49 protein-coding genes, 1 tRNA gene and 1 rRNA gene (1 of these 51 running past the window's edge) are annotated in these 57,671 nt (G+C 44.0%); 35 read left to right on the forward strand and 16 right to left on the reverse strand.

What is annotated here, in order from left to right; all coding sequences use genetic code 11:
* Positions 1–98: ribosomal RNA gene (rrf, locus tag MUY27_RS17850) — 5S ribosomal RNA — on the forward strand; the annotation flags it as partial.
* Positions 99–313: 215 nt separating this feature from the next.
* Entirely contained in the window at positions 314–883 is a 570-nt protein-coding gene (locus MUY27_RS17855; protein ID WP_245132335.1) for a glycoside hydrolase family 108 protein, read from the forward strand.
* A gap of 140 nt (positions 884–1,023) precedes the next feature.
* Here MUY27_RS17855 and MUY27_RS17860 read toward each other — a convergent pair whose 3' ends face one another.
* From MUY27_RS17860 to MUY27_RS17875, 4 genes are read right to left on the reverse strand one after another with little or no spacing between them, the layout of a single operon-like run.
* Complete coding sequence (locus MUY27_RS17860; RefSeq protein WP_245132337.1) at positions 1,024–2,580, reverse strand: hypothetical protein; 1,557 nt, start codon at positions 2,578–2,580, stop codon at positions 1,024–1,026.
* On the reverse strand, positions 2,577–4,508 hold the full coding sequence (locus tag MUY27_RS17865) for a glycosyltransferase (RefSeq protein ID WP_245132339.1): 1,932 nt from the start codon (positions 4,506–4,508) through the stop codon (positions 2,577–2,579). Before MUY27_RS17865 ends, MUY27_RS17860 begins: the two co-directional genes overlap by 4 nt.
* A gap of 5 nt (positions 4,509–4,513) precedes the next feature.
* Positions 4,514–6,607: a cellulose biosynthesis cyclic di-GMP-binding regulatory protein BcsB gene (locus MUY27_RS17870; RefSeq protein WP_245132341.1), complete on the reverse strand. Its 2,094-nt coding sequence runs from the start codon at positions 6,605–6,607 to the stop codon at positions 4,514–4,516.
* Positions 6,608–6,617: 10 nt separating this feature from the next.
* Positions 6,618–7,970: a sensor histidine kinase gene (locus MUY27_RS17875; RefSeq protein WP_245132342.1), complete on the reverse strand. Its 1,353-nt coding sequence runs from the start codon at positions 7,968–7,970 to the stop codon at positions 6,618–6,620.
* A 57-nt stretch (positions 7,971–8,027) separates the two neighbouring features.
* Here MUY27_RS17875 and MUY27_RS17880 point away from each other — a divergent pair, with 57 nt between their 5' ends.
* Together MUY27_RS17880 and MUY27_RS17885 are read left to right on the forward strand one after the other, a co-directional pair.
* On the forward strand, positions 8,028–9,188 hold the full coding sequence (locus MUY27_RS17880; protein ID WP_245132344.1) for a glycoside hydrolase family 5 protein: 1,161 nt from the start codon (positions 8,028–8,030) through the stop codon (positions 9,186–9,188).
* Positions 9,189–9,239: 51 nt separating this feature from the next.
* Positions 9,240–10,220, forward strand: a complete 981-nt coding sequence (locus MUY27_RS17885) for an acyl-ACP desaturase (protein WP_245132345.1) — start codon at positions 9,240–9,242, stop codon at positions 10,218–10,220.
* On the opposite strand, the gene MUY27_RS17890 is transcribed toward MUY27_RS17885, so the two are convergent.
* Positions 10,217–10,546 (reverse strand): hypothetical protein, encoded by a 330-nt coding sequence (locus MUY27_RS17890; RefSeq protein WP_245132346.1) that lies wholly within the window; start codon positions 10,544–10,546, stop codon positions 10,217–10,219. The genes MUY27_RS17885 and MUY27_RS17890 overlap by 4 nt on opposite strands.
* Before the next feature lie 106 nt (positions 10,547–10,652).
* Between MUY27_RS17890 and MUY27_RS17895 the strand changes: the two genes are divergently transcribed.
* The gene (locus MUY27_RS17895) at positions 10,653–11,675 is read left to right on the forward strand and encodes an aldo/keto reductase (protein ID WP_245132347.1); all 1,023 of its coding nucleotides are present in this window, start codon (positions 10,653–10,655) and stop codon (positions 11,673–11,675) included.
* A 119-nt stretch (positions 11,676–11,794) separates the two neighbouring features.
* On the opposite strand, the gene MUY27_RS17900 is transcribed toward MUY27_RS17895, so the two are convergent.
* Positions 11,795–12,364 (reverse strand): pentapeptide repeat-containing protein, encoded by a 570-nt coding sequence (locus tag MUY27_RS17900; protein ID WP_245132348.1) that lies wholly within the window; start codon positions 12,362–12,364, stop codon positions 11,795–11,797.
* Between the two features lie 601 nt (positions 12,365–12,965).
* Positions 12,966–16,811: a methylmalonyl-CoA mutase family protein gene (locus MUY27_RS17905; protein ID WP_245132350.1), complete on the reverse strand. Its 3,846-nt coding sequence runs from the start codon at positions 16,809–16,811 to the stop codon at positions 12,966–12,968.
* Between the two features lie 192 nt (positions 16,812–17,003).
* Between MUY27_RS17905 and MUY27_RS17910 the strand changes: the two genes are divergently transcribed.
* The 21 genes from MUY27_RS17910 to MUY27_RS18010 all read left to right on the forward strand — a co-directional run bounded on the left by MUY27_RS17910 (position 17,004) and on the right by MUY27_RS18010 (position 37,630).
* Positions 17,004–17,984 carry a deoxyhypusine synthase family protein gene (locus tag MUY27_RS17910; RefSeq protein ID WP_245132351.1) on the forward strand — a complete coding sequence of 327 codons (981 nt, stop codon included), beginning with the start codon at positions 17,004–17,006 and terminating at the stop codon, positions 17,982–17,984.
* 255 nt (positions 17,985–18,239) lie between these two features.
* Entirely contained in the window at positions 18,240–19,508 is a 1,269-nt protein-coding gene (locus MUY27_RS17915; RefSeq protein WP_245132352.1) for a c-type cytochrome, read from the forward strand.
* A 39-nt stretch (positions 19,509–19,547) separates the two neighbouring features.
* Positions 19,548–22,595, forward strand: a complete 3,048-nt coding sequence (locus MUY27_RS17920; protein WP_245132353.1) for a TAT-variant-translocated molybdopterin oxidoreductase — start codon at positions 19,548–19,550, stop codon at positions 22,593–22,595.
* A gap of 21 nt (positions 22,596–22,616) precedes the next feature.
* A complete protein-coding gene (gene nrfD, locus MUY27_RS17925; RefSeq protein WP_245132354.1) occupies positions 22,617–24,089 on the forward strand; it encodes an NrfD/PsrC family molybdoenzyme membrane anchor subunit in 1,473 nt (490 codons plus the stop codon).
* Positions 24,090–24,092: 3 nt separating this feature from the next.
* Complete coding sequence (locus MUY27_RS17930) at positions 24,093–24,629, forward strand: DUF3341 domain-containing protein (RefSeq protein WP_245132355.1); 537 nt, start codon at positions 24,093–24,095, stop codon at positions 24,627–24,629.
* Complete coding sequence (locus tag MUY27_RS17935; RefSeq protein ID WP_338042694.1) at positions 24,622–25,197, forward strand: c-type cytochrome; 576 nt, start codon at positions 24,622–24,624, stop codon at positions 25,195–25,197. Before MUY27_RS17930 ends, MUY27_RS17935 begins: the two co-directional genes overlap by 8 nt.
* A gap of 12 nt (positions 25,198–25,209) precedes the next feature.
* A complete protein-coding gene (locus tag MUY27_RS17940; protein ID WP_245132357.1) occupies positions 25,210–26,481 on the forward strand; it encodes a quinol:cytochrome C oxidoreductase in 1,272 nt (423 codons plus the stop codon).
* Positions 26,482–26,527: 46 nt separating this feature from the next.
* Positions 26,528–27,730, forward strand: a complete 1,203-nt coding sequence (locus MUY27_RS17945) for a cytochrome c oxidase subunit II (protein WP_245132358.1) — start codon at positions 26,528–26,530, stop codon at positions 27,728–27,730.
* A gap of 17 nt (positions 27,731–27,747) precedes the next feature.
* Positions 27,748–29,631 carry a cytochrome c oxidase subunit I gene (locus tag MUY27_RS17950; protein WP_245132359.1) on the forward strand — a complete coding sequence of 628 codons (1,884 nt, stop codon included), beginning with the start codon at positions 27,748–27,750 and terminating at the stop codon, positions 29,629–29,631.
* 87 nt (positions 29,632–29,718) lie between these two features.
* Complete coding sequence (locus tag MUY27_RS17955) at positions 29,719–30,777, forward strand: COX15/CtaA family protein (protein ID WP_245132360.1); 1,059 nt, start codon at positions 29,719–29,721, stop codon at positions 30,775–30,777.
* On the forward strand, positions 30,774–31,631 hold the full coding sequence (gene cyoE / locus MUY27_RS17960) for a heme o synthase (protein WP_245132361.1): 858 nt from the start codon (positions 30,774–30,776) through the stop codon (positions 31,629–31,631). The genes MUY27_RS17955 and cyoE overlap by 4 nt, the downstream gene beginning before the upstream one ends.
* 1 nt (position 31,632) lies before the next feature.
* Positions 31,633–32,220: a cytochrome c oxidase subunit 3 gene (locus MUY27_RS17965; RefSeq protein ID WP_245132363.1), complete on the forward strand. Its 588-nt coding sequence runs from the start codon at positions 31,633–31,635 to the stop codon at positions 32,218–32,220.
* A 21-nt stretch (positions 32,221–32,241) separates the two neighbouring features.
* Positions 32,242–32,955 (forward strand): cytochrome c oxidase subunit 3, encoded by a 714-nt coding sequence (locus tag MUY27_RS17970; RefSeq protein WP_245132365.1) that lies wholly within the window; start codon positions 32,242–32,244, stop codon positions 32,953–32,955.
* Positions 32,956–32,982: 27 nt separating this feature from the next.
* Positions 32,983–33,330 (forward strand): cytochrome C oxidase subunit IV family protein, encoded by a 348-nt coding sequence (locus tag MUY27_RS17975; RefSeq protein WP_245132367.1) that lies wholly within the window; start codon positions 32,983–32,985, stop codon positions 33,328–33,330.
* Positions 33,330–34,031: an SCO family protein gene (locus MUY27_RS17980; RefSeq protein ID WP_245132369.1), complete on the forward strand. Its 702-nt coding sequence runs from the start codon at positions 33,330–33,332 to the stop codon at positions 34,029–34,031. The genes MUY27_RS17975 and MUY27_RS17980 overlap by 1 nt, the downstream gene beginning before the upstream one ends.
* A 4-nt stretch (positions 34,032–34,035) precedes the next feature.
* A complete protein-coding gene (locus tag MUY27_RS17985; RefSeq protein ID WP_245132372.1) occupies positions 34,036–34,608 on the forward strand; it encodes a DUF420 domain-containing protein in 573 nt (190 codons plus the stop codon).
* 13 nt (positions 34,609–34,621) lie between these two features.
* On the forward strand, positions 34,622–34,897 hold the full coding sequence (locus tag MUY27_RS17990; RefSeq protein WP_245132374.1) for a hypothetical protein: 276 nt from the start codon (positions 34,622–34,624) through the stop codon (positions 34,895–34,897).
* Between the two features lie 28 nt (positions 34,898–34,925).
* Positions 34,926–35,333 carry a DUF983 domain-containing protein gene (locus tag MUY27_RS17995; protein WP_245132377.1) on the forward strand — a complete coding sequence of 136 codons (408 nt, stop codon included), beginning with the start codon at positions 34,926–34,928 and terminating at the stop codon, positions 35,331–35,333.
* Complete coding sequence (locus MUY27_RS18000; RefSeq protein ID WP_245132379.1) at positions 35,311–35,970, forward strand: DUF2461 domain-containing protein; 660 nt, start codon at positions 35,311–35,313, stop codon at positions 35,968–35,970. The genes MUY27_RS17995 and MUY27_RS18000 overlap by 23 nt, the downstream gene beginning before the upstream one ends.
* A gap of 10 nt (positions 35,971–35,980) precedes the next feature.
* Positions 35,981–36,808: an OmpA/MotB family protein gene (locus MUY27_RS18005; protein ID WP_245132380.1), complete on the forward strand. Its 828-nt coding sequence runs from the start codon at positions 35,981–35,983 to the stop codon at positions 36,806–36,808.
* 48 nt (positions 36,809–36,856) lie between these two features.
* Entirely contained in the window at positions 36,857–37,630 is a 774-nt protein-coding gene (locus MUY27_RS18010) for a metallophosphoesterase family protein (protein ID WP_245132383.1), read from the forward strand.
* Between the two features lie 118 nt (positions 37,631–37,748).
* On the opposite strand, the gene rfbC is transcribed toward MUY27_RS18010, so the two are convergent.
* Genes rfbC through MUY27_RS18025 form a run of 3 tightly spaced genes read right to left on the reverse strand, consistent with a single transcriptional unit; the run spans position 37,749 to position 40,434 of the window.
* Positions 37,749–38,297 (reverse strand): dTDP-4-dehydrorhamnose 3,5-epimerase, encoded by a 549-nt coding sequence (gene rfbC, locus MUY27_RS18015; RefSeq protein WP_245132384.1) that lies wholly within the window; start codon positions 38,295–38,297, stop codon positions 37,749–37,751.
* 5 nt (positions 38,298–38,302) lie between these two features.
* The gene (locus MUY27_RS18020) at positions 38,303–38,602 is read right to left on the reverse strand and encodes a DUF4286 family protein (protein WP_245132386.1); all 300 of its coding nucleotides are present in this window, start codon (positions 38,600–38,602) and stop codon (positions 38,303–38,305) included.
* 17 nt (positions 38,603–38,619) lie between these two features.
* On the reverse strand, positions 38,620–40,434 hold the full coding sequence (locus MUY27_RS18025; RefSeq protein ID WP_245132389.1) for a tetratricopeptide repeat protein: 1,815 nt from the start codon (positions 40,432–40,434) through the stop codon (positions 38,620–38,622).
* A gap of 146 nt (positions 40,435–40,580) precedes the next feature.
* Here MUY27_RS18025 and MUY27_RS18030 point away from each other — a divergent pair, with 146 nt between their 5' ends.
* From MUY27_RS18030 to MUY27_RS18050, 5 genes are all read left to right on the forward strand, one after another.
* On the forward strand, positions 40,581–42,470 hold the full coding sequence (locus tag MUY27_RS18030; RefSeq protein ID WP_245132390.1) for an alpha/beta hydrolase family protein: 1,890 nt from the start codon (positions 40,581–40,583) through the stop codon (positions 42,468–42,470).
* Positions 42,471–42,479: 9 nt separating this feature from the next.
* The gene (locus MUY27_RS18035) at positions 42,480–44,102 is read left to right on the forward strand and encodes a sensor histidine kinase (protein ID WP_245132392.1); all 1,623 of its coding nucleotides are present in this window, start codon (positions 42,480–42,482) and stop codon (positions 44,100–44,102) included.
* 2 nt (positions 44,103–44,104) lie between these two features.
* Positions 44,105–44,794, forward strand: a complete 690-nt coding sequence (locus MUY27_RS18040; RefSeq protein ID WP_245132394.1) for a response regulator transcription factor — start codon at positions 44,105–44,107, stop codon at positions 44,792–44,794.
* Positions 44,795–44,799: 5 nt separating this feature from the next.
* The gene (locus MUY27_RS18045; RefSeq protein WP_245132396.1) at positions 44,800–45,177 is read left to right on the forward strand and encodes a VOC family protein; all 378 of its coding nucleotides are present in this window, start codon (positions 44,800–44,802) and stop codon (positions 45,175–45,177) included.
* A gap of 265 nt (positions 45,178–45,442) precedes the next feature.
* Positions 45,443–46,144, forward strand: coding sequence for a head GIN domain-containing protein (locus tag MUY27_RS18050; protein ID WP_245132398.1), 702 nt, complete (start codon positions 45,443–45,445; stop codon positions 46,142–46,144).
* An 86-nt stretch (positions 46,145–46,230) separates the two neighbouring features.
* Here the strand turns inward: MUY27_RS18050 and MUY27_RS18055 are convergent, their stop codons facing one another.
* The 3 genes from MUY27_RS18055 to MUY27_RS18065 all read right to left on the reverse strand — a co-directional run bounded on the left by MUY27_RS18055 (position 46,231) and on the right by MUY27_RS18065 (position 49,985).
* A complete protein-coding gene (locus MUY27_RS18055; RefSeq protein WP_245132401.1) occupies positions 46,231–47,259 on the reverse strand; it encodes a hypothetical protein in 1,029 nt (342 codons plus the stop codon).
* A 6-nt stretch (positions 47,260–47,265) separates the two neighbouring features.
* Positions 47,266–48,984, reverse strand: a complete 1,719-nt coding sequence (locus tag MUY27_RS18060; RefSeq protein ID WP_245132402.1) for an ArnT family glycosyltransferase — start codon at positions 48,982–48,984, stop codon at positions 47,266–47,268.
* 80 nt (positions 48,985–49,064) lie between these two features.
* The gene (locus MUY27_RS18065; RefSeq protein WP_245132403.1) at positions 49,065–49,985 is read right to left on the reverse strand and encodes a PfkB family carbohydrate kinase; all 921 of its coding nucleotides are present in this window, start codon (positions 49,983–49,985) and stop codon (positions 49,065–49,067) included.
* An 89-nt stretch (positions 49,986–50,074) separates the two neighbouring features.
* Between MUY27_RS18065 and MUY27_RS18070 the strand changes: the two genes are divergently transcribed.
* Positions 50,075–50,148 (forward strand) — tRNA-Asn (locus MUY27_RS18070).
* A 311-nt stretch (positions 50,149–50,459) separates the two neighbouring features.
* Here the strand turns inward: MUY27_RS18070 and MUY27_RS18075 are convergent.
* Positions 50,460–51,548: a nuclease-related domain-containing protein gene (locus tag MUY27_RS18075; protein ID WP_245132405.1), complete on the reverse strand. Its 1,089-nt coding sequence runs from the start codon at positions 51,546–51,548 to the stop codon at positions 50,460–50,462.
* Between the two features lie 1,109 nt (positions 51,549–52,657).
* Here MUY27_RS18075 and MUY27_RS18080 point away from each other — a divergent pair.
* On the forward strand, positions 52,658–53,260 hold the full coding sequence (locus tag MUY27_RS18080; RefSeq protein WP_245132407.1) for a DUF4468 domain-containing protein: 603 nt from the start codon (positions 52,658–52,660) through the stop codon (positions 53,258–53,260).
* 129 nt (positions 53,261–53,389) lie between these two features.
* Positions 53,390–53,944, forward strand: coding sequence for a hypothetical protein (locus tag MUY27_RS18085; protein WP_245132409.1), 555 nt, complete (start codon positions 53,390–53,392; stop codon positions 53,942–53,944).
* A 104-nt stretch (positions 53,945–54,048) separates the two neighbouring features.
* On the opposite strand, the gene MUY27_RS18090 is transcribed toward MUY27_RS18085, so the two are convergent.
* Both MUY27_RS18090 and MUY27_RS18095 read right to left on the reverse strand, forming a co-directional pair.
* On the reverse strand, positions 54,049–55,815 hold the full coding sequence (locus tag MUY27_RS18090; RefSeq protein ID WP_245132411.1) for an L-fucose isomerase: 1,767 nt from the start codon (positions 55,813–55,815) through the stop codon (positions 54,049–54,051).
* A gap of 71 nt (positions 55,816–55,886) precedes the next feature.
* Positions 55,887–56,909 carry a LacI family DNA-binding transcriptional regulator gene (locus MUY27_RS18095; RefSeq protein ID WP_245132413.1) on the reverse strand — a complete coding sequence of 341 codons (1,023 nt, stop codon included), beginning with the start codon at positions 56,907–56,909 and terminating at the stop codon, positions 55,887–55,889.
* Between the two features lie 107 nt (positions 56,910–57,016).
* On the opposite strand from MUY27_RS18095, the gene MUY27_RS18100 reads away from it, so the two are divergent.
* Positions 57,017–57,671, forward strand: the 5' portion of a protein-coding gene (locus tag MUY27_RS18100; protein ID WP_245132414.1) for an SDR family NAD(P)-dependent oxidoreductase. 110 nt of this gene lie beyond the right edge of the window; the window shows 655 of its 765 coding nt (coding positions 1–655); it begins with the start codon at positions 57,017–57,019; its stop codon lies beyond the right edge, outside the window.

Raw genomic sequence — 57,671 nt, forward strand, 5'->3', positions numbered from 1 at the left:
CGGCGGTGTCCACCTCTTCCCATTCCGAACAGAGAAGTTAAGCCCGCCAGAGCCGATGGTACTGCAGTAAAATGTGGAAGAGTAGGTCGGCGCCAAACTTTATTCAAGCAAACCCTTTAAGCATAACGCTTAAAGGGTTTCTGCGTTTATAGGCCGCTCCGTTCACCAAGTCTACCTCCTTATCATCTTTCCTGAGTTTCTTACTAATGAGCCTTTGCGACGGGCGGAGTTTATAAAAGCCTTGATATTATTAGAAATATTTCCAACCTTACACTTAATTCTAAGATATTTAAAAACTTAAAAACCTAATCTTATGGCACAATTTCCTACAGCATTTCACCTCACTATGGGCAATGAGGGTGGATATGCAAACAATCCAAATGATCATGGCGGCGAAACTTATGCCGGTGTCGCCCGTAACTTCTGGCCAAAATGGAGCGGATGGCAGTACGTCGATGCTATTGTGAGCCAGCATCCGGCAAGTCTAAATGCAGCTTTGGCTGCAAGCGCTCCGCTTCAGGCAGCGGTAGCTTCTTTCTACCAGGCAAACTTCTGGGATACGCTTAGCCTTACCAGCCTTAACTCGCAGCAATTGGCTAATCAGTTATTCGATGCTGCAGTCAATATGGGTACGGGCATCGCCGGAAAGTTCTTACAACAGGCGGTTAACGCCGTAGCGCCGGGAACCTTAACAGTAGACGGACAAGTGGGACCGTTAACCATTGCGGCGGCTAACAAACAAAATATAGAATCGCTTTATAACCAGGTGATCTCTTTACGTCGTGCACGCTATTTGGCCATCATTCAAGCCAATCCATCGCAGGCACAATTCAGAAACTCCTGGATGAGCCGACTTACACCATTTAACCCCCAGGTTAGCTAAATACTACTTATAATTTTTGATCTAATCAGTTTTTAAAAGCAGGGTAAATTATCTTAGAATTGCCCTGCTTATATTGCGGCGCCAAGCAAGGTAGAAACTATGGTGCGAGTTAGCGCTCAGAGACTATAATTGAGCAATACCTACAAGATTTGATATAACACCCAGTTGGTAGTTTCGTGTACCTTCCGAAGGCTAACATTGCTATTCCCCAATCTATACAGCGTTACATATTTCTGATTAAGCTCCGTATAGCTGCTCGCCTCATTCTTGCTGTTGGCAACCAGCACATAGCGATCATACTTCTGCGGCGCTTCTATTGCACTAAGATATTCTGCCTGATAAGGTAAGGTAAGCGAGCGTATATCTGCTACAAAACTGGCAATAGGGTAAGCAATCGCATCGTCCAAGAGTACTTTTGATGTAGGCGGCAGGCTATTGATATAAGCTGCAACGCTTTGCGTTTCTTGCTGATCGTCCAGCACTTTTTTATCAATCAATGCTGCAATAAAGTTGCGTTCTTCTGTAATACCCGAACTGCGCAGCATATAGTAACCCGCGAAAATGGTGACGCTAAAGAACAGCGCTATACTGATCTTGAAGATCGCCTCGTTACGTATCGTTCGAACCTTAGTGGCCACGCAGAGCAGAGAAAGAATCAAAAATGGGAGGTAATACTGTTGTGCGATGAAGATCTTCGGATACTTGATCTTCAAAAATTCTATAAATAAGAATGGGGTAAGTAGGGTAAGTACCTGGTAAGTATTTTCGCGGTAAAGATAAATCGCCAGCAGAATTACAGGGAAGAAGATGAGCACCCGGGCAGAGATCATGATAGAAACCTCGGGAAGGCGATGTACAACTTCGTCTTGAAGGGTACTGTAATCGATCTTTTCTGCAAGCACATTCCAGTTCGAATAGGGGCTTTCAATAAAGTAGTCCAAATCGTTCGCATGCGTTAAGTTCAGCACCTTATAGATCAATACGGAAGATAGCGGCAAAAGGAAAAGAATGATAAATATTGCCAGCGACTTGCTGATCAGTTTCCTCCGCAGCGATGGATTGTTAAAACTGATATATAACCTAAAAATAGATTCCTTTTCCCCCAGATTAAGCGTATTTAAAGCAATCGAAAGTACAAGTGGGATAAAGAACAAGGTAAGCCAAACAAATTTGTAATCGCAGAAAATAAGCACTACCAGGCAAATACTTGCAATGGAGATATGAAAAGTGGTGTTGGAGTTATAAAACTTAAATATGTTAAGGAAGAACAGGTAAAAGAAAATGAGCACCATATAGGTTGATTTACCTGAACATCCTGCGGCGAGCATACCCGGGTGAAAAAGAAAAATAGCCAGGACCGCCAAGACATAAAACTCGTCTTGGGTGTGTTTAACTATGGTTCTACAAATAATATAGAATAGCCCGGCCGTTCCTATCGCAGAAGCCATAATTGGCGCTACGGAATAACCGATCAGTGTAAAAATAAAATTACCATAAAAAGGCAGCAGCGGCGAGGTAAGGCCCATCACTTTTAAGCGGTTGCCCTGACCTTCGAATACAATCTTGGCCTTCTCTATAAAGAAAAGTTCTTCTTTATTAAAATAACCAAGTTTAGCTAAGTGCAGGCCAATAAACAGATAGTACACCGCAAGTAGCAGCGCAAGACAAACCAGAAATATAGTTTTAGACTGCCTCATTTAACCGCGTTGGCTGAATTATTAACCTTACTTAATCCGTGGTTGGTTTTCTCCCAGTAGAATGGCTTGATTACCAACTGGTATAAACCTTTATACGCCGCGATAGAATGCATCAGCCAGTATACAGGGTTTGCAATAGCAAACAGAATAAGTTCATAATAGCGGCGCTTAAATACCGCCATCATGTTTACGTAGATCATTAAGATATTGCCGATAAGCAGGTTGAAAATAGACATGAACAATACCCAATCCGGAAATAACAAACGGATGCTTTTAAGGTCGAAAACAAGGTAAGCGATAAATACCGAAAGCAGGAAAGGGTACAGCAAAAAGGTTACCGGTGTAGCGCCGATAAAGAAATTAAAACCTAAGAAACCCTGCCACCCTACTTTTTGCCAAAGCTTAATGGGGTTACGCATGTGTACCAGGTAGGTTTGCATATAACCCTTTATCCACCGCGAGCGCTGCCTGATCCAGTTAAAAGGTTCGTTGTTTGCCTCTTCGTAAGTTGTAGAATTTACAATGGCTATTTTATAACCTTTTGCGTATGCTCTTACCCCCAAATCAGCATCTTCGGTAACGTTAAACGGATCCCAGCCGCCTAATTCCGTCAGGTTATCCAATTTAAAATGGTTGCTGGTCCCGCCTAACGGGATGGGAATATCCAGCGTATCCAAACCTGGCAGCATATAGTCAAACCAGTAAGAATATTCCAGCGTGAACATCCGGGTCAGGAAGTTCTCATTCCGGTTAAAATAATTCAGCGCGCACTGAATACAGATATAGTTGGAAGGAAGCTTTTCGAACATCCGCACTACTTTCTTCAACTGGTCCGTATCAGGGATATCCTCTGCGTCATAAATGGTAAGAAACTTACCGCGCGAAAAGTGGAGGCCATAATTACATGCTTTTGGCTTTGTTTTAGGCATGTGATACGGTACCACAATTACTTCAAAGATGGCCGGGAAGTCGAGGTTTCTAACCGCGTTTAGCGTTTTATCATCATCCTCTTCAATCAGCAGTTTAATGTCCAGTTGTTCGCGCGGGTAGTCAATGCTTTGCAGGTTCCAGATCAGTTTCTTGATCAGCTTATCTTCTTTATAAACCGGTAAGTGGATGGTATAAATAGGCAACTGGTCGTCCTTTACGTTTTTAACCTCTTCTTTGGTTACCTGCTGGTGCAGTTCAAAGCGCGAACCCACCAAAGCAAGGAACAATTTAAAGGTAATAGCCACCAGGAACACGCTACTGATAATTACGTTGATAACGATAGCCGTCAACGTGAAACTGAGCACCAGGAAGGTGGCGATAATGGCGATAGTAGCAAAAATGAAGATCAGCTGCGAATTAGTGAACGTAACCAGCGCGGAGCTTTCGGCATCGCGGTTTAGCAGCTCAAACACCGCTGATTTTACGTAGGGAATGCCGATCAACTTGTGGCTCAACCAGGTAATATCTAAATCGGAGGCCACGATGATCTCCGGGTCGCAGTCAAAAGTAAGTTTAACGAAATCTATAAAAAGCTGGTCGCTCGGATCAGCCATAATCGTTACAATCTTACCGTTCTCTTTACGTAAAGGCAAAGCGAGGTGCTCGTCGGCAAACTTCAGGTCTACCTGGTCAAGTATCTCTTTATCATACGGTTGCTCCCGGATCTCTTCAAAGGCATAACCTGCATTATTCAGTGAGCGCTCGTAATTTTTCCTGGAGATATAGCCGAAATTCAGGACGATCTTGATGAACGATAGCCCTGATCTTTCCGAATGCCGGTAGATCTTCTCGACGTCTTCATCCGTAATAAAGCCGTCCCGTACCAGCATTTGTGGTATGGGCAGCTTTTTGGAATAGGACGTGCTGTCTGCAACAGTGGCTTTTACCGGCCCGCTTTCCGCCAATTCGCTCAGTTCTTCCGGCATCTTATCGCTCAATTATATTATTCGTTGATAATCTCCTGTGATTTCTGAACCTTGAACCTTACGTACAGGAACGCTACCAGGATCAGGATCAGGATACCTAACAGGATATACAAGTTATAACTTTCCCAGAAACGGGCTAAAGCGCTCTTGGTGTCTACATACTCCAGGTTCTCGCTCGATTTACTGATGTTGAACAGGTATTTATTATTGTTCACATCTGCGATACAAACGTTGCTGGATAGGGTAGACAGCTGTTCTGTGATAGATTGTGAAGCTGCCAGGAATGCATTTGCCAGGTTTTTACCGGTTGCAGTAAGTACCAGGCAGGCGTTGTTGCTTCGGCCATAAAAAATCTGCGCTAAACCGTTGGATACAGAGTCGGCAACGGTATACACTACCTCGTTATTATTGTTGTTGTACAGCCTGAAATCATGGTTGAACTTGATCGGGGCGTCCGGGAATTCTTCGATCAAAGGGTCATTCCTGGAAAGCAGTGCCACAACGTTGTATTTCTTCAGGTTAGCTTTGTTGCTGTTCAGCTCGTCCGAATACATGAATTGCGGGAAGTTATTCGCGTTGATGTTATTGTTCAACTCGTAAATGATCTCGCCCATCGCACCTGCTGCATATTTTGCATAATCGCGGCTTACCACAATACAGGTAGTACCGGCATTAAAGGCCTCCGGATATTGGTAAAAGCTCAGGTCGTTAGAAATGAACGGGTTTTTAGATTCCAGGTACGATTTGTCGACATCTATCTCTGCAAAGAAGTTGGTGAAACTGCTGTTACAGTTACCATTGGTTGGATAGAAGCGGAATTCGGCAATCAGCGTATTATACTTATGGTGCTGGTACCGGTTAATGGTAACCGCCGTATTTAATTTTCCCGAAGCATCCAGCTTTTCACTGCTGATAAGCATTCCGTTCAGGTAAATGTTAAAGTAGCCGCGGTCTGTAGTTGCCAACGCGCTGTAGTTAGCTACAAAACGGATCTCCACCTCTTTCGGGGTAAAGCTGAAATCGCTGTTTTTAAAGTTATAAACCGTTTTTAACGAACCCACACCTGATGTAAAATTGGTTAAACCACCAATCTGGCGTAAAGTTAACTTAGAGCGGTTTTCGTCTATGGTTTTAAAGAAGTTGTTGGTAGCGCTGTTAATGAGCAGGTAGTCGCCGAAGGTAGAGTTCAGGATGTTCATATTGCCCATAGCAGTGATGCTTTTTTCATAACCCTGATCATCGCCACCAGTGATAAACAATATTTCCTGTGGCACCTGGTGGGTTTGTACTGAACGAACAGGGGTAAGCTGCCCGTTAAGATTCACCAGGTTGGTTACCGTATCGGTTACACTGATCACATTCTTGTGCAGGTAAAGCAAGCCCTGGCCGCTACCAGGAGTAATTTTTACCAACCCACGTTTGCCGGCGGGGATCTGATTAATGTTACCTACCATAATACAGTTATAAAGTGTATCTGAATAATGGTCGGCCGGTACTACCTGTATATTCTTAGCGTCAGCTCTTTTTAAACGTGCGTAAGCCCATGCTACAGCTTTCAGATCATGCAATGTTGGGTTACTTGGATAGATAATCGCTGTTTTAGAATCAAAACAGTTAGAGATATTAACGTTGTTGAAGAAATTCTGGCTGCTGCGGTTCAAAGCCAGGTAAGAATAGTTTTTCACCTTTAACCACATGGCGGGATTATCCAGGTCACGACATTTGTCATCAGTGATCGTCAGCAAGGTGCGTACCTGTATCTTGATATACCTGCGGTCTGGCGAAAGATCGTTACGGCTCAGGTTAACTGTCAGTCGTTCAATAGAGTCTTTGGTTAAGCGGGCACTGTACACCGGCTTATCATTGATCATGACGTTGATGTATGATTTTTCTTTGATCAGCGCTTGTGATCCCTCGAAGTATAACACCAGTTTACTGCCGTTCAGTTCCATGAACGGATCAATTTTTATGTAGTACGAACTGGAACCGCTCATGCCCATCACGGCATCATCTTCCCGTCCGAGCGACTTGAAAGTAATGATGCTCTGCTGTGCAGAAGCAGCTTTGATCAGTATACCAATAAAAAACAGTAAGGATAAGAATTTCTTCATCTGGTTGTTATTAATTTATCACGTTAAATTCTACTCTGAAATAATTGCCGTTCACATCGCTGCGGTAGCTCAGGTCGCCACCCATCTCCTGGGTCATCAGCTTCGCAATGGATAAGCCTAAACCAAGCCTGCTGCCCGTTGCGTTGGTGGTGTTGGCGTCGTTAAGGGTTTTCAGCTTATTAAACATGCCGTCCAGTTCATCCTGGCCAATGGCGATCCCTTCGTCGATGATCTCAAAGACAAATTTCTGCCGTTGCAGGCTGGTGGCTACTTTAATGCTGTTGTTAGTTTGCGAAAATTTAATGGCGTTTGATAGCAGGTTCTGAAATACCTGTCCGGCAAACACCTTATCAAGCCGCACATTAAGGGGCAATTTCAGGATGTTATCAATCAGCGTAATGTTCTTCATCTGGGCGGTTTCTACCAATCCCTTAAATACGTAACGCGCTTCTGTATTAATATCGAATATTTCGAAGTTAAATTTGATCTCGGGCGAATCAACTTCTTTTGCCTCCATCAGCATATTCAGCATGTACTGCATTTTTTCTGCCGACTCTGAAATGTACTGCAGAAACTCTTTCTGATCTGTGCTTAAACGGTATTCTTCTTCCTTGATACCATTGGTACTCATAATTACAGAACCGATCAGGTTTTTAAGATCGTGCCCGGCGATGTTGATAAAGCTGTTTTTTTGCTCGTCCAGCTTGCGCAGTTTATCATATTGCAAGTCGATGATGTTGTTTTTCTCAACAATATCGCGGTTCTGGCTTTTCAACTGCTCGTTAGATTTCTCGATCAGTAACTGCGAACGCACATCCCGCTCAGTTACTTTATACCTCGCGCTTACGATAAGGCAGGAGATGATGCTGGTAATAAAGAAATACTGCCCGCCGTTATTAATAAAAAGATCCAGCGAGTACTGGTTCAGTACATTAAAAAAGATGACAAGTAAAACAATTGCAAAGGCTACCTGTATTACAGAATTAATAGGCTCCCAGTATACCTGTAGGTTAAAGAACAGGACAATGGCAGAATAAATGAGAAAGAATACCGTAACCTCTTGCACATTAACCACATTACAAAGTATGGCCGATGGGATAGAGAGCAGCATAAAAGCAATATGCAGCAAGATGCGGTAATCGTATTTTCGGGATTGAAAAAAGGTGTACAAGCCAAGGATAGCGAGCACCAGGATAATGCGGACGATGAGGAATTGGATCCAGATGTCTGGAGCGTAAATAAAGTCTATGATGCCAAGTAGCGGGTACAAGAAAATGATTGTCCAAATAATATTGTTGGTTTGATACCAGGCTTTCTTATTCGCTTCTCTTGCAAATTCGTCTTTATTTATTTGAACAAGCATTATTTACGATAGTATAAATGTATTAAGGAGTAAAGGTTCTTTCGGTCTTTAATCTTGATGAAAAAAACGGCATTTAAAATTACGCAATTTAATCTTAAATTAAAGACAATCGCGCTCTTCTTTCTTATTGTTGCAATTGCGCCTGCCGCGAAATGCAATAATGCAAAAACTAATCCAATACCTCAAAGCAGGGCTGTTGCTTTCAGGCGCGCTAAAGGTTTAGATAACGGAATAAGCATATCCTGGCTGGAACAAACCTGGAATCCGGAGGCGCTGAAAGAAAACCCGCTTAAAAATACAGATTTTCAATTGCTTAAAAAATTAGGGTTTAAAACTATTCGTTTACCCGTTGCTTTTGAATTTTACCAGGCAAAACCGGGTGGGATAGCGCCCCTATTAAGCCGGATAGATAATGTACTGGCCCAATGCAGGCGCTATCGTTTTAAGCTGATCATAGATTACCATTACGGCGAGATAAATGATACCAATTACACCTCAGCTACCCAAAAGGCAATAAATACCTGGCTGCTAATAAGTAAGCGGTATGGTAAAGTATCTGGAGATGAGCTGTTTTTCGAGATTTATAACGAGCCGCCACATATGGATCCTGCGAAATGGAAGGACGCCGCTTATAACATCACCACGGCCATCAGAAAAGCAGATCCGGACAGGACTTTATTGGTAGGCGCTTCTAATTACAACAGCATCTACGAACTGAGCCGTTTTGTAAGGCTTTCCGACGAGAATATTATTTACACCTTCCATTTTTACGAACCTTTCTTTTTTACACACCAGGGTGCGGCCTGGGTAGGCGATCAGGTAGCGACAACCGGGGTTGCTTTTCCCTATAATGAGAAAAATTTTCCACAACTAAATCCAAAGGCTAAAAATACCTGGGGCGAAACCAATTATTACCAGTACGCCAAAGACGGGAACGAACAATCTGTTAAAGATAAACTGGGAATTGTTAAAGCATGGGGCGATAAATATGTGGTGCCTTTGGTATGTACAGAGTTCGGTGTGTATAACAAATATGCAGATCTGGATAGCCGATGCCGTTACATCAAGGCGGTTAAAACATCATTGCGCGCGTTAAAAATCCCGGGAATTTTATGGGATTATCATACAAATTTCTCCATCTTTACAGGGCCGCCGTCCGAAGCTCATTTACCCCCTTGTATGAGGGATGCGCTGGCCCCAGGAAAACCAACTAAATAAACCGCTTTTGCGTTAAAACTACTATCTTTACGGATTGTTTAATTTATAACTATGGAGTTTTTTGTCGAGCAGCGCCGCGAAGTAATGAAGCATATCGAAAAATACATGCTCGAAAAAATGTTTGATTTTTTGAAGCCTGTTGAGGATATGTGGCAACCTTCTGACCTGTTGCCGGATTCATCGCGCGATACCTTCTTTTCTGAGATCAAAGAATTACAGGAAAGCGCTAAAGGTTTGTCTTACGACCTGATTGCTGTTTTGATCGGCGATACTATTACAGAGGAAGCTTTACCAACCTATGAATCATGGCTAACCATGGTAGAAGGGGTAAGTAAAGATGAGGACAATGGCTGGATGAAATGGACCCGCTACTGGACAGCTGAAGAAAACCGCCACGGCGATCTGCTGAACAAGTACCTTTATCTTTCAGGCCGTGTGAATATGCGAGCGATGGAAGTATCTACCCAGTACCTGATTGCTGATGGTTTTGATATCGGTACCGGAGCAGACCCTTACCGTAACTTTATTTATACGTCCTTCCAGGAAATGGCGACTAACGTGTCGCACCGTCGTGTTGCAGCACAGGCAAAAAAATATGGCGATACCTTGTTAGCTAAAATGTGTGGGGTGATTGCGGCAGACGAAGCTCGCCATGCGAAAGCTTACAAACATTTCATTTCTAAAATATTTGAGGTGGACGCCAGCGAAGCAATGATTGCCTTTGAAGATATGATGCGCAAGAAAATTGTAATGCCAGCGCATTTCCTTCGTGAGGTTGGCTTAAAGATCGGCCAGACGTTTGGCCATTTTACCGATGCTGCGCAACGCCTGGGTATTTACACCGCAATAGATTACGTGGATATTCTGAAAGAACTCATTGAAGACTGGCATATTGAAAGCATAACTGACCTGAACGAGGCCGGCGAGAAAGCAAGAGACTACCTGGTTAAACTGCCAGACCGTTTATTGCGGGTAGCCGAGCGTATGAAAAATCCGATGCTGGAATATAAATTCAGCTGGATCAACGGCTAAGAATTCTCCCCGATATAGCGGATGTTACGGCTGCCCAGGAATTCCATCAGTAGCGTATTGATGATGTCTTCCAGCGTTAGCGCATTGACATCATCGGTGTAATGTTCAGATTTTAAAATATGTATTTCTGTTCCGTGTTTTTCAATGCGGAACAGAAATCCGTCATACAATTCCTCATTAAATACTTCCAGCGAGTCTGCATCTGTCCTCAGATCAAATTTCAGATGTACCTGCCTTTGCTGCTGAAACAACGGGTTTAGCTCTTCGCCGAAAAAGCTTTTCAGTTCCTCTATCGTAATGTCCCCGTTCGTTTTGATGATCTTCATATCAGCAGAATTTACTTTAACTACAACCCGGACTGATTATTTGTTTGTAGTAGGTATTTAGGTTTTCTTTCTTAAAACTGCTATCATTGGTAAACGTTTCTATCTTATGCAGTACAAGTTATTGGGTCGCTCTGGCCTTAAAGTTTCTGAATTGTGTTTAGGTACCATGGGCTTCGGCACCGAAGGTGGCTGGGGTGCAGACAGGGAAACCAGCTTTGCCATTTTAGATGAATATGCCAACGCCGGAGGGAATTTCCTGGATATGGCAAACATTTATAAACTGGGTACCAGCGAGAAGATTATCGGCGAATATTTAAGCAGTAATGATCGTCACCACTTTGTGGTGGCTACCAAGTATACCTTAAAAGATAACACCACTAACGTTAACGCATCCGGCAATAACCGTAAGAATATGATGCGCAGTGTAGAGGCCAGCTTACAGCGGTTGAACACCGATTTCATAGATGTGTTTTACCTGCACATCTGGGATGATATTACCCCGATAGATGAAGTGTTGCGCGGGTTGGATGACTTGATCCGTCAAGGAAAGGTGAATTATGCAGCAATCAGCGATACGCCTGCCTGGGTAGTTGCTAAGGGGAATACTTTAGCCGAACTAATGGGTTGGAGCCAGTTTATTGCCCTGCAGGTAGAGTATAGTTTAATACAACGTACGCCAGAGCGGGAACTGATCCCGATGGCGAAACACTTCGGCATTACGGTTACGCCATGGGCGCCTTTAGCAGGTGGGGCGTTGACCGGGAAATATCTGCGTGGCGAGCAGGGGAGAGTAAAAGCGGAAAGTAACCGCAGGAACGAGAACAGCGAGCGGATTACCCGCGAAGTGATGGCGATAGCGGAAGAAATTGGCTGTACACCGGCACACGTAGCGCTGAGGTGGATGATGCAGCAAAATTTCTCTTGTATACCTATCGTCGGCGCAACCAAAGTAGATCAGTTAAAAGATAACCTGAAAACTACGGAAGTTACTCTTGCACCAGAGCAATTGAAACGTCTGGACGAAGCGAGTGCAATGCCCTTGGGCTTCCCCGGCGATTTCTTTAAGGAAGAAGCCGTACGCGTTAACTCATTCGGCGGATTTTATGATAGGGTAGAGAAGCGGAGATAAGGATTTCGAAATTCGGATTTAGCTATGAATAGTAACTGTAAATTAGGAACGAGGAAAACAGCTAAAGGTATGTATCGGGGGGCTAAAGTGTGAAAACATCTTGATTCTTGTTTCTCTCTTTATCCTTTCACCACAATATCGTATTTGGTCAATAAGCCAGCCAGACCATGAATGGAGAATTTGGCTTTTTTAATGAAGTTGAGATCAGGGTCGATGGTGTAGTTGTAAGAAGTAGAAAAGTCTGCACCTTTTAATTGTGTCCGGTCGAACGCGGCTTGGTTTAGATCGCAGTGGTCAAAAATGGCGTTCGAGAGATCTGCCTCGGTAAAATCAGTCCCTTTTAAAGAGCAGTTGCTGAACTTCGCCCCCTTGTTTTTTTTTTGATAGAAGATGGCCTTATCCAGCAGGCAGTCGTCAAAATGCACTTCAAACAAGAACTTAGATGCCTTACTGAAGTCAACCCCGGCCAATTGGCAGTTCTTAAAACTGATATTTTGTAGCCCTGTGTTCGGGATATTACAGTCGGTAAATACACAATTAATGAACTGGCAGGTCGTAAACACGATATCATAAAGCTGGCCGGAAGAAAAATCGCAATTATGAAAGGTGCAGTTTTCAAAAGATGCTTTTTTAGCCCGCAGATCATCTGCTGTTAGTTGTGTGAATGTTTGCTCTTCGATGATTTGCATGTTATTCGATTCGAATTTTGGGTACTAAGAGTCGGGTTAAAGATAAATATTAGGTTATAAAAGATAAACGTAGGATTTTTTAAAGCAACTTTGCCATAGCAGCAAAGTTGCCAAACTTAGCGAAGCGATCTCATGAACGCCTTTGAGAAATAAACACATGTGAATAACGGCCTAGCCGGTAATATGCTTTTTCTGCCGCACACTTCTTTCGCTCAAGCAATCCAGAATCACCGACAACGATAGCTGTTACCGCTACTAACGTTCGCACTATGCCTTCGCTTCGGGCAACAGCTATAAGGTCGCTTGCCAGCACTCATACCCACTGTTCTGTCTTGCTTTTTACCAAAAGCCGGTTGCCGGCGTTAAAGCTTCAGTAACGAACAGAGCGTAAGCATACTAAATTGTCGCAGCGCAGGACCTCTCCCTAACCCTCTCCAAGGGAGAGGGAACAAAAGTCCTCCCTGCTGGGGAGGATTTAGGTGGGGCTACACTGCGGTGCCGCGGCGAGTTTTTAGCTACTTTCTTTTAACGGCTAAAAGAACTTAGCTTCCAGTAACTTTAATAAATCACTTTCCCTTAAATATTGTCGCCGTAAGTATTCCTACATATTCCTTCTATACTGCCCACCAACTTCATACAATGCTTGGGAGATCTGCCCGAGCGAGCAATATTTGCAAACTTCCATTAACTGCTCAAAGGTATTTTTACCGTCAACTGCTGATTGTTGTAAAGCTTTCAGCAACGCAGCTGACTTGTCTTCATTTCGTTTTTTGAAGTTTTCTAACGCCGTGATCTGGTACTGCTTTTCTTCTTCCGTAGCGCGGATCACTTCCGCGGGGACTAGTGTAGGCGAGCCTTTTTTATTCAGGAACGTATTTACCCCGATGATAGGATATTCACCGGTATGTTTTAGGGTTTCGTAGTAAAGCGATTCTTCCTGAATTTTACTGCGCTGGTACATGGTCTCCATCGCACCCAGTACACCGCCGCGGTCATTGATTCGTTTGAATTCGGCCATCACTGCTTCCTCAACCAGGTCTGTCAGTTCTTCAATAATAAAGGCACCCTGTATGGGGTTCTCATTTTTAGCTAAGCCGAGCTCGCGGTTGATGATCAGTTGGATAGCCATCGCCCGCCGAACAGATTCTTCCGTTGGGGTAGTAATTGCCTCGTCGTAAGCGTTAGTGTGCAGTGAGTTGCAGTTATCGTAAATGGCGTACAAAGCCTGTAAGGTGGTGCGGATATCGTTAAAGTCAATTTCCTGGGCATGCAGCGAGCGGCCGCTGGTTTGGATATGGTACTTCAGCTTCTGCGAACGATCATTCCCTTTGTATTTGTTCTTAATGGCTTTCGCCCAGATTCGGCGTGCCACCCGGCCGATTACCGCATATTCAGGGTCGATACCGTTGGAGAAAAAGAACGATAGGTTAGGGGCGAAGTCGTCGATGTGCATGCCCCGGCTTAAATAGTATTCTACATAAGTAAAGCCATTAGCCAGGGTAAAAGCCAATTGGGTAATCGGGTTGGCGCCAGCTTCGGCAATATGGTAGCCGGAGATAGAAACCGAATAAAAGTTCCGCACCTTCTGGGTAATAAAGTATTCCTGGATATCCCCCATCAAACGCAAAGCAAATTCGGTAGAAAATATACAGGTGTTCTGGGCCTGATCTTCCTTCAGAATATCTGCCTGTACGGTACCCCGCACACTGGAAATCGCATAAGCTTTAATTTGCTGATAAACATCAGCCGGCAAAACCTGGTCGCCGGTAAGGCCGAGCAGCATCAAGCCGAGGCCGTTGTTGCCTTCGGGAAGGGGAGAAGCCTCACCTAAATCCTCTCCAGGGGAGAGGACTTTCCTATCCGGTTGTTTAGCTAGGGTTTCTTCGATTTGCTTTATAACCCCTGATAGATTATCAAGTACTTGCTGATTGGTAAAGCGGATGACATCGAAACCATAATGCTTAAGGGCGGTAGTGCGTACCTCATCATACTCCTTATTAACCTGATGTTGTTCCCCGTCTATCTCAATAACCAATCCCTTTTGCAGGCAAATAAAGTCAGCTATATAATTGTCTACAGCATGCTGCCTCCTGATTTTATAACCAATCTGGCTATTTCTTAAATGCTGCCAAAGCAGTTCTTCTGCTTCAGTTGATGATTTGCGGTTTTTCCTGGAGTTGTCTTTTAAATTTTGCCAATTTTTTAAATTAGAAGTAGCGTAGCCCGCTTTTTTCTCCCTCTCCTCTGGAGAGGGTTGGGGAGAGGCGCTCTCCAGAGGCTTTTGTGAAGTAGCAGGGGCCGCATTATACCTCGGCCGCTCCAAACCTTTATCATCATACACTTCTTTAAATTTCGCTTCTACCAGGTGCTCTAACTGGTGTTCACGTATATACTTTTCACATTGCTGATCGATGGCGGCATTCATAAAGAAGCCCAATAACATTGGGGCGGGGCCGTTGATGGTCATTGACACAGAGGTAGACGGATGGCAAAGATCAAAACCGGAGTATAATTTCTTTGCATCGTCTAGCGTGGCAATGCTTACGCCTGAATTACCGATTTTACCATAAATATCCGGGCGGGTATGCGGGTCCTCGCCATATAAAGTAACAGAGTCGAACGCGGTAGATAAACGATGTGCCGGTTGCCCGAGCGATACATAATGGAAACGTTTATTCGTACGTTCGGGGCCGCCTTCGCCGGCAAACATGCGCGTAGGGTCTTCGCCTTCACGTTTCAGCGGGAACACACCGGCTGCGTAAGGGAATTCTCCCGGCAAGTTTTCGGTTAGTAACCAACGGAGAATGTCACCCCAGGCCTCGTATTTCGGTAAAGCGATTTTAGATATCCGTAGCTGGGAAAGCGAGGTGGTGAACAAAGGCCGCCTGATCTCTTTATCACGAACCTTATAAATGAAATCATCCGCCTGATATTGCTTTACCCTTTCCGGCCAATCGCGCAGCAGTTTTTTACATTCGTGGTGCAGCCCTTCTTCCAGTTGCTGGTAAATCCGTTCTAATTCCTCTTTTGTCTTTGCTCCTTCGTCCAAAAGGTCTATCGTTCCCTGCAACTGATATAGCTGCTGCGCCAATCGGCATTGCTCATTTACCCATTGTTTATAGGCCGCAGCACTTTCAGCAATCTCGGCCAGGTAGCGGTTACGGTCCGGCGGGATGATAAATACTTTTTCAGGCTGCTGCTGATCCGTTGGAAGATCGGGTTTAAAATCTACGCCGGTTTTCGCTTTGATGGTATTTAGCAGCGCTGCGAAAAGGCTGTTCATGCCGGGGTCGTTAAACTGCGAAGCCATGGTTCCAAAAACAGGCATGGTATCGTCGGCAACATCAAACAGTTGATGGTTTCGTTTATACTGACGGCGCACGTCGCGGATGGCATCCAAAGCACCGCGCTTATCAAACTTGTTAATAGCCACCACGTCTGCAAAATCCAGCATGTCTATTTTCTCCAACTGCGTGGCGGCGCCAAATTCCGGTGTCATCACGTAAAGGGATACATCGCAGTAATCGGTGATCATAGTATCGCTTTGGCCGATACCAGATGTTTCGACAATTACCAGGTCAAACCCGGCAGCTTTGCAAACGTCAATCGCTTCTTCAATATACCCGGATAGTGCCAGGTTTGATTGACGGGTAGCCAGCGAGCGCATGTAAACACGCGGACTGTTGATGGCATTCATCCGGATTCGGTCGCCCAGCAAAGCTCCGCCGGTTTTCCGTTTAGATGGGTCTACAGAAATAATGGCCAACGTTTTATCTGTCTCTGCTAAAAAACGGCGGACAAATTCATCCACTAAAGACGACTTCCCAGCACCGCCTGTACCGGTAATCCCTAACACGGGAATGAAAGTGGCTCCTTCTCTTTGGGAGAAGGCGGGGGATGAGGCCTTGAAACTTTCCGGATGGTTTTCTGCCAGAGTGATCAGTTGGGCTATCGCTTTAGGATCTTTTTCGGGCAGATGCTTCAGTTCGCCGTTCAAAGTAGTCTTGGTCTCGTAATCGCATTGCTGCAGCATATCATTGATCATGCCCTGTAAACCCATGCGGCGGCCATCATCCGGCGAATAAATTCTGGCAATGCCATACTGCTGCAGTTCTTCAATTTCCTGCGGTAAGATCACACCTCCGCCACCGCCAAATATTTTAATGTGCCCCGCGCCGCGTTCGTGCAGCAGATCATGCATATATTTAAAGTATTCGAGGTGCCCGCCCTGGTACGATGTCAGCGCAATGCCCTGCACATCTTCTTGTATGGCGCAGTTTACCACTTCCTCAACAGAGCGGTTATGCCCCAGGTGGATCACTTCCGCACCGGATGATTGCAGAATGCGCCGCATGATATTGATGGTAGCGTCGTGCCCATCGAAAAGGGAAGCAGCGGTTACAAAACGGATTTTATGTACAGGTTTATAAGGAGCAATGGTTTCCATTGATATAGCTTTGCTAAGGTCAAAAATAAACAAATCTATCACCGATGCTATGCTTGCATAGTAATTAAATATAATGCGCTGCGCTTCTGATTGTTTACAATGCTGCAAGAATCCTCTGGGCCTTAAATGGAAATTTAACAACGGAAATCCGAAATACATCAGTACCTTTGCGCTCCATTTATTTGATTGATAATGAGTACAACAAGAGGTCCGATATCTCAGTTTATTGAGAAAAATTACTTACACTTTAACGCAGCCGCTTTAGTTGATGCTGCTAAAGGTTATGAAGCCCACTTGGAGCAAGGCGGCAAGATGATGGTTACCCTGGCAGGGGCAATGAGTACTGCCGAGTTGGGTATTTCACTGGCAGAAATGATCCGTCAGGATAAGATTGCGATTATCTCCTGTACCGGCGCCAACCTGGAAGAAGACATCATGAACCTGGTGGCGCACTCGCACTATAAACGTGTGCCTAACTACCGCGACTTAAGCCCGCAGGACGAGTGGGACTTGCTGGAAAATCACTACAACCGTGTTACCGATACCTGTATCCCAGAAGAAGAGGCTTTTCGTCGTTTGCAGAAACACATCCACCAGATATGGAAAGATGCTGATGATAAAGGCGAACGTTATTTCCCGCATGAGTATATGTACAAGATACTGCTAAGCGGCGAGCTGGAGCAGTATTACGAGATCGACCCGAAGAATTCATGGATGCTGGCTGCAGCTGAGAAAAATCTGCCGATTGTAGTACCGGGATGGGAAGATTCTACCATGGGTAATATCTTCGCTTCTTATGTGATCAAAGGCGAAATTAAAGCTACGACCATGAAGAGCGGTATTGAGTATATGGCCTGGTTGTCTGACTGGTATGTGAAGAATTCAGACGGCCATGGCGTAGGTTTCTTCCAGATCGGCGGTGGTATCGCAGGCGACTTCCCAATATGCGTGGTGCCAATGCTTTACCAGGATATGGAGATGGAAAACATTCCGTTCTGGAGCTATTTCTGCCAGATCTCAGACTCTACCACTTCATACGGATCTTACTCTGGTGCGGTACCTAATGAGAAGATCACCTGGGGTAAACTGGATATCCATACCCCTAAGTTCATCGTGGAGTCTGACGCGACAATTGTTGCCCCATTAATTTTTGCCTGGGTGCTAAAACAATAATGTAAAATTCCAAATTACGATAACGCAGTTTTGATATTGCGATAGCCCACTATACTTGAAAACCCCTTTTACTGTCTGTAAAGGGGGTTTTTGTCTTTAGTTTAGAACGATTATAAATTAGACATTACTGTCATTACTTTGTCAGCGATACTGTAATAAATTTTACTTTTGTGGACTGTAAAAAAGGGTGGTGAACGCACATTCGCAGCCTTTTTACAATAAATTACAAAAAACTATCAAGCACAAATACACTGTATGAGAAATATCTCATTGATTTTTAAACAATTTTCCAGGGCGGTTTTACTGGTTGCCGGTTTTGCAGCTATGGGTTTTTCGGCTCATGCGCAAGCGGATGCGGCGAAGGGTGAGGCCTTGTTTAAAGCCAACTGTACAGCCTGTCACAAGATTGATCAGCGTATGACTGGTCCGGCTTTAGGTCCGACCATTTCATCTGAAACTGACGACAAGTGGTTAACCAAATGGATTCAGAACAACCAGGCGTTAATCGCAGCAAAAGATCCTAAAGCATTAAAGATCTACAACGAGTACAACCAGGCGGGCATGAACGTGTTCACCAACCTGAGCGACGGCGATGTAGCAAACATTATTGCTTACGTTCGTGAAGACTGGAAAAAAATGCAGGCAACCCCTGCACCTGGCGCAGCTACTAACGGCGCTGCTACAGAAAGCGGTCCGAGCAATGTCGTAATCTTCGGTCTGATCGGCGTTATCGTTATCGCGCTAATCGTTATCCTGGTGTTAAACAGGGCTATCGGTACCTTAGAGAAGATATTAATCAAGAAACAAGCAGAGCCGGTTGTTGAAGAGGAAGAAGTTGAAGCAGAGCCGGTTGATCGTTTTGCATTTGTAAAACGTGTTGCCAAAAACAAGAAGCTGGTATTCTTTATCATACTGTGCGGTACGATAGCGTTAGGCAGCTTAAGCTGGGTAACGATGTGGAACACCAACGTTCACCAGGGTTATCAGCCTGCGCAACCGATCAAGTATTCGCACGAATTACACGCAGGTGTAATGAAGATCAACTGTCAGTACTGTCACGTTGCAGCATACAAAGGCAAAAATGCTTCTATTCCATCTTTGAACATTTGTATGAACTGTCACAAAGTGGTTAAAACCGAATCGCCAGAGATCCACAAGATCTATGACGCATTGGGTTACGATCCGCAGACACAGAAATATGACAGCACCAAAGCTAAACCAATCCAGTGGGTACGTATCCACAACCTGCCAGACTTTGCATACTTCAACCACGCACAACACGTACGTGTAGGCGGTATCGAGTGTCAGCGTTGTCACGGTCCTATCCAGACCATGAAAGAGGTTTACCAATACTCACCATTGACAATGAAATGGTGTATCCAGTGTCACAAACGTACCGGTGTTAACGGTAAAGGCAACGCTTACTACGAAAGCATGCTGAAAGTACATGACCGCATTAAGAAAGGCGAGAAAGTTACCGAAGCTGAAATGGGCGGTTTAGAGTGCGCCAAGTGTCACTATTAATTAATTAAGAACTTAGCAATTACAGTTTATATAGCTTAAATGGAAAGCAATAAAAAATACTGGAAGGGTTTAGAAGAACTGAACAAAACTCCGGAGTTTATTGAAAACAATAAAAACGAGTTTGCTGAACCTATTCCGATCGAAGATATCCTGGAAGGAGATGGCCTTAAAGCTAAGACTCCACGCCGCGATTTCTTAAAAGCGCTTGGTTTTGGTGTGGGTGCCGTTTCTCTGGCTGCTTGTCAGAAAACGCCGGTACATAAATCATTACCATACCTGATAAAACCAGAGGAGGTAACTCCGGGCGTAGCTAACTTTTATGTTTCCAGCTACGACGGTCAGGCTATCCTGGTAAAAACACGTGAAGGCCGTCCGATCAAGATCGAGGGTAACCCTGGCGATCTGTTTGGTAAAGGCGGTGCGTCGGCTACGGTACAGGCATCCATTCTTGATCTTTATGATTCAAGCCGCCTGAAAAACCCGATGCAGGACGGTGGCGAAACCGGATGGCAGCAGGTTGATGCTTACATCAAAGGACAATTAACTGCTATCAAAACCGGTGGCAAAAAAATCCGTATCGTAAGCGCTACTGTTAACAGCCCATCAACACAAGCGGTTATTGCAGATTTTGTTACTGCTTACCCAACTACAAAGCACATTAATTATGATGCCGTTTCTTATACCGGTATCATCCAGGCTAATCAAAACAGCTTCGGTAAAGCGGTATTGCCTCACTACAATTTTGATGCTGCCGACGTTATCGTAAGCTTCGGCGCCGATTTCTTAGGTACCTGGATCTCTAATACCGAATTCAACCGCCAGTATGCGTCACGCCGTGCGGCAAAAGCATTAGAGGCTGGTAAAATGTCGCGTCATATTCAGTTCGAAAGCGGCATGAGCCTAACCGGTACTAACGCCGATGTGCGTATGCCGATCAAGCCGTCTGAAGAAGGTATCGCGATCATTAGCTTATACAACGCATTAACCGGCACTACTTTACCTGGTTCTAAAAAGGTAAGTGATGCCAATACAGATAAAGCCATCACCCTTGCCGCTAAAGAATTGTTAGCAGCAAAAGGCCGTGCGCTGGTAGTATCAGGCAGTAATGATGTAGCTGTTCAGGTGTTGGTAAATGCGATCAACTCTTTATTAGGCAGCTACGGTACTACTATTGATCTTGATAACCCTTCTTACCAATATAAAGGTAACGACCAGGAGTTTGTAGATTTCATCGGTGAAATGAAACGCGGCGAAGTTGATGCCGTGTTCTTCCTGAATGCAAATCCTGCATATGATTATTATAACGCAAATGAATTTAAAGACGCACTGAAGAAAGTTCGTTTGAAAGTTTCATTTGCACCTTATAGCGACGAAACTGCTGCATTGTGTAACGTTGTTGCACCAAACAGCCACTTCCTGGAATCATGGGGTGACGAAAACGCAGTAGAAGGTTACTACACTATCGTTCAACCTGCGATCAATACGGTTTACAACACCCGTCAGGCAGAGGTAAGCTTATTAACCTGGGCAGATGCTCCGGTGAAAGACTACTACACTTATGTTCGCAATAACTGGAACACTAATATCCTTTCTAAAGCAGGTTTGTCTGGCCAGCAAGGTTGGGAGAAAGTGCTGCAAACCGGTTTTGTAAAAGCTGCTGCTAAACCGGCAACTGCCTACACTTTCGGCCGCGACCTGAATGCGGTGGTTACTACCATCCTTAGCCATAGCCAGCAATTAGCTGCTTCTGGTGATAAAAAGTTAGAGCTTCAGATTTATGTAAGTAATAACATCCAGGACGGTAAAAAAGCAAATAACCCTTGGTTACAGGAGCTTCCTGATCCCGTAAGTAAAGTTACCTGGGATAACTACGCAGCGATGTCTATCAAGACTGCTGAGAAATTAGGTATCCAGGAAGGCGATTATATCAATATCAAATCTGGTAACTATACGATCGAGCTTCCGGTATTGCTTCAGCCTGGTCAGGCACAGGGCACTATCTCTGTAGCTTTAGGTTATGGCCGTACCAAAGCCGGTAAAGTAGGCGATAACGTAGGTAAGAATGCTTATCCGTTCTTAGCCCTGCGTAACGGAACTTTACAAGGTACTACTGTAGTAGATATTGAAAAGACCAGCACTTTACGATACGTATTTGCGCAAACCCAAACCCATAATTCATACGAAGGCCGTCCGATTATTCACGAAGGTACTTTAGTTGAATACAAAAAGAACCCTGCGGCTATCGTAGGTAAAAAAGAGGGTAAAGAGGATTACAGCCTTTGGGACGAGTACGAACGTCCGCAGTATAACTGGGTAATGGCGATCGACCTGAACGCTTGTACCGGTTGTGGCGCTTGTATCGTTGCTTGTAACGCAGAGAACAACGTGCCGGTAGTAGGCCGCGAAGAGGTTCGTAACCGTCGCGAAATGCACTGGATCCGTATCGACCGTTACTACAGTTTCAATGGCGGTGGCAGCGAGCCGGTAACCAAAGAGAAAGAGATCAACAAACTGGCAGATCTTGACCACGTATCGGTTGTTCACCAGCCAATGCTTTGTCAGCACTGTGACCACGCACCTTGTGAAACGGTATGTCCGGTATTGGCAACTACACACTCGTCTGAAGGTTTAAACCAGATGACTTACAACCGTTGTGTTGGTACCCGTTACTGCGCAAACAACTGTCCGTACAAAGTGCGTCGTTTCAACTGGTTCAACTACTGGAACGATTCACGTTTCGAAAACTACATGCAAAATGAGTACACAGAACTGGTGTTGAACCCGGATGTTGCTACCCGTTTCCGCGGTGTAATGGAGAAATGTTCTATGTGTGTTCAGCGTATCCAGGCTGGTAAGCTGAAAGCTAAAATGGAAAAACGTCCGCTTCAGGATGGCGAGATTAAAGTTGCTTGTCAGCAAACTTGTCCAACCAATGCGATTGTATTCGGTAACGCAAATGATCCGAATTCTGAAGTTTCAAAAGCATTGAAGAGCGAACGTACATACTACGTACTGGAAGAATTGAATACCAAACCAGGTATCGGCTACCAGGCAAAAATTAGAAATACAACTGAAATAGGCGCTTAATTATACAACAGAGATTAATATATGGCATCTCATAGCGAATCGATAATCAGGGAACCGTTAATTACGGGCAAAAACATCACTTATGCCCAAATCACTAACGATGTATTGTTCCCGGTTGAAAATAAACCCAATAAAGCCTGGTGGATAGGTTTTACACTGGCCTCTTTAGGCGCCATGCTTTGGGTGTTTGCCATCAGCTGGACCTTCTGGTTCGGTATCGGCGAATGGGGATTGAACAAAACAGTGGGCTGGGCCTGGGACATCACCGGTTTCGTGTGGTGGGTAGGTATCGGTCACGCCGGAACACTGATCTCGGCGGTATTGTTACTGTTCCGTCAGAACTGGCGTAACTCCATTAACCGTTCGGCTGAGGCGATGACCATCTTTGCGGTAATTTGTGCGGCCACTTACATCTTCGGTCACATGGGCCGCCCTTGGTTAGCTTACTGGACACTTCCGCTTCCGAACCAATATGGTTCACTGTGGGTTGACTGGAACTCGGCGCTGATGATGGACGTATTTGCGATCTCGACATACTTCTCTGTATCATTAGTATTCTGGTACACCGGTTTATTGCCCGATATCGCTTCTATCCGTGACCGCGCTACCGGCCTTCGCCGTCGCATTTATTCGATCTTCTCTTTCGGATGGACCGGTTCGGTAAAAACCTGGCAGCGTTTCGAAACCGTGTCATTAATCCTGGCCGGTATCTCAACACCACTGGTACTTTCGGTACACACCATCGTATCCTTTGACTTTGCTACGTCGCTGGAACCAGGATGGCACACTACCATCTTCCCGCCTTACTTCGTTGCGGGTGCGATCTTCTCTGGTTTCGCCATGGTGCAAACCCTGTTGCTGATCGCTCGTAAAGTGTTAGGCCTGGAGAACTATATCACTATGTTCCACATCGAATCGATGAACAAGATCATCATCCTGACAGGTTCTATCGTAGGTGTGGCTTACTTAACAGAGTTCTTTATTGCATGGTACTCACAATCAGAGTATGAGCAGTATGCCTTCATTAACCGTTCAACCGGACCATACTGGTGGGCTTACTGGAGCATGATGACCTGTAACGTAATCACTCCGCAGTTGATGTGGTTCAAAAAGATCCGTACCAGCATCCCTGCTTCATGGGTGTTATCTATCATCGTGAACATTGGTATGTGGTTCGAGCGTTTCGTAATTATCGTAACCTCTCTGCACCGCGACTTCTTACCATCAAGCTGGGTGATGTTCTATCCAACCTGGGTTGACGTAAGTATCTTCATCGGTTCTATCGGGGTGTTCTTTACCATGTTCCTGCTGTTCTTGCGCGTATTGCCTTCTGTTGCTATGGCAGAGGTGAAATTACTGCTGAAGAGCTCAAGTGAACAGGCTAAGAAAAAACTGATCGAACACGGTCACCTGGATAAAGAGCAGGTAGAGTTTTATAAAGAATCATTAACAAAATACGACAGCGTTGAGCTTGCCGACTACGATAAAGCATAAACCATGAGCAGCACTAAAATGATATTGGGTCTGTTTGACGACCCGGATGAAATGATGCATGGGATCGATCAACTGCAGAAAAACAGTGTTCCGATCTATGATGTGTACACCCCGATGCCTATTCACGGTATAGAGGCTAAACTTGGCATCAAGGATTCTCGCCTGGGTTATGCAGCGTTTTGCTTTGGCTGTCTGGGCGGTTCGGTAATCTTCAGCATCGTGTATTATACTTTGGTACATGACTGGCCGATGAACATCGGTGGTAAACCAAATTTCCCGATGCCTAACTTTGTACCGTTCACCTTCGAATGGACCATCCTTTGGACCGCTTTCGGTATGGTGGCTACCTTTTTCTTCGCAACGCATTTGTTCCCGGGCCGCGCTCCACGCGTAATGGACCTGCGTGCAACTGACGACAGATTTGTAATTGCGATAGATGCAAAAGGCAACGTGCCTCATGAAGATATCACCAGAATACTACAGGACGCTGGTGCAGTAGAAATTAAGCATAACGACAGAAAATATGTTAGCTATGAGTAAATATAAACTATTGGGTGCAACCGCTTTAGCCATCGTTACAGCGGTGGTGGCAACGTCTTGCAAAGACAAGCAAAGCACAGGCTGGCAGTACGCCCCCAATATGTATGAACATATTGCTTTTGAGTACGATCAGAAGAACCCTAATTTTAAAGACGGCAAAACAGCGCAGGTGCCTCCTGCCGGTACTATTCCGGTTGGTTTCACCCGCTTCGATTATCCTAATACCCGCGCCGGTTACGATCAGGCAAGCGCCGAGGTGAAAAACCCGCTTCCTTCTACACCAGCGAATTTTGAAGAAGGTAAAGTATTATTCCTTCACTTCTGTTCACCTTGCCACGGCGAGAACGGACAGGGAGATGGTTTGGTTACCCAGCACGGTTATCCGCCGCCGCCATCTTATTCAAAAGGACAATCATCCCGCGGTGGTGCTATGAAAGACCTTACCGACGGTAAAATTTATCATACAGTTACTTACGGTGTAAACGCCATGGGTTCATACGCGTCGCAACTGTCGCCAGAAGAGCGTTGGAAAGTAATCATGTATGTTCACCATTTACAAACTTTATAAAGAATTATTTTAATGAAAACTGAATATAGTTTTAACGAACGATTCGAGTTTGCAGGTAAAGCAAAAACCTGGAGCTTAATTGCAATTGCAATTGGCATCATAGGCCTCATCATAGGCTTCCTCGATAAAAGTGAAGGTGGCATGCAACGTACTTTTAACGATCTATTGTTAGGCGGTTACTACTTTGTATGTGTATGTATCTGCGGTGTGTTCTTTATGGCATACCAGTACGCAGCACAGTCTGGCTGGTCTGTAAGCTTTTTGCGAATTCCGCAGGCTTTTGCCAAAGTATTACCGATTGCAGCTGTAGTATTTATTATTATCGTAACCGCCGGCCTCTTTACCAAACACGAAATTGTTGAAGAGGGTAAAAAGGTAATGGCGCCTTACTTATATGCACATTGGGCTACACCGGGTTTAACAGATCCGAAAAGTGAAAACTATGACGCGATCATCGCAGGTAAGTCAGCATTCCTCAACATTCCGTTCTTTTACGGTGTCGTAGTGATCTTATTGGCGCTTTATGCGTTGTTTGGCCGTATGCTGGTAAAATACTCAGAGAACGAAGATGAATTAGGAGGTATGCTGAACTATAACAAGAGCTTTAAAGCTGCACTGATCTTCTTAGTAGTTTTCGGTTTTACTTACCCGGTATTTGCATTCGATGCGATCATGTCTGTTGAGGCACACTGGTTCTCTACCATGTTCGGCTGGTATAACCTTGCTGCTTTACACGTAGCCGGTTTGGCTGTAATTACTTTAACGGTATTACTTTTGCACCAAAGCGGTTACCTTGGTTGGGTGAATGAAAACCACATCCACGACCTTGCTAAATCAATGTTTGCTTTTTCTATTTTCTGGACTTATGTATGGTTTGCCCAGTTCTTCCTGATCTGGTATGCTAACCTTCCGGAAGAATCAGTGTATTTCTATCACAGATGGCAGCCAGAGTACAAATGGTGGTTCTGGTTAAACATCGTACTTAACTTTGTGTCGCCGTTATTACTGTTAATGTCGCGTGATTCAAAACGTTACTATGCACGTGTGAAATTCACTTGTGTGGTACTTATTATAGGTCACTGGCTGGATTATTACCTGATGATTATGCCTGGCACCATGCCTGAACGTAACAGCTATATTCCGTTCGGTATCCAGGATGTGCTGATCTTTGTTGGATTTGCAGGTTTATTTACTTTCCTGATGCTGCAAGCATTGAGTAAATTTAAATCACTTATTCCATCTAAGCATCCTTTTGTACAGGAAAGCCTTCATCACCACATTTAATTAGCTAAATTTGTAAACTAATACGAATACCAAACTGAACTATAAAATGGGATTCAAAACACTTATAAAAAATAAATTTCTTACCGCGCTGTTCAGCATGCTGATGCTTTCGGGTACGGAGTTGGTAATGGCGCAGGACGCAAACAGTACCAATACCGCTACCGGTGACCAGTCTGCACAGCAAGCCGGCATGTGGACTTCTGTAAGCTATTACGTGCTGTTGTTTGTGGTTGTATGCTTTGCTGTTGCTGTAGTTGGTAAAATTCTTCGTGTATACGATCTTACCCTGCAAATGCAACGTAAGAAAGGCATCAACTGGAATAATGCCATGGCAGTTGCCTTCCTGCTGTTCCTGATTTTGGGTTTAGCAGGTGTATACTATTCTTTCAGCGTACAGGGATCAATGATTTTACCAGAAGCGGCTTCGCAACACGGTAAAACAATGGATACCATGTTCTGGACTACATTTGGCATTACTGTAGTAGTGTTTATTGCTACCCAGATTTTATTGTTCGGTTTCGTTTTCTACTACCGTAATTCTGATAAACGTAAAGGTTATTACTTGCCGCACAACAATACCATCGAAAAAGCATGGACAATCGCACCCGCAATTGTACTTACCGTGCTGGTAGTTTTCGGTTTCTTCAGCTGGAGAAAGATCACAAACACTGTTGATGCAAAAGGCGAAACAGCATCTATTAACATCGATGTTACCGGTCACCAGTTTGCATGGGAGATCCGTTATCCTGGGCGCGACGGTAAATTAGGTGCAAAGAACTATAAACTGATCAGCGGTACTAACGTATTAGGTCTGGATTTCAAAGACCGTAACGGTTTAGACGATTTACATGCTGATACACTGGTATTACCGGTAAATAAATCAGTAAGACTGAACATTCTTGCGCAGGACGTAATCCATAGCGTTTACATGCCTAACTTCCGTGTACAAATGAACGCGGTACCAGGCCTGCCGACTTTTTTCAAATTCACTCCGACAATTACCACAGCTGAAATGCGCTCACGCCTTGATCAGCCTGATTTTGAATATCACCTGTACTGCAATAAAATTTGTGGTGGAAGCCACTATAATATGCAGAAGATTGTAAAGGTGGTTACCCAGGCTGAATACTATGATTGGCTGGCCCATCAAAAGCCGTATCTGAACGATCAACTGAAGAAGGAGCTTAAGATGGCCGACGCCACTGAGCAGAAGGGTGGAGAAAACAAAAGATTAGCATTAAACAATTAATAGAGGAGTAGCCTATTATGTCAACATTAGCAGTTCACGATCATCACGGAGTTGAGCATCATGATCACGATCATGAACATCACCATAATGAAACGTTCATAAGTAAGTATATTTTCAGTATGGATCACAAGATGATCGCTAAGCAATTCCTGATCACAGGGATTACGATGGCTGTTATCGCGATGATCCTGTCAATCCTGTTCCGTATCCAGCTGGCTTATCCTGATAAATCTTTTCCTTTCCTGGAAACTTTATTAGGTAAGAACTTTGCGCCGGGCGGTCGTCTGGATTCGAACTTTTACTTATCGCTGGTAACTATTCACGGTACCATCATGGTATTCTTCGTGTTAACAGCAGGTCTGAGCGGTACGTTCAGTAACTTACTGATACCGTTCCAGGTAGGTGCACGCGATATGGCGTCGCCATTCATGAACATGCTTTCTTACTGGCTGTTCTTTACTGCCAGTGTAATCATGTTAAGTTCTTTCCTGCTTCAAACTCAACCTGCAGGTCCGGGATGGACCATCTATCCGCCGCTTTCTGCGTTGCCTAAAGCGATGCCGGGTTCTGGTATGGGTATGACCTTGTGGTTAATCAGTATGGTACTTTTCGTCGCATCATCTTTAATGGGTGGTATCAACTATGTAAGTACGGTATTAAATATGCGTACCAAAGGGATGGATCTTTGGAAAATGCCTTTAACTATCTGGGCGTTCTTCCTTACCGCTATCCTGGGTATCCTGGCATTCCCTGTACTGGTTGCAGGCGTAGTGTTGCTGATCTTCGACCGTAGCTTCGGTACCAGCTTCTACTTGTCAGATATCGTAGTTCAAGGTCAGGTAATGAACTTTGAAGGTGGTAGCCCTATCCTGTTCCAGCACTTGTTCTGGTTCCTGGGTCACCCTGAAGTATATATCGTTATCATGCCTGCAATGGGTCTGGTATCAGAGGTAATGGCGGTTAACAGCCGTAAACCAATCTTCGGCTACCATGCAATGGTTTACTCACTGATCGGTATTACTGTATTATCATTCATCGTATGGGGTCACCACATGTTCGTAACGGGTATGAATCCGTTCCTTGGCGGTGTGTTCATGATCACTACGTTGATCATCGCGGTTCCGTCAGCGGTAAAGACCTTCAACTGGTTAGCTACGTTATGGCGCGGTAACATCCGCTTCACACCAGCTATGCTGTTCAGTATTGGTTTCGTATCATTCTTTATCTCAGGTGGTATCACCGGTATCTTCCTGGGTAACGCAACATTAGATATTAACCTGCACGATACCTATTTCGTAGTAGCTCACTTCCACCTGGTAATGGGTTCTGCGGCTATCTTTGGTATGCTTGCAGGTGTTTACCACTGGTTCCCTAAAATGTACGGTCGTCTGATGGACGAAAAATTAGGATACCTGCACTTCTGGTTAACTTTCATTGGTGCTTACCTGGTATTCTTCCCGATGCACTTTATGGGTCTGGATGGTGTTCCACGCCGTTATTATTCATTCACCGAAATTGAGTCGTTGAAACAATGGGTATCTGTAAATACCTTTATTACCTGGGCTGCAATTATGGCTGCTTTAGCACAAGTTGCATTCCTGTTCAACTTCTTCTATTCTATTTTCAAAGGCAAACATGCTACTCAGAATCCTTGGGGTTCTAACACTTTGGAATGGACTACGCCTGTTGAACGTATCCATGGTAACTGGCCTGGTGAGATTCCAACTGTTTACCGTTGGCCATATGATTACAGCAAACCAGGTCATGACGAGGACTTCATTCCTCAGACAGTGCCTTTCTCTCAAACCATGAGCTCAAACCTGCCGCATGATTTTGAAGATAGCCCTGTTGGTGATCAGGAATGGGTGAATACATCAAAATCTAACGAACACGTAAAATAAGCAGATCGGCGATCTGCATACATTAGGGTATCTGCGCCGTAACCACAAGTACCGGACGGATACCCTAAATTTTTAAGAGCATTTTTAATGAGCAAATTATCGCAGCGGAAGAAGTTTAAAAAAATCAATCTGATTGCAGTTATTTCTCTTTTTTTAGTAATTCTGGCTGGTGCAGTAGTACGCAGTTCAGGATCTGGAATGGGCTGTCCGGATTGGCCAAAGTGTTTCGGTCGGTACGTTCCTCCAACAGATGTTTCTCAGTTGCCTAAGGACTATAAACAGGCATATTTAGCCGGTCGTAAGAAAAAGAATGAGAGGTTTGCCAAAACGCTCGACTTGTTTGGCTATCGCGATCTGGCTACCCGTATCAGAAATGATCAATCCATCTTAGTTCCGGAAGATTTTAATGCCATAAATACCTGGACGGAGTATATCAATCGTTTGATTGGTGCTCTGACTGGCATCTTCTTATTAATGACTGCAATTTACTCGTTCAGCTACTGGCCGGATTTAAAGCGGATCCCGCTGTTAAGCGTGGGAAACCTTGTGCTGATCTTTTTCCAGGCATGGTTCGGCTCAATCGTAGTTTCTACAAACTTGACCAGTTGGACCATTACTGTACACATGCTGATTGCCTTAGCAATATTAGCGATCAGTATCTATACTTACCACCTGGCGCTGACGTTCAACCGTGAGCCGGCTAAGGTAAAAGCTATTGTAAATATCACTGCGATTATCGCGCTTCTTCTGACGATTGTACAAATTGTAATTGGTACGGATGTAAGGGAAGATGTGGACACCATAGCCAGCCGGTTGCCCAGCTACCGGGAAGACTGGGTGAACAGTATTGGCAGTTCGCTTGCTACCCACCGCACATTGGCTATTGTAGTATTGATCGCAAACGTGATGCTTTACGCCTTGGTAAGGAAATCTTACAATAGGCATTCGAAGCAGCAGCAGTTGATGAGCTTTACCTTCCTGATGCTGATGTTGCAGATTGTGACGGGTGTTATTTTAAGTTATCTGCAATTACCGCCTGCTGCGCAAACCGCTCACTTGGTAATTGCGAGTGTTATATTTGGTGCACAATTTTATTTGCTGCTCAACCTGCACCGGGCGGCTACATTAAAGGAGGGTGTAATTTGAGCTGGAAAGATTTTGTTAAGCTGGTAAAGTTCAGGCTTACCTTCCTGGTGGTGTTCTCTGCATCCATCTCGTTTTTGATTGGCAGTAAGGTAAACGGTTCCATTAACTGGACGAACTGGGCGATGCTCGTTATAGGCGGGTTTTTGGTTACCGGTGCAGCCAATTGTTTTAACGAGATTATAGAGAAAGATCTGGATAGGCTGATGAAAAGAACTTCAGACCGCCCGATCCCGGCAGAGCGTATGACTACTGGTCAGGCTTTGGTAATAGGTTTGTTTATGGGCCTGGCGGGTACTTATCTGTTGCAGCGCCTGAACCTGTTAACCGGTTTCCTGTCGGTATTTTCTATTGTATTATATGCTTTCGCTTACACACCTTTAAAAAGGAAGTCACCGATCGCGGTATTGGTTGGCGCCGTACCGGGCGCTTTGCCACCACTGATTGGTTATGTGGCTGCGCACGAAAAGATAGATGAGATCGCGGTGATTCTGTTCCTGATTCAGTTTATGTGGCAGTTGCCGCATTTCTGGTCCATCGCTTGGGTTCTGGATGATGATTATAAGCTGGCCGGTTTCAGACTTTTACCTACGGGCAACCGCGATTTAACAAGTGCAATTATTACCTTTGTATCCGCACTGATCTTATTGCCTGTCAGTTTGTTGCCTACATTTTATCATTACGGTGGTTACTATGTAGGAGGGGTGTCACTGGTGTGCAGTTTGATATTCTTATACCAGGCTTATAACCTGATGCGGACGCGCGAAATTAAGGCAGCCCGGCAGTTAATGTTCGGATCATTTTTATACCTGCCGGTTGTGCAGTTGATGTTTTTGTTTGATTTTATCGGAAAGTAAAATGATGGCTCAGTTACAGCAAGACAAAGAGAAATTAAACCTTGCCCCCAAGAAATTTAATATGTGGATATTCCTGTTCACATCCTTTATGTTCTTTATGGCGCTTACCAGCGGTTTTATTGTTTATACCGGCGCAGGTAAAGGCCACGAACTTAATTTTAAGATACCTGATATATTCATCGCTAGCACGGCGGTAATTATTCTTAGCAGCGGTACCATGTACATGGCTTCTAAGGCAGCCAAAGGTTTGCAGTTTGCCAAACAACGGATGTTTTTACTGCTGACGATAGCTTTGGGTATCGCGTTTTTTGCCCTACAGGTTTACGGATGGTACATTATGGCTATCAAAATGCAGATCTATTTTGCAAACCCTAATGCATCGCGTTCGTTCGTTTATGTATTTACCGGCATGCACCTGCTACACATTTTTGCAGGTTTGGTGTTATTGTTAAACAACCTGCGCAAAAGCAATGGCAAAACGCCGCAGGTGAAGAATTTATATAGTATGGAGATGTCCTCATTATTTTGGCATTTTGTGGATATTGTATGGATTTATCTCTATGTTTTTTTACTTTTGAACCAACATTAATTAATCTTCTAATTAGTACACATGAGTACAGCAGTATCACAGATTGACGAAGTAAAGACCACACCGTGGGCTGGCGGCCGTTCGCCGTTTTCAGTTGAGTACGGTAAAATTATGATGTGGTTTTTCCTGCTATCAGACGCGTTTACCTTTTCATCTTTATTAATTGCTTACGGCGCTTTACGTTTCAGCGCGGCTACCTGGCCTGCTGCTGATCTGATCTTCCAGTCCGTACCGGGAACTTCTATACAACACGGTGCACCACTGGTGTTCGTAGGTATCATGACGTTCATTCTGATTGCAAGTTCTGTTACCATGGTACTTGGCGTAGAAGCCGGCCACCGCGGAGAACGTAAAGAAGTAGCGCTTTGGATGGTGTTAACCATCATCGGCGGTTTCATGTTCCTGGGTTGCCAGGCGCTGGAATGGACGCACTTACACGAAGAAGGTTTCTGGTGGGGAAGCATCCCGAAAGAACTTGGTGAATATTTCCACAAAGGCGATGCAGCATCTGCGGTGTCGACCCATCAATTCGCTAACCTGTTTTTCACCATCACCGGATTCCACGGCTTCCACGTATTCAGTGGTGTGGTGATCAACATCATTATCCTGATCAACGTTTTGGCTGGTACTTATGACCGTCGCGGTAGCTACCTGATGGTAGAAAAAGTAGGTCTGTACTGGCACTTTGTAGACCTTGTTTGGGTATTCGTATTTACCTTCTTCTATTTAGTATAACAATCACAACTGATCAATCATTAATATATGTCATCAGAAACAACGCACGCGCATGACGGTCACGCAGATGATCATGCATCAATGTCAAAAAAGAAAATATGGCAGGTAGCAGGTATCCTGACCATGATTACCGCTATCGAGTTCATCGTGGCGTTATATCTGGTACCTCACGATATCATTGCGCTGCATACTGCTAACCCTATTTATATCGTACTGACACTGGCTAAAGCCTTTTACATTGTGGCTTACTTTATGCACCTTAAATTTGAACGGGTTGCGCTTATTTATTCAATCGCAGTACCTGTTCTGTTTATTATCGGTTTAATCCTGGTGCTTACCAACGAAAGCCACCACTGGATTGATCTGAGAGGATAATGAAGAACGCTTCTTATTACGTTAAGAAATTAATAATCCTGGTAGTTATTTTAGCGCTACCGGGATTTTTATATTATTTACTGGTCCAAAAGGGTAAAAACCGGTATAAACCGCTGCCGATCTACGGCCCTAAACAGGTAGCAAAGACAGGGCATAAGCACCACGGTGAATTTATCCCCGATACGATTTACCATCATTTGCCCGACTTTAAACTGACGGATCAGAACGGTAAAACCATTACCCCGCATAATTACGATTACAAGATCTTTGTAGCGAATTTCTTTTATACCAACTGCCCCGAATTGTGTACTAAAGTTGCCCATAACCTGGATACACTGGTTAAGGGTTATGCGCATAACAAGATGGTGAACTTTATCAGTATCTCGCTGGACCCATCGCATGATTCGCCACAGGTATTGAAGCAGTATGCGTCAAAACTGCCTAATACCGATAAATGGTTATTCTTAACCGGCGATACTGCTACCGTGAATAACCTGGCATCGAAAGGTTTCTTGCTGAATGCACTGCATACGCCGGATAACCAGTTTATACTGGATGATAAGTTGGTGCTGATTGATGCGGAACGGCGTATCCGTGGCTACTACTCGGGCACTTCTATTGCCGAAGTTAACCGCTTAAATGATGAGATTAAAGTTTTAATAGCCGAAGAATTAAGAAAGATAAAAGCCCCTTCAATTTAACATCATGAGTGATAAACTGATATTCCGCTTTGTAACCGGTATTTCGATATTTGTTTTTTTAGTGGTGGTGATCCTTAACCGCAAGATCCTGCCGGCGCCATCACCTGTGCCTTCTTTTGTACACTTCTTACCAAAGCTTAACGCGATACTAAATGGTACCTGTAGTGTTTTATTGCTGATCTCTTTATACTTCATCAAACGGGGAAATGTTCCGATGCACAAGCGGATAAATATCCTTGCATTTTGCTTATCGTCTCTGTTCCTGGTTTCTTACATCGCTTTCCACTGGTTGGCGCCTGAAACTCGTTTCGGTGATTTGAATGGCGACGGTGTTGTTTCGCCAGAAGAGGCCGCTAAAGCCGGTAGTATACGTTATGTATATTACGTGATATTAATCTCGCACATTATACTGGCAGCAGGCGTTTTACCGTTAATTCTGATGAGTTTCTACCGTGGCTTACAAATGCAGGTAGAGAAGCATAGGAAGCTGGTGCGGTGGACTTTCCCCATCTGGTTTTACGTTACCGTGACCGGTGTAATTGTTTATTTGTTAATTTCGCCATATTACAATTTCTAATCAAAATAGTGTGATGAAAAGCTTAAAGGTGTTCTTAGTTGCGATGGTTCTGGTGTTAAGCTTTGGTGTTGGCTTGCAGGTTAAAGCGCAATGCGCCATGTGTTCTGCTACGGTAGAAACAAATGCAAAAGCCGGGAAAGACCAGACAAAGGGCTTAAATAACGGTATTTTGTTTTTGTTGGCAGCACCCTACCTCGCAGTTGCTGCATGCGGTTATGTGTGGTTTAAAAAATATCGCCGTAAGGATGTAGACCTGAATATGCGTAAAGAGCGTATTCATCTTAATTAATACTCTTTGCCCCAAGGGCTTTTAAACTATGGCTCAAACCCCTAAAAGTTGGGCTTTGCTTCATGCAAAATGTCCGAGATGCCGCCGTGGCGATATGTTTGCGGGGCCGATGTACAGCTTTGGTAATAACAAAACCAATGACGATTGCCCGCACTGCGGCTTACACTTTGAGATTGAGCCTGGCTATTTTTATGCCGCAATGTATGTTAGCTATGCGATGAATATTGCAGAGGCAGTATCTTTGATGGTGGCCACCTATGTATTCACACAAAACACTACTTCGCCCTGGTTGTACCTTGGCGTTATTTTAGGCGGCGCATTTTTACTGGCCCCGTTTAATTATCGTTACTCCAGAGTTTTGTTACTATATTGGCTGTCGCCCAAAATACATTACCAACCACAGTTAGATACCGATGATCAGCCAAAGCGCTCTTGATTTTATTAAAGAAGTTGCTGAAAATAATAACCGCGAATGGTTTATGGATAATAAACCCCTTTATGAAGAGTCGCGCGAGAATATGCTGGAGTTTACGGCCGCTCTGCTGACGGAACTCGGGAAGACAGATCCTGTAATAGCCTTGGCAGATCCGAAGAAAGCACTACAACGGATCTACCGCGATGTGCGTTTCAGCAAGGATAAATCGCCATATAAAGACCATTGGGGCATTGGTTTGTCATCCAACCCATCTAAGCCAGACGCTACCGGTTATTACATCCATATTAAACCGCAGGGCAGTTTTGTCGGCGGTGGATACTGGCAACCAACTTCAGAACATATCAAGGCTATCCGGCAGGAGATTGATTACAACGGTGCGGAGCTTAAGGAGATTATAGACGATAAAGAATTTGTAAAGCTTTTCGGCGATTTCCGCAAACAGAACCAGTTAAAAACACTGCCCAAAGGGTACGAAGCCGACCATCCGGATATCAGCCTATTAAAATTAAAAGATTTTATCGCCATGCATGATTTTAAGGATGCCGAGCTGGTTAAACCGGACAGCTATAAACGCATTGCCGGTGTGCTGGCTAAGATTTATCCGCTCAACCAATTTCTAAACAACGCAATTTCCTAATCATACTTTAATGAAAATCAAATATTACATCCTGGCCATTTTACTGCTAAGTGGTCTTCACTCTTGTAAAATATTATCTAACAAAGCTTATAATGCCCTGGTGGCCGAGCGCGATTCTTTATCGACACGGACTACCACCCTGGAAGCCCAGGTTGCACAACTGCGCGCGGATACGGCAAGGATCCATAAAGCAATTGCAGATTTGCAAAGCCGTTATAATACTCTTAGCGATAACTATAACCAGGCAAATAAGAACCTGGATAAGACGTCATCACGGGTAAGTCAGCTTTCGAGCGACCTGCAAAAGCGTGAAGCGAGGCTGAAGGAAGTGGAAGAGATTTTGCGTAAACGCGATGAAGCCGCCAACGCTCTTCGTGCGAAGCTGCAACAAGCCTTGTTAGGTTTCCAGCAAAGCGGCTTAAGCGTGGATATCCGGAATGGTAAAGTATATGTATCGCTGGCAGATAAACTATTGTTCCCTTCGGGAAGTATCGTGATTGATGAGCGCGGAAAAGCTGCGCTGAAGCAATTTGCAGAAGTGCTGAATAAAGAATCGGATATTTATATTGCCGTTGAAGGCCACACCGATACGAAAAAGGTGTATAACCTGGGCCAGATAAAAGATAACTGGGACTTGAGCGTGCTGCGTGCAACTTCTGTAACCAGGTATTTAACCGATGTGGAACATGTTGACCCGGTAAGGCTTACCGCAACAGGTAAAGGGCAATATCAGCCGTTGGACCCAGGTACAACGCCGGATGCGCTGGCCAAGAACCGCCGCATTGAGATTGTGCTGACGCCAAAACTGGACGAGCTGTATAACCTGATTAACAAATAGCACTAACGGTAAAACCGTCCATGTATGTGGGCGGTTTATCTTTTTATTATGATGAAAACTTATGCCGTTATCTCGGATATCCATGGGAATTTGCAGGCGCTGCTTGCCGTGCTGAAGGATATCCATGCCCGTGAGATAGATAGTATTATTAACCTGGGCGACCATTTTTATGGCGCCTTCGAACCTGAAGGGGTAGCGCAGGTGCTTCGCGAAAATCCGATGTTATCCATCCGCGGGAATACCGATCGGGCGATTTTAGAAAGTATAGAACGCGATGGCGCTGCTTCGCACAAACCGGAAATGGTTAGGGTGAAGGCCGAACTTTCCAAACGTTCTGTAGAATGGCTGGAAACCTTGCCTTTAACCGCTTCTGTAGATCATAAAATATTTGTTTGCCACGGTACGCCCGAAAGTGATAACGAATACCTGCTGGAGAAAGTAACCGAGCACGGTGTATTTGTTTATAACGACGAAGAACTGATAGAAAAGACAAAGAACATAGAGGAGAAGGTGATCTTGTGCGGGCATTCGCATGTAAACCGCGTAGTATATCTTTCTAACGGTAAGATTATTCTGAACCCTGGCAGCGTGGGTTTACCCGCTTACCTGGGTAACGGGGAGTACCGCTTTGCAATGGAATCAATGACGCCACACGCCAAGTACGCGATTATCCGGATTAGCGGCGACGCAGTTCACATAGAGCAGGTGAATTGTCATTATGACTGGCATGCCGCATCAGACGTGGCCCGCAGTAACGGCAACGAGAACTGGGCAAACTTTGTGCTCACCGGTAGAATGCCTAAAGATTTAAGGGTGGAGTAAAATTTGATGTGCAAATGTGCAGATGGGCAAATTGAATAAGATAAATTAATGCAGATGTGTTTTATTAACAGCATCTGCACATTTTTAATTTGCACATCGATCATTTTGCACATCAATATTAATACGGGCTCACCAGTTCGTCGAATGCTGGCAGCAATTCGTCTTTTGGTGATAACAATACTTCGGTATCGGCAATACCCCAGCCAATGCCTAAAGTAGGATCGTTCCAGATCACGCCGATTTCTGAATTTTTATCGTAATAGCCCGTTACCTTATAGGTAAAGATGGTATTGTCTTCAAGTGTTACAAAGCCGTGCAGAAAGCCCGGCGGTACCCAAAATTGTTTGTGATTTTCGCCGCTAAGCTCTACGCTTACGTGTTGCCCGTAGGTTGGCGAATTCTTACGGATGTCCACCGCAATATCTAATACGCGGCCCTGTATAACGCGAACCAATTTACCTTGTGCAAACGGCGGTGCCTGCGCATGTAAGCCACGCAGTGTGCCTTTTTGTGAAAAGGATTGATTATCCTGAACGAAATCAGCCTCGATACCTGCATCAGCAAATTTCTTTTTATTGTAGCTTTCGTAAAAATAACCCCGGTCGTCAGGGAAAATGCGCGGCTCGATAATTACCAGGCCTTCTATAGCAGTAGTCGTAATATTCATGGGGTTTAAACTTCTTGCATCAGGGTGTTGAACACCACAAATTTGTTTTCGAACTTTTCGTTGTGTTTAATGTGCAGCGGGTTTAAATGGTACAGCATAAAATCCTCGTACTTTCCAAAATCATCCGTAAAATACTGGATGCAGTATGTAGTACCCTCGTTAGGCGAGTTTAATACCTTCAACATCTGGTAGCTTTCAAAATTCTGGGTATCAAGTACGGCCGGGATGTGATTTGCTTTTATCCATTGCAGCCATTCGTCGTGGATATCATCTTCAACAACAAACGTCTCGTTGTAAATTATCATGAATCAAAAATAGAAAATTAAGATGAAGTGTCTGGTGCATCGCCCCTTAATATTCTGAAGCGTTTACGTGCTTCGTTTATCCAAAGGCTTCCCGGGTAATCCGTAATGATCTTTTGGTAATAAGTTTTGGCCAGATTCTTATCATTCAACTGGTTTTCGTATAAATCGCCCAACATAAAAACAGCATCGTCCGCCCAGAGGTTAAAGCGATGCGCTTCGGCAATCTGTTTCAACGAGGCAACGACTGTCTGATATTCTTTCTGCTGCAGGTAAATACGTGCTTTAGCCATTAAAATATCGGCAGTTAAATTATTGCCCGGATATTTTTTATCAATGCTGTCCAACGTAAGCAAAGCTTTCTCGGGCAACTGTTTAAAAATCCACAAATCTGCACGGGCGTACATTTTAAGTGCATTACCGGTAGTGTCAAAAGTGGTGTTATCGGTAATCATCAACGAAAGGTTCAGGGCATCATTGGCAATCAACTGGGAGGTGGCTGCTTTTAAAACATCCAGCTGTCCTTTGGCCCAGGTAAAATCGCCCGTGTAATAAGCAAGTTTCGCGTTTCTGAACTGCGCATCCTGGCCGATGGGTGTCCCTGCATTTGCCTTTTCTACCTGGCTGTAAATTAAGGTGGCTTCCCAGGGTTGGTTGTTCATTAAATAGATATCCCCCAGATCCAGTTTACAGGAAGCAAGGGTATTGGGCCGCAGGTTTGGTACCGCGATAACTTGTTCCAGCAGCTTTTGTGCATCCGCATACTTATGCAGTTTAAAGGCCTGCAAATTAGCCAGCCGCTGCATGGCAAAGGCGGTGCCTGCGTTTTTGCCGAATTCGTTGAGCAGGCTCAGGTAATCCTGTTCAATACTTAAGAGGTCGGCCTGGGTATACTTGTCCGCTACGATTTTCTGGTTTTTAACATCCAATATTTCAACGCGGGCGGGTATGTAGAATGGATCTTCTTTTGAGCCATTCGCTACGATAAACTCATAAGCACGGATAGCTTCGTCATAAGCGCCGCTGCCGGCAAGGATGTGGGCCAGATCATAAACACCGGCACCTTTGTCGTTTTTCCGGCGGCTTAGCGCAATGGATTGGTTTAGTGCCTGGTCGTATTGCTTTTGCTGCAGGTATTGCCAGGTCAGCAGTTCGGGGTAGATCAGCTCTTCGGGTTGTTTTTGTATCCGGCGTAAGAGTTCTGTCCGTAACAGATCGTAATCGGCATCGTTTTCAAAAACAGTACTGAAGGTGTTTTGCGCCTGGCTAAGATAGTTAGGGTTTTGGGGAAGAAAGTTAAGGTATTCTTCTATCAGGCCGGTCTTATCTCTTTTGTAACGATAAAGGCTAAGCAGTTCCAGCGTGTAAAGGCGGTCGTTTTTTAAGAGCTTTCGCCCTTGTAAGAAAATTTTAATGGCATAATCTGCATTTTCTGCCTGGTAAAACTGTGTAGCCAGGTTGGTGATCAGCGCCTGATCTGCGGGCATGTTCTTAACAAGATTGTTATAAACATCATCTGCTTTAGCTACGTTACCCTGTTGACGGTAGATACGGCCAAGTGTGATCTGGTATTGATAATCTGCCGGATATTTACGGAGTAATTTTTTTGTGATACTTTCGGCCTCGTCAAATTGCTTTAACGAAAGCAGGCTGTTCACGTAATAGCTGTAATAATTTTCGTTGTCCTGTTTGAAAAGTTTTTGATAGATATCGTTTGCCTTTTGCAAATCGCCGTTCATGGTATATTGCTGCGCCAATTGCAGGTCGCCGGGTTGAGCGAAGGCTGCGCTGAATGCTGAAAGGCAGAAGATCAGAGATACAAAAAACAGCTTCATGCTATTCAAAAGTAACTAATTTAAGATGCAATTACGTATAATTTGATAACGTGGTATACGGGTAAAATTGTAGTGACATGATAGAATGAATAATAGAAATTATCTAATTTGACCTAAATAGATACGAGCTGACGACGTTGTGTAACATGATAAACCGACTGCATTTTTGTTTTTTTATAACACTTATATTTTTAGCTGCTGCCTGCCAGGGTCCGCGGGTAAGGCAGATACCTGTTGTCGATTTCTTTAAAACCCCTGACAAAACGCTATTTAAGATCTCGCCCGATGGTAAGTATATCTCTTACCTGAAACCCTATAAAGACAAGCAGAATTTATACATCCAGTCCCTCGCCGATGGTAAGGAAGTAATGGCTACTTCTTTTACAGATTACCCCGTACACGATTACTTCTGGACGTACAATAACCAGATTGTTTTGAACCAGGATCTGGTGGAGTTTGACCAGTTTAAGTTGTATGCGCTTGATGTAGCTACGCTGAAGTTGCGCGATGTGCTTTCTTTAGGTAAGGTGCGGCTAAGAATGCTTAACCGTAACCGCGTAAACCCCGATATTGTTACCTGCGCATTAAATAAACGTAACCCTGCCATCTTTGACGTATACCGGCTGAATATCCGTACAGGGGAGTTAACCATGTATCTGCCTAACCCGGGAAATTTTACCGACTGGATTACAGAGCCCGATGGCCGCATCCGCCTGGTAAAAGCTTCAGACGGTGTGAACGAAACTGTATTGTTCAGGCATACAGAGGAAGATGCCTTTAAACCAATCATCGTTAATAATTTTAAAGATGGCGTGCAGCCGATTGCGTTTACCGGAAACGGCAATAATTTTTTTGCGTTGTCTAACGTCAATCGTGATAAAACGGCGTTGGTTGAAATAGATGCAAGTGACGGTAAGGAAACGCGGGTATTGTATGAGAATAATAAAAGCGATATCCAGTACTACGGCTATTCAAAGAAGAACAAGGCGATAGAGTTTGCCGCATGGCAGGATCAAAAGCCTGGCATACATTTTTTAAGTAATACCGCGCAGCAGATCTATAATAAGCTGATTAAGCAATTGCCCGGGACTGAAGTTAACGTGACCGACAGGGACAGCGCCGAACAGAAATTTATTGTAAGCAGCAGTACGGATACCAACCCCGGTTCTTATTACCTGTACGAAAGCGGCACGCAGCAATTAACCAAGCTGGCCGACGTAAATCCGAACCTGAAACCCGAAGAGTTATGCCAGATGGAGCCGGTAAGTTATAAAGCCAGCGACGGACTAACCATTAATGGTTATATTACTTATCCAAAGGGTAGCAGTAAGCAAAAACTGCCTGTAGTGGTGCTGCTCCATAACGGCCCCTGGGGGCGTACGATGTGGGGGTATAATGCCGAAGTACAATTCCTGGCCAACAGGGGATATGCTGTGTTTCAGGTAAATTATAGGGGATCCATCGGGTATGGGAAGGCTTTTTACAGCGCAGGATTTAAACAGGTTGGCGGGCGCATCCAGCAGGATATTACCGACGGCGTGCATTGGTTAATTAAAGAAGGTATTGCCGATCCTAAGCAGATCGCCATTTTTGGCAGTGGCTTCGGTGGTTTTTGTGCGCTGTATGGTTTAGCCTATCACCCCGAGCTTTATAACTGCGCCATCGTGCAGTACGGCCTTATTAACTTCTTTACCTTTATTAAAGATGCGCCGCCATTTTTTAAGCCAAAGCTGAAGATGATCTATGAAATGGTAGGCAACCCGGAAACAGATGCCGACCAGCTACGGGCAATTTCGCCGGTTTTTCATCCGGATAAGATCAAAGCACCGGTACTCATTTTTCAGGGAGCGAAGGACCCTCGGGCAAATATTAATGAGTTGAACCAGTTTGTACGCGAACTAAAAAGACAAAAGGTACCGGTTACCTATGTGCTGAAAGAGAACGAGCGTACCTATTTCCGCAGCGAGCATAACCGTACCCAGATGTATGCCGAAATAGAAAAGTACCTGGATAACAATATGCGCAAAAAGCTTTAGCGGTAGCAGATGAAACAGCAGCAGGGATACCAGAAGAACTTTTCGCTGATCGTCGCTTTTTTCGTCCTGATATCGGTATCACTTATTGTGGCCTTAATTATCACCTACAATTTTACCGATAAGTACGTAGAGAATGAATTTGCTTCGAAAAAGATAGATGTACTGGAGCAAACGCTTAAGCCGTATGAAGACCTTTATCTGAACAAGGTTTACGAGATCACAAATTTTCAGGGCTTCCTGGATTCGGCCTCAGCGGCAAAGTATTCCGCTTCTGTTTTCAGCAGTTACCCTTTTGTAAAGCGTACTGTTTTTTATGATGTCCGCATCGGTAGTCATGATGCGCAGGGGCGCTCGCCGGGCATTTCCCTCTCTGCCGTTTACGATTATTCGCTTAAAAATAAAAAGGTTACCGGCAGGCGCAGGCCGGTTATCGAAGACGCAGACTTCAGGCAGATGGCCGAGAAGTTCAGTAATTACCTGGTAGATGCGGACACTTCGCGAATCCCTGACCAAAGCGAGGTGTTCAAAACCTTTTATGATATTAAGCCGAATAAAATTACGTATTTGAATATTCCGCGGCGCGAGGAGATTAAAGCATACCGGCAGTTAAAGCCTAACAGTGCATCGTATTACAAACAAAATATGATGACCTTCCAGCTTGATCCGTATGCATTGCGGGTGGCCAATACCCACCCTGAACTGTATCAGCGAATCAGTATCCAGCCGGTGGTATATGATCCGCTTGATGATGAAAGCAAGGAACTGATCGCCGAAATTCCCTTCCCCGGGGCTTTTTCGGATTATAAGCTGTATTTCCGTTCGTCGAACAACTACCTTCAGACCGAGATCTATCGCCGGTTTGTACCGACAGCGGCGATTGTTTTGCTGATCTACACCTTTCTGATGGTGATCGGCTGGCTGATCTATCGTAACCTGAGTATCAACCTGAAGATATTTAAGCTGCAGTACGATTTCATTAACAACTTTACCCACGAGTTTAAAACGCCGGTAAGCGTGATCAAGATAGCGGGTTCAAACCTGCGCAGCGAATCTGAACTGACCGAGCGGCAGCGCAAACATTATGGCCGCATTCTGGATGAGGAAGCAGATAAACTGAACGACTTGATGAATAAGCTGCTTTCTTTTACGCAGATAGAAAATAGGTCTATCAAGTTAAAAAAGAAAGAGATTAACGTGCCCGAGTTTGTAAATAGTTATATCGAAACCTTCCGGATCAAATACCCGGATTTTAAGCTTCAGTACCAAATAGACCATGCGGTCACTTTTTTTGCCGACCCGGTGTTGTTAGGCAGTATTTTTCAGAACCTGATGGAAAACGCGTATAAGTATTCGCACCCCCAAAGTAAGGAATTGATGATCAGGGTGACGCATGAAAAGCGGAATATTGTATTTACTTTTAGCGATAAAGGCATAGGCATACCCAAAGGCGAGGTACGGAATATTTTTAAAAAGTTCTATCGTATCGAGAATAAGTATAATCAAAATGGTAGTGTCGGCCTCGGTTTGGCATTTTGTAAAGAACTGGCTATTTTTATGAATGGCGATATTACGGTAGAAAGTGAAGTAAACAAAGGGTCTGTTTTCACGGTTACCTTGCCCTACGAATCTTAATTATGAATAAGGAAATTAAAATTGCACTGGTAGAAGACGACGAGAATCTTAGATTTTTAGTTGCGGAAAGATTAGAGTCTGAAGGTTATAAGGTTTATGAAGCAGCTAACGGCGACAATGCCGAGCAGATGATCATGAGCGAGAACCCCGATATTGTACTGCTGGACTGGATGCTGCCAGGTAAACAGGGTTCTGAAGTTTGCGAGAACATCAGGAGTAACGGTTTTGATAAACTGGTGATTATGATGACGGCTAAAGCGCAAGACCTGGATAAGATCGAAGCGTACAACTTCGGCGTATCCGATTATATCACCAAACCGTTTAACATGGATGTGCTGGTAGCCATGATCGATAGCAAGATCAAATTCTCACTAAACAGTGATAAGCCCGAATCTTACCGCTTTGCCGGTATGGAGCACCATCCGAATACTCACTTATTAATTAAAGGCGGTAAAAAGATAGAGCTGACCATACTGGAAAACCGTATCCTGCTGTACTTTCTGAAGAATAAGAACAAGGTGATCAACCGGGAAGAACTGATGATGGAAGTTTGGGGATATAATGCCGACGTAAACACACGAACCTTAGATATGCACATTGTGCGCTTACGTAAAAAGATTGAGGATAACCCGGATTCGCCACAATATTTACAAACGGTACGCGGAATAGGCTATAAATTCACCAACGAGTAATCGCCATGAAGCTGCGGGTGGCACGTCATACGGCTTCGCTGCAACCTGTTGTTGATTTTTACTGTTCTGTACTCGGCCTTCAGGTATTAGGTTCATTTAATGATCATGATGGTTACGATGGCGTTTTTCTTGGCTTGCCAGGTTTAGGCTGGCACCTGGAGTTTACCCAATCTTCTGAGGAACCCGTTCATCAGCCGGACGAGGACGACCTACTGGTGTTTTATCTAAGTGATGTAACAGACCAAATAGCTATAGTTGAAAGATATGAAGCGTTTGGGGGCATTGTTCTTGAAGCAAAAAACCCTTATTGGAACAGTAATGGCGCGACGATTGCAGACCCCGATGGCTTCCGTATCGTGATTGCCATAGCCAAAACAACGTAGGTCGCAATACGTATACTCTCCAAAAATGTCATTTCGAAAGAGCCAGGGCGGGAATGGGCGGTTGTGCGAAAGAGAAATATTCTGAGATAGGCAAGATAAAGGCTTGATGCAGAAGATTTCTATCCCACTGGAATGGCTTTTTCCAAACAGCGTTCCTTTTGAACGATATAAGATACTTAACTCGAACGTACGCCAAATAATAAGGTGAATCTTTCCTGTAACCTTATCCGCCTTAGCCGCGTCTTATTCCTAAACTAACATAATCATGAAGACAATCAGTAAACTCATTTTCGCCGTATTAATGCTTGCAGGCGTTAGCCGTAGCTATGCAGCAGTGGAAACCCGCAATGTGGGAAGTTTTAGTTCGATAGAAGCATCTGGTTCATTTGATGTATACATAACACAAACCGGTACAGAATCTGTAAAGGTTGATGCCCCTGCCGATATGATGGAGAAGATTAAAACCGAAGTAAGCGGCGGTGTTTTAAAGCTTTACACCAAAGGCAGCTGGAAAGACTGGAGCTTTTTTGGCGATCATAAAAAGGTAGTGATTTACGTTACGGCCAAACAGTTGAACGGCGTAGGTTTAACCGGCTCTGGCGACGTAGTGCTGAAGAATACCATTAACAGCGAATCTTTTAAAGCAAGGATATCTGGCAGCGGCGATTTTACCGGTAGCGTGAATACTAAAGAACTGGAAGTAGGTATTTCAGGCTCCGGAGATATGCGTTTAAGCGGTAAAGCCAACACATCTGCCGTTAGACTTTCTGGTTCCGGCGATTACGATGGCAAAAACCTGGTAACAGCCAGTACCTCGGTTCATATCAGCGGATCAGGCGATGCGAGCATCAACGCCAGCAATAGTGTAGACGCTTCAGTATCCGGCAGCGGCGACGTGCGCTATACTGGTGGCGCTACTAATGTACATAGCTCTTCGTCTGGATCTGGCGACGTCAGGAGAATGTAGTAGCCCCTCCTCTATCTACTCCGCCAGCTGGCGGAAGGACTTTTTTGGCCCTCTCCTTCAGGAGAGGGTCGGGGTGAGGTTTACTATTACTTAAACTTTACCAATTTCTTCCGTCCCAGGTCATAAGTGATCCGGAAGGCCTCCTGGTTATCATTAAACTTGGTTGGCGAGAAGTGTAGGCTCAGGATAAATTGCCCTTTGATGTGATCGAACAAAAACGGCGTGTAGATGATATCCAACCTGTTGTACAGCTTCTTTTCGTAATAAGAATCGCCGTAGGTAACGTGATGCCCCTGCCCGGCGTAAAACTCTTCATAAAAGGCCATTCGTTTGTAGCTGGCATAAGCGCTGGCTACAAACCCTTTTGGCGTATTAAAGCCGCCGCCATTATTCTCCCGGGTGCGTTCTAAAGAAAGCATTCCGCCAGCTTCAAAAGACAGCGAATCCAGCCCGGTAAATTTGGTAAGGTTTAACCCGGCACGAACCTGTGCCGCACCATTATCGCGTATATGGTCGTTAGGAATAGATACCGCAGGACCGGCGTCGTGCAGCATCATAAAATAGTCTTTCAGGTAAAAAATACCGGTAGCAGAAGGCCGGTAGGTGGCAGATTGTCCAAAGATGAACTGTTCGCGGTCGGTATTGGTTTGCCGGCTCACCCAATCTAAGAATCCTGTAAAAGTAATATGGGCATTCTGGTAACGGGCGTGCAAACCTTCAATATTAGGGCGATAATATCTTAGGGTATCGTTCAGCATGGCGCGCGGAAAGTCAGAAACCAGTCCTTCGCGCGGAAACATACCGGCGTTGAACAGCCAGCTTTTGCTTTCAAAACGATAGTAGGCAACCGGATCTACCTTCAGGAAATAAGGTTTTGCGCCCCATTCGTGAATGCCGTTAACACCCACTACAAAATGGTTAAGGCTATCCAGGTTCAAACCCATATCAAGCGCGGTACGAACGCCCGAATAAGTACGCGAACGTGGGATAAAAGCTTTGTATTCACGGTTATCCAAAAAGCCGAATCCGTTAAAGTGGATGTCGAGGTCTTGGGCAAAGCCTTGCACGCATAGCATCAGCAGTATAGCAACAAGGTAAAAGTGTTTCTTGGTCATTAGCAATTATTCTACGGTAAAATTAACAATCCGGCTATTTCTGCCACCAGGAAAAGGTTCTGTCCGCAAGGAAAAAATAAGATCATAATTTCCTTTTTGTACAGGCGCCTTTAACGGGAAGGTATAATTAATAGTTTGATGCGGTTTTAAAGAGATGTTATAAATGTTGGCAGGGCTGCGAACAGCATAATCCATACGGTCGTTCTGGATAAAACAGGCGCCGAAATAGAGTTTATGCAATTCGCCTTCATTGCTGAAGTTGACAGGATAATCATACGGGTTGGTGATGGTAAGATGAAAAACCATGGGCTGGCCCGGTTTAGCCTTTACTTTGTAAGTATCGCTTTCTACTTTAACGCGCTGATAGGTGCGGGTATCGTCCAGCCAGTAGGTGTATGCTTTGTACTTTACAGTTTGAAGGCTATCCATCGCCAGGCTGGTATCTCTTGCCTGGGTAATATACAGGGTGCGTTTGTGCTGAAAGCGGTCTTCCAGCGGCCATAACTCATATTGGGTACGGCGATAGAAGCGGTTATCGTAGGCAAAGCCCTTTAAAGAGTTGGTGTAGAAGTTGTATTTCGAAGGATCCTGGAAACCGTCGGGAAAGATCACATATGCATCGCCTGCTCTTTGTTTAATCTGCGCTGCCCATTCGCGGTAGCCGTAAAGGCTGTCTATCTGGTTGCGGTGTTTCAGGAAATCGAACCCGGCGATCAGCATCAGGCGTAGTAGTACGATTAGGGACAGATTGATTACCGCAATGTAAGTCATCCAGGGTTTCCAATTTTGTTTTTGCCCAAGAGTGATCAACGCAAGCAGGATCAGCGGGATAAAGGCGATGAGTGTCCAATGGGGTTGAACGTTGCCTTTTAATGTATTGAACAAAAAGAAAGCAAAGGTGCTAGCGGCGTTCACCAGCAGCGTGCGTATAAACGCGTCCTTCACTTTAATTTGCGCTACCAAGGTAAAGAGCAGCCAGCCGATCAGCGGACCGGCCATGAGCAACTGCCCTGGCAGGAAAGACAGCGTATTGCTTAGATCGTAGGTTTCAGAAGAACGCTCGAACAAATGGTAATTTACCGAAGGGTACCCGTGGCTGACCTGCCACCAGATGTGCGGCAGATATAACAGGACGGTAATAAGGCAGATGATCCAGAATGTTCTGCGCTGCAATAATTTTATGTTCGCAAATACAGAAAAGCCGATCAATAGTACCGCGTGGTACTTGCTGTAAAGTAATGCAGCAAGTGTGATGCTTAGTAAAAGTGCCACTGGTAACTTATCTTCTACCAGGTAACGTTGAAAAAGAAAATAAAAAAGGATAGCATAGCAGAACAGTGGAGCATCCGGTGTGGTAATAAAACCGTAAATATGGAAGATAAACACCCCGCCCGTTAGCAGGACAAATTGCTTTGCATTGGCATTGTATTGTTTAACCGTAAGCCAGAGCAAGGCAAGTGCGGCGGTGCTGCTGAGTACGGTAAGCAGACGCAAACCGAGTTCGTTCTGAAAAATGCTGTAACCAATGCGAATGAAAACGGCGACCATTGGCGGGTGGTCAAAATAACCCCAATCTAAAAAGCGCGAATACACCCAATAGTAAGCTTCATCTGAATGCAGGCCCAACGTTGCTGCCTGTAGCAGGTTAAGTACGGTCCACCCGAGCAGGAACAGCCAGATTAATTTCTCCGGGTGATTTGAATTTTCTTGAGCGGGCGCCTGCATAAATTAAAAGGTAGCGCAGCAAAGATAATGTATAAACAACAATGCCTGCTGTTTAATTTAGCAGGCATTTGTTAAATAGCTTATGCTTTGATCTGGAAGGAAGAAAGGCTGACGAACTGTTGTACACGTTCGCTTACTTCTGAAGGGGAAAGGTTTTTGATTTTCTCCGTTCCGAATTTTTCTACGCAGAACGAAGCCAGGGCAGAACCATAGATGATGGCATTCTTCATGTGTTCGAAACTTACCTCGCCGGCCTTTGCCATGTAACCAATGAAACCACCTGCGAAGGTATCGCCAGCACCAGTTGGGTCAAACACTTCTTCTAACGGAAGCGCCGGCGCAGAAAAGATCTGGTTTTCGCCAAACAGCAAAGCGCCATGTTCACCTTTTTTAATCACCAGGTATTTCGGCCCCATGGTTAATATTTTGTTGGCAGCTTTTACCAACGAATACTCGCCGGATAGCTGGCGGGCCTCAGCATCATTGATCGTCAGCACGTCTACCATCTTCAATGTTTCCAGCAGATCGTTCAGGGCAATGTCCATCCAGAAGTTCATGGTGTCCATCACGATCAGCTTTGGGCGGTTGTGAAGACGTTTGATAACCGTTTGCTGCACCTGTGGGGTTAAGTTACCCAGCATCAGGTACTGGCAGTCCTGGTAGCTTTCAGGGATGATAGGGTCGAAGTCGGCCAGAACGTTCAGGTCGGTCACGAGGGTATCGCGGCTGTTCATGTCGTTATGATATTTACCGCTCCAGAAGAAAGATTTCTCCCCTGCTTTAATCTGCAGCCCTTCGGTATCGATATGGTGGTTTTTAAATTCGTCTATTTCATTTTGCGGAAAATCGTCGCCCACTACTGCCACGATCTTTACTTTATCATAGAAGTAAGAGGCTGAAAGACTGGCATATGTAGCAGCGCCACCCACAATTTTATCTGTTTTTCCGAACGGAGTTTCAATAGCGTCGAACGCTACGGTACCTATAACTACAAGGCTCATTAAAAAATATTTTAAAAAATTTCTTTACAAATATTGTGAAATTAAAGGAGACTTCATACTTTTGCACCACTCTAACACGAAGTAAGTACTCCTGAGTAGCTCAGCCGGTTAGAGCATCTGACTGTTAATCAGAGGGTCGCTGGTTCGAGCCCAGCCTCAGGAGCAAAATGTAAAGCCTTTCAGCAGACGCTGGAGGGCTTTTTTGTTTTGAGTCAATTCTGATAGGTTCAAATTAGTGCCCCTTTGATAGTAAGTTGTTCGTACACTGTTCGTACAACCGGATGCCATAACCCCAACATTATGGTTTATCTGAAATTCGTTTTAAATGATTTACACATCCTACCTTCTAAAAGTTAAGGGGGAAGATGAAACTCTCCTCAATCTTAAAAATACAACTACAGTTGATATGAAGGGGGTATAAAAACTCATTTTTTAATAAAAGTGTAGTTGAAAAATTTTCTAAAAAATTACTCCTTACATCAATATTAAACTACGATTGATGGATACCAACTCATTAGCTATAGCCTGTACATCACTAATAGATAAACAAGGTTCGAAGTAAGTAATGAAGCTCAACATTTCGTTTAAAGTTAAAATCTTCACGTGTTGAAACTCTTCGACAGGCTTGTGTTTAATTAAAACTATTAGGTTTCTTATTGGAATTTTCCTTTCACCCCAATGATGCGTTTTAATTCTCAACCTCGAACTAGCGATTTTGTCATTTATAACCCTGTAGAGCGCATGGTTTGTTCTTTTGATTTGGTGTACAGGAGAGTGAATATTTAAATTTCCCATAGACTCTTGACTCCAATTTTTGGTCTCTATCAGGAATATGCCTGAAGTTGATAATAAAATGTGATCGATCTGAATAGATTTTATGTAATCGTCGTTCTGTTGACGATATATCGCGGGATGAAATTCTAGTGTGAAATCATTGATTAGTATGTACTCATCAGAGAGTTTTTCCAACTCTTTTACGACTTTTTGTTCGCCGATGGCTCCGTATATATGGTTATTGATTTGATCAACAACGTTCTTTTTCCTAGTTAACTCCCGTAGCTCTGCCTCGCCACTTTGGTTTACTGCGTCGTCAAATCTTGTATTGATATAGTTTAAGCGTATATTTTTATGATTGTAATCAGCTATTAATGGCTCTAAAGCAGATGAGATCTTTTGTTCATAATCTTTTATTACTGACTGTAATTTGAGTTTATAACCAACGATTTTTAGAGGACTTAGAAACCTTTGAAAGGAGTTGGAATGATTCAATTTTAGGTTATTAATCTTAGTCTCAAACGTTTCTTGCTCAACTACCAACGATTGTTCTAATTCAGCTTTCTTACTGTCAATAAAATTTTTCAATTTAGGTATTTCCCTGCTCAAGTCATCTGATTCCTTCTTAATTACCTGTCGATGGTTTAAAATGATTTTTTGGCGTAAAGCGGAAAATTCATTTTGAAAAGCAATTAACTCTTTTACAGATTTAAAATTATGGATATTGTGCGCTAGTAAGCGATTCTTAACCGCCGTTAATGATCCTACACTATTGTAAACCTTGCACATGGCCTATCGTGACTTTTTTTTAGGTTTATAAGTGATTATTAGTAGGCATCAAAATACAGAATCCTCAAAACAAATCCACTACACTTTTTATAACTAGGAGTTATAAAACCCTTTTTTATTATTTTTCTGTAGTAGACTTTTATGCCTTAATCCATGTTTTTCGTTGCCGGTATAAAGTAAGAAAAACGAAATTTAGTGGATTGATAAACTTGAAATGGATAGTAAGAATTAAGAATCGTACTTTGGGCAATAGCTATGTTTAAACAATATGTCTGCTACTTCCTCTATGGCTTCATTATTTTTTATCTCAACTTGTTCATGTGGGGATTTTCAGCAGGTGCTGCAGACTTTAGGCCGTACCTAACATTAATTTCATCGATACTTCTTTTTCTAGTTGCTTCTATATCGGCTTTATGTAATCGTAAGATGGGTGCTATTATAGGAGTGTTGGTATTACAGGAGTAACGCCATTTGCAGGCTATTTAGTCGAAGAATCCTTCCACCCAAAGCCTAATTTTATTATATTACTAATAGTTATTAGCTTGTCAGTATTATTTCTTCTAAGCTTGCTTGTTACGATAAACGTGTTAAGGAATTATAGACAGCAGACCTACGTCCTTCAGATAAACAAGTATGCTAAGTTAGGATTGACATTATTACCTATATCTGTATTCGTTTGGTGGATAGTTGGTGTATTTCTAGTTCGATAGCCTTCAATTTTAAATCTAATCCCAAAATTTCCTTCCCGGTATAAAGTAAGAAAAACTAAAAAAACTGGATTGAATTGGAATTAGAATGATAGAATTATTCAGCAAAGTTACGCTTATAGCTGCTGTAGCGGGCAAGAGCTTCCGGCATAAACACTACTTCACTCACTATCCCTTAATTTCTCGCTACTTTTTTGGAAGTTTATTTTGGGGATATAAATTTCTTTAAAAAGAAATTTAATTAATCATACCTTAAAATTGAACTTTAAAAGGCAATTTTGGGTGTGATTATTTGCATTTAAATAATAATTTGGAGGTAAAAATGTAATATTATTAATATTATAAAGGTATTTGTTTTATTATTTAAATTATGTAAGTTTGAGGGCAAGCTGTCAGCAAACGATGAAAAAACGTATTTGTTTATTAAAGGTGCTGATTTTGGGTTGGTTATGTTTGGTGACTATCGCTGTTTCTGCCCAAGCTGATACTGCTTCAAACGCAGAAAAAGTGGCTTTGCCTTTAGACGGGAAGCAGATAATATTTACCCAATCGTGGACTTTAAAATCTTCTGTAACCAAAAACCAGGTTACTGAAATTGCGAATGAGTGGTTTAAAAACAGTTTTAAAGCGAAGAAAGATAAGGTAGAGGCAGTTGATAAAGAGAAAGGGAACTTCCTGGCTACGGGTTATCGGGTGATACCTGGTGTTACTTACTATAATTATCCGGTTAGCCCGGTTGTAAAATTCAGCGTCGAGGTTACTGTACAGGATAACGTTTGTACTTTGAAACTTCACGGACTTAAATCCTTATTTAAGGTATTTAATGAAGTAGAAGTACCTGTTGAAGAAGAATACAACAACTATTTGAATAATAAAAATAAGAAAGGTTCTTTTGTGAGCCGGGAAGAATATAACAAGCACGCCGATACTGCTTTTAAAAATCTGAAGGCAGAAATGACCAGGCTGACGGTTTCGTTTAAAGGAGCTTTAGGTCAGGCAATTTAAACCGGATCAGGGCGTGCCAGAGGTTGATCTTTTAGAATTATCGTATAGCAAATTTTAACAGTTGTTGATTTTTGCATTAATAAATTGTTGAACAAAAGCCTCTTAGCGGAGGGATATCATCTGCATTATATGAAGAGATTAAATTTTTACTTTTTCTTAGCCGTAGCGGCTCTATTCGTACAAAATGCCCGTGCACAGTCTAACAACTCCGGCGTTTTCAGAGAAAATACATGGCGTGCATCTGTAGGTCCTACCTTCGGCATACTGGCTAACCCGCCGCATCAGTTCAAATACGGTATTGGCGCAGAGGGCCACCTGGAGTATTATCCAAACAATTACACCGGTATTACTTTCTCTACAGGTTATACAACCCTGCCATTAAGCAAAAAGGCCAATCCTGGCATTACAAAATTAGGCTTTGTGCCTGTTACAGTTGGTTATAAGGGCTTTGTATCTACCAATTTTTATCTTTCTGTAGATGCGGGTGCTAGTTTTGTGACCAGTGGTAACAAGCAAACAAAATTTGTTTACGTGCCATCAATTGGTTACAATAATCCAGATATAGGTATTGATGTGAGCTTCCGTTATCAGCACTTTGATTATACCCAGAGCTACATTAACTACGTCAGCCTTGCTGGTATCCACGTTACTTACTCATTTCAATTAGGTAGCGGCGGCTTCTAATATTTAAGTTATAAGCTGAAGGCAATCATAAAAGCTTTCGGTTCTATTTATAGTTATATAAAAGCGGATCTTGATTAGCAAGATCCGCTTTTTTTGTTTGATCACTATTTATATAAAGCTCCGTAGGTTTGGCAAGCCCGGTAGTCAGATCCTTCCGGGTCCATCCCAAAAGCCGACCATGCAGAAGGCCGGAAAATCCGCTCGGCTTCTACATTGTGCATGGAGACAGGGATACGCAGCATTGATGCCATTGATATTAATAAATGGCCAACATGCCCATAGGCAATAGAACCATGGTTAGCGCCCCATGCGGCCATCACGGCGTAAACATCACGGAAGTTTCCTGCGCCGGTTAGCTTTGGAACAAACCAGGTTGTAGGCCAGGTTTTATCTGTACGATCATCCAATATCTGGTGAACGTTTGCAGGCAAATCTATCGTTTCGCCTTCTGCGATCTGTAATACCGGGCCAATACCTTTTACCAGATTTAAACGGCACATGGTAACAGGCATACCGCCTTTGGTCACAAATTTTGAAGAATAGCCCCCACCTCTGAAATAACCGTTGTTTGCAGGGTACCAGGTGGTTGCTTTTAAACAGTTATCAGCCTCTTGCTCGTCAATTTCCCAGAAAGGTTTCATCACCGGTTTACCGTCGCGGCTTTGCTGCCCGGATCCGTCTAAAGTCGCAGAGCCAGAGTTGATGAGATGGATGAAGCCCGAAGCAGCTGCCCCGTCCGGACGCCATTTGCTTACCCGTTCAACCGCGTCAGGGCTCCAGTAGGTGCGTACATCGGCAAAAATCTGTGCGGAGTTAGTTAGTAAATAACCGAACAACATCGAAAGGCCGTTTAATGAGTCATTTTCGGTGGCAACCATGTATGGTGCCCGTATGCCATTCCAGTCAAAGGATGAATTCAGTATCGCTTCAGAGAAGTCGCCGTTAGGCAGGAAATCTGTCCATTGCCGCTGACCCTGGAAGCCGGAAACGATGGCGTGATGCCCTTGCGCTTCCTCCTTGTAACCAAGTTCGGCTAATTTTGGGTTGCCGATCATCAGGTCGCGGATAATGATGGTCATTTTTACAACAAATTCCCAGTCTTTGTTTTTCTGCTCGCGGTCGAACTGTTTTTCAGCAGCATTGTAATCCTCGCCCTCTTTACAGTTGGCTTTTACCCAGGCCAAGGCTTTTTCAAATTCCTGCTGGTCGAATATATTTTTCTGGATACGGCGAAGTACTTCCGAAGAATCGACATATTCATTGCGCATACCTAAATAATCTTTAAACAGGTCGGGCACAACGATAGAACCCGCGATCCCCATAGATACCGAACCGATAGCCAGGTAAGATTTACCCCTCATGATAGCAACGGCTAAACCTGCTTTGGCAAAGGTGAGCAGTTTATCCTTCACGTCATCCGGGATGGTTTCATCCCCAAGGTCTTGTACATCGTGGCCATAGATACCAAAGGCAGGCAGTCCCATTTGGTTATGAGCGGCAAGAGTAGCAGCCAGGTAAACAGCGCCAGGCCGTTCCGTACCATTGAACCCCCAAATAGCTTTTGGCATGGTGGGGTGCATATCCATTGTTTCGCTGCCATAACACCAGCATGGGGTTACAGATAAGGATACCCCAACATTGCTGGTTTCGAACTTTTGGGCGCAGGCGGCAGCTTCTGCCACACCGCCTATACAGGTGTCGGCAATTATGCATTGCACGGGGGTGCCATCGGGGTAGCGCAGCTCTGCTGCAAACAATGCCGCCACATTTTCTGCCATTTTCATGGTGGTATCTTCAAGCGATTCGCGTACGCCGCCGTACCGCCCGTCTATAATAGGCCGGATGCCGATTTTAGGATAGTTAGCTATCATGGTTTTTATTGGTTTACTTCTAAGCTAAAATATAAATTGTTTAAACGTTTAAGCAATTAAATCAAAAAATTTTATCTACGCCTGATACTGCTCTTTTGAACAATGAGGGTTGCAGGGATTTCTATCTTTTCTGGCTCATGCGCCGGGGTAAATTGTTTAAGCAGTAGTTGTACCGCAGCCGCCCCGATCCTGGAAATGTCCTGTTTAACGTAGGTAAGCGGCGCATAGAAAAAGTCAAAAGCCTCGCTTCCGTCAAAACTTACCAGGCCGAGTTCGTCTGGTACGTTGATCCCAAGCTGATGGATGATTTTTAAACAGGCTACGGCAAGAGAGTTATTCGAAAAGAAAAGTGCGTCCACAGCATCATCACCGGTTAGGATGTTTTTCAAATGCTTTTCCAACTCATTTTGCGCGCCATGATAATTTGCTCTTATCAGCCATTCTTCTTTAAAACCAATGCCACGTTGTTCCAACGCAGCTTTATAGCCGCGTACCCTTTCGCTTACATGAAATAGTTGGTTTTGATAGGTAACCATACCAACATTGCTATAGCCATTTTCGATCAGATGGGTTACTGCTGATTTTGCTGCCCCGAAATTATTGATGTAAACAGCGCTGGTATCAAGGGTAGGGAAATAGCGATCGATCAGAACAATGGGAATATTTCTGTTTTGCAGATTTTCAATTTGTTCCTGCGTATGTTCTGCCGGGGCGATGATCAATCCGTCTACCTGCCGGTTGATTAAAGTTTCTGTTAGCGCCATAGATTTTTGGGCGTCTTCGTCAGAACTGCCAAAGATCACCGTATAACCGTTTTTGCTGGCTTCATCTTCAATAACGCGGGCAATATTCGCAAAGAACGGATTAGAGATGTCGGCTACAATTAGTCCTATGGTTTTCGTCCGTCCGCTTTTTAACCCTTTGGCGATCAGGTTAGGCTGGTAGTTGAGGTCTTTTGCCGCCTGCTTAATACGTTCGGCCATCTCTTTTCCCACTCGGGCCTGTTCTGCTTTATTATTAAGCACGTAGGACACCAGTGCAACCGAAACACCCAGATGTGCCGCGATATCTTTCAGAGATGTTTTTTTATTCATCCGTCTAATTTATAGCAATTAAATATTTTTTTCCTGTTAGAAGTGTGGTTTCTAAAACTATTAATGATCTTAGTACCCGTACATTTTACATTTAATAAGAAAAAATCATGTTAGATCTGACCGGAAAAATAGCTTTCATTACCGGAGGAGGTAGCGGTATAGGTAAAGCGACCTCAGTTGTATTTGCCAGGCAAGGCGCTATCGTTCACATCATAGAAATTAATGCGGACAATGCTTCGCAGACAGCCAGGGAAATTGAGCAGGCTGGTGGTAAAGCATTCATCCATCAGTGCGATGTCAGCAATCAGCAGCAGGTTAAAGAGGTAGTGGCAGAGATTGGCGACATTGATATATTGGTGAACAGTGCAGGCGTGGCCCATGTTGGTAAAGCGGACAATACGAGCGAAGCAGATTTTGATCGCCTGTACCAGATCAATGTAAAAGGGGTGTATAATTGCCTGCATGAGATCATTCCGGTGATGGTGAAGAACAATAACGGCGTTATCCTGAACCTTTCATCCATTGCAGCAGTAGTAGGCCTCACAGACCGTTTTGCTTACTCCATGACCAAAGGTGCGGTACAAGCCATGACGTATTCTGTTGCCCGTGATTATATCAAAAACAATATCCGTTGTAATTGCATTTGCCCGGCACGTGTCCATACGCCTTTTGTAGATAATTTTATTGCGAAGAATTATCCCGGGCAGGAGCAGGAAATCTTTGATAAACTTTCAGCTTCGCAGCCAATCGGCCGTATGGGAA

Source organism: Mucilaginibacter straminoryzae, from assembly GCF_022953055.1.
In the GTDB taxonomy this organism is placed as follows: Bacteria; Bacteroidota; Bacteroidia; order Sphingobacteriales; family Sphingobacteriaceae; genus Mucilaginibacter; species Mucilaginibacter straminoryzae.

Coding starts and splice junctions, on each gene's coding strand:
- MUY27_RS17915 (WP_245132352.1), top strand. CDS start 18,240: ATGAGAAATATCTCATTGATTTTTAAACAATTTTCCAGGGCGGTTTTA.
- nrfD (WP_245132354.1), top strand. CDS start 22,617: ATGGCATCTCATAGCGAATCGATAATCAGGGAACCGTTAATTACGGGC.
- MUY27_RS18045 (WP_245132396.1), top strand. CDS start 44,800: ATGAAGCTGCGGGTGGCACGTCATACGGCTTCGCTGCAACCTGTTGTT.
- MUY27_RS17875 (WP_245132342.1), bottom strand. CDS start 7,970: ATGCTTGTTCAAATAAATAAAGACGAATTTGCAAGAGAAGCGAATAAG.
- MUY27_RS17900 (WP_245132348.1), bottom strand. CDS start 12,364: ATGCAAATCATCGAAGAGCAAACATTCACACAACTAACAGCAGATGAT.
- rfbC (WP_245132384.1), bottom strand. CDS start 38,297: ATGAATATTACGACTACTGCTATAGAAGGCCTGGTAATTATCGAGCCG.
- MUY27_RS18085 (WP_245132409.1), top strand. CDS start 53,390: ATGAAGAGATTAAATTTTTACTTTTTCTTAGCCGTAGCGGCTCTATTC.
- MUY27_RS18025 (WP_245132389.1), bottom strand. CDS start 40,434: ATGAAGCTGTTTTTTGTATCTCTGATCTTCTGCCTTTCAGCATTCAGC.
- MUY27_RS18075 (WP_245132405.1), bottom strand. CDS start 51,548: ATGTGCAAGGTTTACAATAGTGTAGGATCATTAACGGCGGTTAAGAAT.
- MUY27_RS18030 (WP_245132390.1), top strand. CDS start 40,581: ATGATAAACCGACTGCATTTTTGTTTTTTTATAACACTTATATTTTTA.
- MUY27_RS17895 (WP_245132347.1), top strand. CDS start 10,653: ATGCAGTACAAGTTATTGGGTCGCTCTGGCCTTAAAGTTTCTGAATTG.
- MUY27_RS18010 (WP_245132383.1), top strand. CDS start 36,857: ATGATGAAAACTTATGCCGTTATCTCGGATATCCATGGGAATTTGCAG.
- MUY27_RS17995 (WP_245132377.1), top strand. CDS start 34,926: ATGGCTCAAACCCCTAAAAGTTGGGCTTTGCTTCATGCAAAATGTCCG.
- MUY27_RS18090 (WP_245132411.1), bottom strand. CDS start 55,815: ATGATAGCTAACTATCCTAAAATCGGCATCCGGCCTATTATAGACGGG.
- MUY27_RS17950 (WP_245132359.1), top strand. CDS start 27,748: ATGTCAACATTAGCAGTTCACGATCATCACGGAGTTGAGCATCATGAT.
- MUY27_RS17970 (WP_245132365.1), top strand. CDS start 32,242: ATGAGTACAGCAGTATCACAGATTGACGAAGTAAAGACCACACCGTGG.
- MUY27_RS18055 (WP_245132401.1), bottom strand. CDS start 47,259: ATGACCAAGAAACACTTTTACCTTGTTGCTATACTGCTGATGCTATGC.
- MUY27_RS18020 (WP_245132386.1), bottom strand. CDS start 38,602: ATGATAATTTACAACGAGACGTTTGTTGTTGAAGATGATATCCACGAC.
- MUY27_RS17920 (WP_245132353.1), top strand. CDS start 19,548: ATGGAAAGCAATAAAAAATACTGGAAGGGTTTAGAAGAACTGAACAAA.
- MUY27_RS17880 (WP_245132344.1), top strand. CDS start 8,028: ATGAAAAAAACGGCATTTAAAATTACGCAATTTAATCTTAAATTAAAG.
- MUY27_RS17890 (WP_245132346.1), bottom strand. CDS start 10,546: ATGAAGATCATCAAAACGAACGGGGACATTACGATAGAGGAACTGAAA.
- MUY27_RS18095 (WP_245132413.1), bottom strand. CDS start 56,909: ATGAATAAAAAAACATCTCTGAAAGATATCGCGGCACATCTGGGTGTT.
- MUY27_RS17990 (WP_245132374.1), top strand. CDS start 34,622: ATGAAAAGCTTAAAGGTGTTCTTAGTTGCGATGGTTCTGGTGTTAAGC.
- MUY27_RS17905 (WP_245132350.1), bottom strand. CDS start 16,811: ATGGAAACCATTGCTCCTTATAAACCTGTACATAAAATCCGTTTTGTA.
- MUY27_RS17955 (WP_245132360.1), top strand. CDS start 29,719: ATGAGCAAATTATCGCAGCGGAAGAAGTTTAAAAAAATCAATCTGATT.
- MUY27_RS17855 (WP_245132335.1), top strand. CDS start 314: ATGGCACAATTTCCTACAGCATTTCACCTCACTATGGGCAATGAGGGT.
- MUY27_RS17930 (WP_245132355.1), top strand. CDS start 24,093: ATGAGCAGCACTAAAATGATATTGGGTCTGTTTGACGACCCGGATGAA.
- MUY27_RS17885 (WP_245132345.1), top strand. CDS start 9,240: ATGGAGTTTTTTGTCGAGCAGCGCCGCGAAGTAATGAAGCATATCGAA.
- MUY27_RS17940 (WP_245132357.1), top strand. CDS start 25,210: ATGAAAACTGAATATAGTTTTAACGAACGATTCGAGTTTGCAGGTAAA.
- MUY27_RS18065 (WP_245132403.1), bottom strand. CDS start 49,985: ATGAGCCTTGTAGTTATAGGTACCGTAGCGTTCGACGCTATTGAAACT.
- MUY27_RS18035 (WP_245132392.1), top strand. CDS start 42,480: ATGAAACAGCAGCAGGGATACCAGAAGAACTTTTCGCTGATCGTCGCT.
- MUY27_RS17870 (WP_245132341.1), bottom strand. CDS start 6,607: ATGAAGAAATTCTTATCCTTACTGTTTTTTATTGGTATACTGATCAAA.
- MUY27_RS17860 (WP_245132337.1), bottom strand. CDS start 2,580: ATGAGGCAGTCTAAAACTATATTTCTGGTTTGTCTTGCGCTGCTACTT.
- MUY27_RS18005 (WP_245132380.1), top strand. CDS start 35,981: ATGAAAATCAAATATTACATCCTGGCCATTTTACTGCTAAGTGGTCTT.
- MUY27_RS17910 (WP_245132351.1), top strand. CDS start 17,004: ATGAGTACAACAAGAGGTCCGATATCTCAGTTTATTGAGAAAAATTAC.
- MUY27_RS18080 (WP_245132407.1), top strand. CDS start 52,658: ATGAAAAAACGTATTTGTTTATTAAAGGTGCTGATTTTGGGTTGGTTA.
- MUY27_RS17935 (WP_338042694.1), top strand. CDS start 24,622: ATGAGTAAATATAAACTATTGGGTGCAACCGCTTTAGCCATCGTTACA.
- MUY27_RS17985 (WP_245132372.1), top strand. CDS start 34,036: ATGAGTGATAAACTGATATTCCGCTTTGTAACCGGTATTTCGATATTT.
- MUY27_RS17975 (WP_245132367.1), top strand. CDS start 32,983: ATGTCATCAGAAACAACGCACGCGCATGACGGTCACGCAGATGATCAT.
- MUY27_RS18050 (WP_245132398.1), top strand. CDS start 45,443: ATGAAGACAATCAGTAAACTCATTTTCGCCGTATTAATGCTTGCAGGC.
- MUY27_RS17980 (WP_245132369.1), top strand. CDS start 33,330: ATGAAGAACGCTTCTTATTACGTTAAGAAATTAATAATCCTGGTAGTT.
- MUY27_RS18000 (WP_245132379.1), top strand. CDS start 35,311: ATGATCAGCCAAAGCGCTCTTGATTTTATTAAAGAAGTTGCTGAAAAT.
- MUY27_RS18060 (WP_245132402.1), bottom strand. CDS start 48,984: ATGCAGGCGCCCGCTCAAGAAAATTCAAATCACCCGGAGAAATTAATC.
- MUY27_RS18040 (WP_245132394.1), top strand. CDS start 44,105: ATGAATAAGGAAATTAAAATTGCACTGGTAGAAGACGACGAGAATCTT.
- MUY27_RS17945 (WP_245132358.1), top strand. CDS start 26,528: ATGGGATTCAAAACACTTATAAAAAATAAATTTCTTACCGCGCTGTTC.
- MUY27_RS17965 (WP_245132363.1), top strand. CDS start 31,633: ATGATGGCTCAGTTACAGCAAGACAAAGAGAAATTAAACCTTGCCCCC.